The following is a 55024-nucleotide window of genomic DNA, read 5'->3' on the forward strand; positions in this document are numbered from 1 at the left end:
TACGCCGTCGCGGCGCGGGTCTGGCCGGGATCATGGTGGCCTCCGCCGACGGACAGGCGTTCCGCGCCCCGCTCGAGGAGCTCGCCGCCTCCGGCGTGCCTGTTCAGGTGCTGGGTTTCCGCGAGCACGCGAGTTGGGCGGTCACGTCGGATATTCTCGAGTTCATCGACCTCGAGGACATCCCGGGCGTGTTCCGTGAACCGCTGCCCCGGGTCAGCCTCGACTCGCTGCCCGACGAGGGTGCGTGGCTGCAGCCGTTCCGGCCGCTGTCGGCCCTGCTCACCTCCCGCCCCGCTCAAGGAGTCGCTTAGTGTTCACCCGCTGGGGCGACCTGGTCTACAAGCTGCGCTACACCGTGCTCGGTGTTGTCGTGGCGGCAATGCTCTCGCTCGGAGCCTTCGGATTCGGGCTGGAGGACCATCTCAGCTCCAGCGGATGGTTCGACCCGAACTCCCAGTCCTCTCAGGCCGCGGTCCTGAAGGACCAGGTGTACGGGCGCGACCACACCAGCGACGTGGTGGTGCTGTACACCGCGCCGGACGGTGGCACCGTCGATGATCCCGCGTGGAATCAGAAGATCATCGACAACCTGAACAACCTGCCGGTGAAGCACCCGGAGATCAGTCAGGTCAACGGCTCGCCGTGGAAGACCAGTACCGGTCAGCAGCTGGCCCAGGCCGCCAGCCAGGACCGCAAGCACGCCTTCGCCTCCATCGCCATCAAGGGCGACAACGACACCGACATGGTGCGGAACTACCGGAAGGTGAAGGACGCCTTCTACATTCCGGACGTCAAGGTCGAGGTCGCCGGTCTGCAGCCGGTCGCGGGCACGCTGAACGACACCATGGCGCAGGACCAGAAGCGGATGGAGATCATCGCCATTCCGGTGGTGGCCGTCCTGCTGTTCTTCATCTTCGGTGGAATCGTGGCGGCGGCGCTGCCGCTCATCATCGGTGGTCTCACGGTGCTCGGCGCGAACGGCATCGTCATGGCGATCACCAAGTTCACCGAGGTGAATTCGTTTGTCTCCCCGGTAGTTTCGATGATCGGCCTGGGCCTGGCGATCGACTACGGCCTGTTCATCGTGAGCCGCTTCCGCGAGGAGGTGGCCGACGGTTACGACACCAAGGCGGCGGTGCGGCGCACGGTCGTGACCTCCGGCCGCACCGTGTTGTTCTCCGCCACGATGATCATCGCGGCCAGCGCCGGCATGCTGCTGTTCCCGCAGGGCTTCCTCAAGTCGGTGGCCTACGGCACCATCGCGACGGTCGCACTGGCCGCGGTGTCCGCGGTCACCATCCTGCCCGCGCTGCTGTCCATTCTGGGTCCGCGCGTGGATGCGCTGGGGCTCAAGCGGTTCCGCAAGACCAAGACCGCCGAGCAGATCGAGAACGGTTTCTGGGGCAAGCTCACCGCCTGGGTGATGAAGCACCCGCTCAAGGTCGCCATCCCGCTGACCATCGGCCTGCTGCTGCTGATCATCCCGGTGAAGAACCTGCAGTTCGGCGGTATCAGCGAAACCTATCTGCCGCCGGACAATCCGACCCGCCTGGCGCAGCAGCACTTCGACGAGACCTTCCCGCTGCGCAAGGCCGACCCGGTCCAGCTGGTCATCATCACCGATAACCCGAAGGACATCGGCACCATCCTCAACGAGGCCAACCAGGCCCGCGGACTGCAGCCCAAGACCACGTTCTCGCTCCCGCAGACGCCGCCCAACGGCTCCAATGTGTGGACGACCTCGCGGCCGCTGGACAAGGGCAGCGACATCACCGAGACCATCGACGACCTGCGGGCGATCGACGTCCCGGACGGCGCCGAGGTGATGGTCAGCGGCACCCCGGTGATGATGCAGGACAGCATCGATCAGCTGGTCGATCGCATGCCGTTGATGATCGCGCTGGTGGTGCTGGTGACCACCATCCTGATGTTCCTGACCTTCGGCTCGCTGGTACTGCCCATCAAGGCCGCGCTCATGAGCGCGCTCGGCCTGGGCTCCACGCTGGGCATCCTGACCTGGATCTTCATCGACGGCCACGGCGCGGGCCTGCTGAACTTCACCCCGCAACCGATCATGTCGCCGGTGCTGGTGCTGATCATCTCCGTGGTCTACGGCCTATCCATCGACTACGAGGTGTTCCTGCTCTCCCGCATGGTCGAGTCCCGGACCCAGGGGGCGAGCACCACGGAGGCGGTGCGCGCGGGCACCGCGCAGACCGGCCGCATCATCACCGCCGCCGCACTCATCCTGCTGGTGGTCACGGGTGCGTTCGCGTTCTCCGACCTGGTGATGATGCAGTACATCGCCTACGGTATGGTGTCGGCGCTGTTCATCGACGCGACCGTGCTGCGCATGCTGCTGGTGCCGGCCACCATGAAGCTGCTCGGCGACGACTGCTGGTGGGCGCCCAAGTGGATGAAGAAGATCCAGCAGCGGATCGGCCTGGGCGAGCCCATCCTCGACGATGAGCGGCCCGGCGGCGGCGAGGTGGTCGACCTGGTGAAGACCACCCCGATCACCGACCCGGTCACCATGCAGATCCCGATCCTGTCCGACGGCACCGCCGCCCCGGCGCGGTCGCGCAAGCCGCGCCCGGCCCGCACCGTCGACGTGGACAGCGAGGCCCCGACCCAGCGCATCGACAAGGTCGAGCGGGCCCAGCCCGCCGAGCCCGTCCAGTCCGCGGAGCCCGCTCAGCGCACCGAGTCCCCGCAGACCCCCGAGCCCGCGCGGCCCGCCGAAAGCTCCGCGGCCGCAGCCCCGGAGACCAAGCGCGCGCCCGGATTCCCGTCCGCCGCCATGCGTCCCGGCCACGGCGTCACCCCGTCGACCACGGCGGCTCCGGCCTTCGCCAAGCCCGTCGGCATCGGTGAGCCCACCCCCGAGCCGCCCGCGCCGGTCGGTGAAATCGGTACCGCCGCACCGGCGGAGGTCACCCCGCCCCTCGCCCCCCGGCGCGTCAGCGCGGCCTCGGAGGACGCGCCGACCACCGATCTCGGTTCCGGCCGCACCGGTCTGGGCGCCAACCCCACCGGTCCGGGCGCGGCCCGGGGCCCGATGGCCCCGCACCCCATCGGCGACTTCGCTTCTCCCGCACGGGGATCCGCGAATACCGGTAGCGGGCTGCCGCAGCGTGCGCCCGAGGCCGTGGCTCCGGCGGTCGCCCCCGTGAACCCGATGCCGTCGGTCTCGCAGCCGGGAGCGCCTGCCGCGCCCGCGGATTCGCCGCCGCCCGCACCGGTGGTCGGTTCGGAGCGGGTGCTGCCGCCGCCGAAGATCCCGCCGCATCCGGCGACCCGAGCGCAGCTGTACCAGCCGCACCCGCCGGAGCCGGAGCAGAGCGAGCCCACCGAACAGCTCGCGGAAACCGCTGCCGAGGAACAGCATCCGACGCACCACGCCGCGCAGGATGCGCCGCAGGACGGCCCCGGCCGCAGCAGCATCGAGCAGTGGATGTCGGATCTGCGCTCCTCACGGCGTCGCCCGCCCGCCGAGAATCCGGACGAGGACGCCAAGCATCGGGGCGGCGACGGACGCACGGTGAGCGTCAACGAACTGCTCCGCCGCCAGAACCACGACTGATATCGGACATCAGCGAGGCCCGGCCGAATCCTCGGCCGGGCCTTCCTGTTTCCCCGTGCTACCCGGACCTCTCTGCGCTACGCGGACCGCACGCCGGAGTCCATATCGCCGAATGCCCGCGCGTAGCGGGTCCCCACCACGAGCAGCAGGACACCCACCACCAGGAACGCCGCCGCCCGGACCAGACCGTCCAGGGTGGCCAGGTCGAAGAGGAACAGCTTCGCGAGCGCCGCGGCGGTGACCAGCAGCCCCGCGCCGAGAGCGACCTTGGCCCGCTGCGGCCTGCGCGCCAGGCGGCGCAGGCCGTACAGCAGCGCCGCGGTGGCGGCGGCCATCCAGACGATCGTCGCGACGGCGTGCCCGGCCAGAAAACCGTTGCGGCTCCCGGTGGCGATACCCAGGGAGACGGTCAGGGCCGTCACCGCGTACAGAGCCCCGATACCGGCGAACACCGACAGCACGGTCGCCTCGGATTCGCGGTCCAGCAGGCCGATCCGGCGCGCGCACCAACCGGCGACGGCCAGGGTGGACAGCACTGCGAGCGCCGACAACGCGGTCGAAAGGCCGAGGTGCGCTTCAGCCTCCGGCTGGTTGGCCAAGGTCGCAATGTCGGCCCGGTAGAAGAAGGTCAGCGCGCCGAGGGCACCGAACGCGACACCGATTCCCGCCGCCACCCGCGCCCGCTGCTGCCCGGCCACCCCGAGGAATCCCATGGCGACCAGCAGCAACGCCACCGGCAGCGTCTGCACCCGCGCGATCCCGATGCAGGCCTCGAGCAATGCGAACGCACCCGCGAGCGCGGACACCACCGCCAGATGCCCCGGAATCCGCGCGGCGGCACCGAGTTTCGGCAGCCACGGCACCACCGCGACCCCCAGCAGCATCGTCGCGACGGTGGCCGAGACGAGTACCGACCCGGTGCGGGCGAACATGATCGGCGCGGCCAGCATCGGAACCGTCGCGGCGCCGAAGCTCAGGCTCGCCGTCACGTCCCCGGCCCGGAGTCGCCCACCGAGCACCGCACCCGTCAGCCCGGCGACGGCAATGACGATCGCGGCGGCGAGAACCTGGAACCGGTTCGAAGCCGGGGTCGCGTCTCCTCCCGGATTCAATGCCGCGCCGGCCACCGCGACCAGGGTCGCGAGCACCGCCGGAACGGTCCGCACCACGTGCAGCCAGGACCAGTCGCGCACCGAATGCACCGGCAGAGCGGCGATCTGCAACACGATGAGGAAGCCCAGCAGCGCCAACTCGGTGGTCACGAACGGGGCCAGCACCGCCGCACCCGCCAGCACCAGCACCGCCAGCCCCTGCGCCCGCCACCGCACGGCCAGGGCCACGCCGCCGGCCGCGATCCCGAAGGCGACCACATAGCCGACCACCGGGTTCAGCCAGCCGTACATCGTGGTCACCGCGACGATGTCCAGGTATCCCCCGGCGATACCCGTGGCCGCCAAGGCGATTCCCCCGACCCGGCCACCCGCCTTCGCATACACCCGGGTTCCAGCCGCGACCAGCACCGCCGAGAACACCGCCCCCGCAGCCACTCTCGGCACCGGTCCGAAGAATCCGGCCTGCGCCGCCAGCACCAGCAGCATCACCACGCCGATGAGGGTGACCGCGACACCGGCGATGGCCAGCGCCCGGCTGATCACCCCTTCCCGCTGCCACCACGGCGGACGAATCGGCCTGGCAGGCACCGCACGTCGCTGCGGCGGCGACGGCATGGGCTGATACCAGGGCTGCGGCCCACCGGCTGCCGCCCATCCGGGCCGCGACGCACCACCGTATGCCGGAATGCCGTGCGCCACCGGTGTTCCCATGGCAGGCACAGTCCAATCTGATACCGGAGGAATCGGACCGGGATACGTGGCCCGAGTCGGAATACCCTGGCCGGCAGCGGTTCCCGCGAATTGTGCCGGACCGGGAGCCCACGCCGCCCCCGGGGGAATCGGGTCCGGCGACCCAGCGGGTGCGGGCGGAACAGTAGGAACGGGCATGACTGCGCCCGTCGCCTGGGTAGTGGCGACGGGCGCGGGGTTCGGGGTGCCGGTGCCGGCGAGGACCTGGCGGTGCAGGGCTTCGAGGTCGCGGCCGAGGAGGTTCAGGTGCTCGCTGAGCGAGGTGAATTCGGTCGACAGCCGCGCGATCAGGCGGGGATCGATGGCGGGATTCATGTCCGCCATACTCTCGACCTGGGCGTTTACTCACATGAGTAGAAACACCCGGGCCGCGCGCGATTACTACCCGATTCGATCACTACCCGATTCGATGCGAGCCACCCGGATCGACGCGGGCAGCGCCCGGCTCCGGGTCAGGCGCGGTGGGCGGGGGCCTCGGCGCGGGCGATGGTGGCGCGAATCTCGGCGGTGATCAGGTCCGGAGCCTCGAGCATGGGCACGTGGCCCAGGCCGGGCAGGGGACGCACCTCGACGGCGGCGGTGGGGGTCAGCGGGGCGTAGACGTGGGGCGGGAGCACGCGGTCGCGGTCCGGCAGCAGGATACTGGTGGGTATGTCCAGTTCGCTCAGCCGGGTGAAACCCGTTGGGAGATCCGGATCTTCGGCCAGGTCATCGACGATGGCGCATTCGGTGATGGCCGCGGTCATCGCCTTGGCCAGCGGATTCGGCACCAGGGCGGGACGATCGGCGAGCAGCGGGAGCAGCAGGCTGCGCAGCAGCGAGGGCATGCTCGGCCGACGGTCGGGTCCCAGGCCGATGAGCGGGCCGAAGGCCCGGAACTTGCGCAGCAGCGAATCGGCGGCGGCGGGCGTGCGCCACAGGCCCGCGGGGGCGATGGCGGTGCAGGATCGGGCGCGGCCGCGGGCGGCGAGTTCCAGCGCGATCCAGCCGCCCAGCGAATTGCCCGCGATATGCGCGGTGTCCCAACCGGATTCGTCGAGCAGGCGCTCGCAATGGTCGGCCAGGTCGGCCACGGTGGCGGGCCGGGCGGCCTCGGGTCCGCCCCAGTGGCCGGGGAGGGTGGGGGCGAGCACGGTGTGCCCGGTGGCCAGCTCGTCGAGCACCGCGCCCCAGGACTGCCAGGTGAGCAGGACACCGTGCAGCAGGAGCAGCGGCTCGCCGCCGCCGGATCGATACACTGCCTCCGGGGTCGCGACGCCTTCCACCATGTGCGTGACCCTACCGCCCGGATCCGTCCGCCGCCGCGCTCGATTCCGCGGCACTGCGGCCTCGGGACCGGCGGTCACGCACCGTTGAGGAACCGCTTCCAGTTGGTGCCGAACGGATGCTTGGCGGTGACGGAGCTGAACCGCAGCGTGCCGTGCACGACCAGGTGCAGCGGCCCGATGGGCGGGCCGGTGCGCACCTTGGTGTTGGCGCTGGAGCCGATCAGGTCGATGGCATTGAGGTCCACGGTGGCCTCGGCCGGCACGATCAGTTCGATCGAACTGCAGGTGTCGTTCACGTGGATCTCCACCACCTGGGTGGACATGACGGCCTGGGTGAAGTCCAGGCGCACGCTGCCCAGCATGCTGTTGATCGCCAGCGCCGGCGGCACGTGCCAGGCGCCCTTGCGCTCCACGCTCGACAGCCGCGCGCGAATCACATTGGAGGGCACCGCCGGTGGCATCCGGTGCGCGGTCGCGTACCGGGGCGGCGGTTGCACGAACCGCTGGCCGGCGGGGGCGGGCTGCCCGACCAGCCGGACGCCCGGCAGATCGATCAGCACCGCATTGAGTTCGCCGCGGGTCTTGGCCGCGAGCGCGGTGTCCATGCGCTCGGTGAATTCCCCCAGCGACAGCATGCCCAGCCCGACCGCGCGCTGCAGCAGCCGGCCGACATGTTCGCGTTCGACATCGGATACTCGTAGATCCCGGTCGCCGATCACGGCGTTGCCGGTCACGATCGCGGAAACCGCTTCAGGACCTCCCATGCTTCGAGGCTAGCCAGCACGGGGCCGCCACCGCATCAGGGCAATCCCTGAACCGTCCCCCTACTCGAGGCCCTGCTCGATGGCGTAGCGGGTCAACTCGACGCGATTGCCGAGCTGCAGTTTGCGCAGCGTGGACTGCACGTGGTTCTCCACAGTGCGGTGACTGAGCCCGAGCCGGGTGGCGATCTGCTTGGCGGACAAGCCCTTCGCCACCATGCGCAGCACCTCGGTCTCGCGGTCGGTGAGGGCGGGGCGGTGTGGTTCGTCGCGTTCGGCGGGGGTGCCGGCGATCCGGCGGAACTCGCCCAGGACCAGACCCGCCAGGCCCGGGGTGAAGACGGCCTGTCCCGCCGCGGTGGCGCGGACGGCGTCCAGCAGTTCGGTGGCCGAGGCACTCTTGACCAGGTAGCCGGTGGCGCCGGCCTTGATGGCGTCGAGCACGTCGTCGCGTTCGGCGGAGGCCGACAGCACCAGCACCCGGGTGCGCGGGGAGACCCGCAGCACCTCGGCGGTGGCGTCGGCGCCGTTGCCGTCGGGGAGCTGCATGTCCATGAGCACGACCGCCGGTTGCACGGCGCCCGCGCGGGCCCCGGCGGCGCGCACGCCGTCGGCGGTGGCGACCACGGCGAATCCGGCCTCGGCCAGGTCGCGGGCGACCCCGTCCCGCCAGATCGGGTGGTCGTCCACCACCATCACCGTGATTCCGGCATCCGATTCGGTCATGTCCGCCTCCGATCTCATTGTGGCCGTTCGAGGGCTCTCAGGGTCGCGGTTCCAGGGGCACGCGGAACTCCCATTCCGCGCCCTCGTCGTCCGCGGGCGCCGCCTCGAACAGCAGCTGCGCGGTGCCGCCGAGGGCGGCGATGCGCCCCACGATGGACCGCGAAACACCCATGCGCCCTTGCCCTTCGGCCTCCGCGAGCCGGCCGGGCGGAATGCCGGGGCCGTCATCGCGCACGCTCACGATGAGCTCGTCGCCGGTATCCTCCAGCAGCACATACGCTTTCGCGCCCGGACCGGCGTGCTGGACCACATTGGCGAGGGCGGCGGCCACGGCGGCGGCGACCTCGCGCGCCGCCCAGTGGCCCAGTGGCACCGGATGACCGGGGGTGGAAACGAACACGGACGGGGTGGCCTGGGCGGTGAGCAGCGGCCGCAGATCCTCCTCGGCGCCCCCGGCGTCGGTGCGATCGCCCTGTTCGGAGACGAGCACCCGCAGCGCCACCTCCTGCTCGCCCGCGCGCTGCGCCAGTTCGGCTGTCGGGCCGCCGATTTCATTGCCGCGCCGCTTGATGTAGCTGAGTACCTGCAGGACTCCGTCGTGCACCTCGCGGGCCAGGCGTTCGCGTTCCTGGGCGGCGGCGGTGAGCCGGACGGCGCGCTGCAGCTGCGCGTGCGCGCGGCGGGCGGTATCGGAGGCCAGGCCCAGCGCGAGGCCCACCGAGATGAGGACGGGCAGCGTCGCATCGCGCCACACGTCGAAGTCCCATTGGGCCCGTGCGGTGATGACGGCGGCGGAGATGAGCAGACCCGAGCAGATGCCGCCGAACGGTCCCCACAGAATCGCCGCGGAGACAACGGCATTGGCGGCCCAGAGCGTGGTGGGCAGGGTCTGATGGTGGTGATACCAGTCGTAGGGCGCGACCAGCCGGGTCGCGAAGATCAGGGCGATGACCACGAGATGGTCGCCGACCACCACGGCCGTGCGCACCCGCGGCTCGTGCCGGATCCGCCACTGCGACAACAGCACCGCCGAGATACCCGACCACACCGCCATCACGGCGATCAGCGCCCAGCTCAACCGCTGATTGCTGTAGTACGACACCGAGGCGATCTGCTGACCCACCGCGTACAGCAGGGTGACCAGCCGGAACGCCTGCACCGCCCGCCACAGTGGCGCGGTGGCCGCCCAGGCGGGATCGGGCTCCACCGTCCCCCGGGCCACCGTCAGTCCCCGGCGTCCCCACTGCCGCCCGCCGGCTTCGGGGGCGTCTCGTGATCGTCCTCGGCCACGGGTACCGGCACCTTGTAGCGGTCCGGGTCGGGGGTATCGGGTTCGGCGCTGAACATGGGTTTGCTCGGGTCGCCGGTGTGCAGGTCCTGGTAGAGCTCGTCGGGTGAGTCGGCCAGCAGCGAGCGCAGGGCGGTATTGAGCACCGCCACGAACGGCACCGCGAGCAGACCGCCCGCCAGACCCGCCAGCACCACGCCCGCCGCGATGGCGAGCACCACGGCCAGCGGATGGATACGGACCGCGCGGCCCATCAGCAGCGGTTGCAGCACATGGCCTTCCAGCTGCATGACCGCCACCGTGATGCCCAGCACGATGAGCGCGGTGACGATGCCCTTGGTCATGAGCGCGATGAAGACCGCCACCGAACCGGCGATGAACGAACCCACGATCGGGATGAACGCACCGATGAAGACCAGCGAGGCCAGCGGAAGCGCCAGCGGCACATTGAGAATGGCCAGGCCAGCGCCGATACCGATGGCGTCCACCGCCGCCACCATGACGGTGGCCCGGACGAAGCCGGTCAGCGTGCCGAAGCCCAGCCGCCCGGCCTGACGTACCTTCGCCCGGTGCCGGGCCGGGACGATGCGGGTCACGAACTCCCAGATCTGGTCGCCGCCGTAGAGGAAGAAGATGAGGATGAACAGGGTCAGGAACGTGCCGGTGAAGAATTCACCGATGACCGTGGCTGTGGTGAGCGCCCCGCTGGTCAGCGCGTCCTTGTTCGACTCGACGGTTTTGACGATGGTGTCGCCCGCATTGCGGATCTGGTCGTTGCTCAGATGCAGCGGACCGTTGATCAGCCAGTCCTGCACCTGGTGCACGGAGGTCTTGAACTCGTCCGTCAGCTGCGGCACACCCGAGACGAACTGCTCGACGACGAAGGTCATGATTCCGGCGAGCAGACCGAGCGCCCCCACCAGCGCCACGAATACCCCGATCGCCCGCGGCACCCCGAACCGCTGCATCCAATTGACCAGCGGCGCCATCAGGGCCGCGCCCAGCAGCGCGATGGAAATCGGAATGGTGACCGTCGAGAGCCGCCGCGCCAGATAAGCCACCGCGAGCACCGCCGCGAAGATGATCAGCAACCGCCAGCACCACTCGGCGGTCTGCCGCACGATGGGATGCACCGCCTCCGCGTCGCGCCGGCGCACCCCGCCGGATTCGCTCGATCTGCCGGACCCTGCCTGCACCTCGCTCACGAGGCCGAGCCTAACGGCCGAAACCTCCGCGGGCATGTACCGGCGATCTAAACGCTAGATTGGTGATCGTGTCAGCGCCCCTGGAAGCGGTCAAACAGACCATGCATACCCGCTGGCCGCTGTACTTGGCTTCGATGCTGGCGGCCAACGCCTTCGGCGCTGTCCTGGTGTGGGCCTTCATCCAGTACGGGCTGCCGGTTCCGGAGGGCGGGACCAGCGCGACCCGGCAGACCGGGCTGCTGATCCCGGGCCTGGTCTTCGTGATCGGCGGGCTCCTGAGCGTGACCGCGTCGGCGCTCATGCTGCGGCCGGTCATGCGGTGGCAGATGCGCGGCGGGCCGCCGTCGCGGCAGGAGCAGATGGCGGCGCTGCACGCCCCGCTGCGGCAGGCCATCGTGCATCTGGTGCTGTGGCTGGTCGGCGGTGGCGTGCTGGCCTCGGTCATCATCGTGCGGACCCCCGAGCTGGCCGCGGCGGTGATCGTGACCGAATGTATGGCCGCCACCATCGTTTTCGGCTTCACCTACATGCTGGGCGAGCGGATCCTGCGGCCGGTCGCGGCCGAGGCGCTGACCACGGGGGCCTTCGACCACACCCTGACCGCGGGCGTCGGCACCCGGATGGCCATGACCTGGGGCATGGGCACGTTCGCGCCGACGATTGCCATCGTGCTGCTGTGCGTCACCCAGATTTCTTCTCGCGTCCAGTTTTCCGCGCAGTCGCTGGCGGTGTCGATTCTGCTGTTGTGCGGTGTCGTGATCATGCAGGCGCTGGCGCTTTCCATGCTCACCGGCTCTTCCATTTCCGATCCGATTCGCCAGCTCAGCCAGGCCATCGACCGCGTGCAGGAGGGTGCGCGGGATGTGCAGGTGGAAGTTTTCGACGGTTCGGAGATCGGGCTGCTGCAGGTTGGCTTCAACCGAATGATGGGTGAGGCCGCCAAACGCCGGGAACTGCAGGAATTGTTCGGTCAGCATGTCGGTGAGGACGTGGCGCGCCGGGCGCTCGAGTACGGCACCGAACTCGGTGGTGAAACCCGATTCGTGGCGGTGCTGTTCGTGGATATGGTCGGTTCGACCGCGACCGCAGCGGAACGCCCGCCGACCGAAGTGGTCAGTCTGCTCAACGAGTTCTTCCGCGTGGTGGTGGATGTCATCGACCGCAACCACGGGCTCATCAACAAATTCATGGGCGATGCCGCACTGGCCATCTTCGGCGCCCCGCTGGACCGCCCCGACGCACCGACCGCGGCCCTCGCCGCGGCCCGTGAACTGCGCGAAGCCCTGCGCGAGGTCGCCGGGCTGGATATCGGCATCGGCGTCTCCGCGGGGCTGGCGGTGGCCGGGAATATCGGTGGCGCAAATCGTTTCGAATACACCGTGATCGGTGATCCGGTGAACGAGGCGTCGCGCCTGACCGAACTCGCCAAGGACCGCCCGGAACGCGTCCTGACCTCGTCGAGCGCACTGTTTTTCGCCGATGAGAACGAGCAGCGGCATTGGCAGACCGGCGAAGAGGTGCAACTGCGCGGGCGCCGCCGGAAAACCCGGCTGGCCTGGCCGCGGGAAAGCGCCGACCCGGCTGATGCAGACGAGGCCGCGGCGAGTTCGTTAGGCTGACGGCGTGACGGCCCATGGTGAGCTGGCCGGCGATCCTGCGCCGCCCGCGGATGACACGCACCGTGGCAGGTTCTGGTGGGCCAAATGGGTTCTCGGCGCCGCGCTGGCGGCGTTGCTGATTTCCGAAGGCATATATCTATATCCGCGCCTGCACGAATCCTGGAAGAACCTCACCGAAATCCACTGGGGATGGGTCGCCGCCTGCATCGTCATGGCGGCGTTTTCCATGAGCGGCTTCGGTCGAATCCAGAAACAGCTGCTGCACGCCGGCGGCGTCGAGGTGAGCCAGCGGAAGTCGGTGTCGGTGGTGTACGGCTCCACCGGCATGTCGCTGACGCTGCCCGCGGGCCAGGTGTTCTCGGCCGCCTTCACCTACCGGCAGACCCGGCGCTGGGGCGCCAGCCCGATCGTGGCGTCCTGGCAGCTGGTGATGTCGGGCGTGATCGCGGCGGCCGGGCTGACGCTGCTGGGTCTGTTCGGCGCGGTGCTGTCCGGGGACCGGGTCGGCCCCGGCAAGGTGATCCTGACGCTGGGCACCGTCGCCCTGCTGATCTGGACCTTCAACTACGTCTCCCGCCACCCCGGCGGGGTGCAGGCGCTGGCGCAGCGAATCCTGCACCTGGTCAATCGGATTCGGCGCAAGCCCGCCGACGCCGGCATGGAGAAGGTGGCCGAGATCCTGACCCAGCTGGAGTCGGTGGATCTGGGCAAACGGGATGGCGCGTGGGTGGTGGTCTGGGCGCTCGTGCACCGGTTCGCCGATGTGGCCTGTCTGGGTTTCGCCTGCTACGCGGTGGGCGCGGATCCGCACTGGGCCGGGCTCATGCTGGCCTTCGCGGCCGGAAAGGCCGTGGGCACCATCCCTTTGGCGCCGGGCGGCATCGTCTATGTGGACGCCACCCTCATCTATTCGCTGACGGCGGCGGCCGGGCTGCCGGCCGCGCAGGCCGTGGCGGCGGCGTTCCTCTACCGGCTGATCAGCTTCATCCTGGTGGCGATCGTCGGCTGGATCGTCTTCCTCTTCCTGTACCGCAAGCCGCAGGCCGACGACGCCGAGCTCGAGAAGGAATTCGAGGAGCGCGGCAATTCGCTGGTCACCGACCGGCGCCGGCCCAATCCGCCGGCCGATCCGGACGCGGCGCCGGCCTGACCGACCCCCTTCGCGCGACCGGCCAGGGTGGAGTGTCCCTGCACAGGCGCTCCCGGGACGCCCGATACCCTGTGCCGCGTGAAGAAACTCGTGCCCCTCGCCGTCGATGTCGCCCTCGTGGTCGTGTTCTGTGCGATCGGGCGGCGCAGTCACGACGAGGCGATCGGCGCGGGTCTGCTGCGCACCGTCTGGCCGTTCGGCACGGGGTTGCTGGTGGGCTGGGTGATCGCGCTGGTGGTGGCGACGGGCCGGGAAGGTGTGAGCGCGGCACAACGTTTCGACGGCCGCGCGGTGTGGCCGACCGGTGTGATCGTGTGGCTGAGCACCCTGGTCGGCGGCATGCTGCTACGTGCTGTATCCGGTCAGGGCCTCGCGGTCAGCTTCTTCCTGGTGGCCGCGACCTTCCTGGCCCTGTTCCTGATCGGCTGGCGCGCCGCCCTGCGGGTGCTGCGCTCGCGTTGACGTCGCGGGTACTGCCCTCTCGCTAGTCGGGCGAGGCCAGCGACTGCAGCAGGCGCGCCGCCACCCGCGCGGTGAGATCCCCGCTGTCCGGATCGTCGATGTGGATGGCGAAGGCCAGGTCTCCCATGGTGGCGATGAGCCAGGCGTTGTTGCCGGTGGTGGCACCGTAGGCCTGCACATCGCGATACCTGTTGAGGCTGGCCATCTCCGGCGCACCGACTCCGTCGTGCAGCATGCCGCGCAGCCGGTCGGTGGCCTCGCTGGGCAGTGCGGCCAGGTCGGCCTCGGTGGTGGCGGGCTGGCCGATGGTGATCATCGGCTTGGGCACCTGGCCCTTGGCGATGGCGGCCGCCGCGATGGCCATGCCCCACGGGCTGGCCAGCAGCGAGTCGGCGGCATTGCCGCGGCCCACGTTCTCGGCGGCGTTCTTGCCGGTGGGCAGCCGGCCGGTGGTCTCGTCGAGGCCGGGCACCTTGAAGTCGATGCCGATGCCGAGCAGGCTGGCCGCGTCCGCCGCGTCGCCGACCGAGACATCCTGCGGCGCTTTGTGTTTGGTCACCGCGGCGACGTTCTTGAACAGCTCGATCATGCCGCCGACCGGGTACTGCCCGGTGAACGCGATATTGCCGTGCTCGCTGGCCTGACTGTTCTGCGCCACCGCGACCAGGGCGCCGCTGGAGGGCTGGATGGCCACGATGGAGGTGGGCGAGCCGGTGCTCACCGCGGCGTCCTCGGCGGCGCGCTGCAGGCGCTGGTCCATGGTCGCCGGAATGTCGGGTCCGGGCGGGCCCTGCTCGCCGGCCAGCTGGGTGACGAATTTGCCGTCGGGCTCGAACAATTGCACGCCCCAGCCGGAGTGCGCGTCGCGATCGTCCAGCCACACCTTGGTGAGCGCGTCGAGCATGGGCGACCAGACCCGGCGGTCCGCGGAGATGAGCTTGGGCTGCTTCAGCAGCACCACACCCGGAATCGGGGCCATGCGCGGCTCGAGGATGGCGAAGTCGCCGTCGCGCAGGTTGACCGCGACGAAGGGTTTGCCCTGGGAGGCCGCGAGCTGCTGCATCAGCGACGGTCCGTCGATGAGCGGCGCGACCGGGGCGATGGCTGCGGCCAGCGCGTTGGTGGACGCGACCGGGTCGGTGATCTTGGCCGGGTCCAGCTGGACCACATTGATGGTCTGCTCGGTCATGAGCGGCTGGCCGACGATGTCGTTCACCCGCGGTGAGGGAGTGGCGAAGGTGCGCACCAGCTTGGCGCTGCGCTTGGCGTCCAGCTGCGGCATGACCATGGCCGGATCCCACGAGATACGCCAGCCCACACTGAGTTTGCGCACGGTACCCTGCAGGTCGTATTTCCAGTCCCGCTTGTCGCCGAAGTTCCAGGCGCCGGTCATGGAGAAGAGTCCGGTCGTACCGTTCAGTCCGGTGAACTGGGTCACGTGGTAGTCGGGCTTGCCCGGGTCGAGTCCCTCGAAGACTTGCTTCAGCGTTGCCGAAGCACCCGCCGGGTAGGAGGTCAGCCGCGACGCCCCGTCATAGTCCTTCTTGTCGATCAGCGTGGTGAACCGTTCGACCACCGCCTCCGCACCCGTCGACCGCTCCCGAAAACCACATGACCCCATCGCGATCGCGACGGCTGCCACACCCGCGAGTGCGATCGCACCCCGTACCCGGAAGCGGCGGGATCCCCACACATCCATATCGCCCACTCTTCACTCTGGCCACATCAGCAACAGGTCCACGGTACCGCGCGGCGAACGCCCGCGGCTTCACCATCCCACCAGGCGCACTTGCATCGAGCACCACCATAGTGCCGAAATCGGTCAGCAGTGACCACTTACATGATCACCGGTCGGTTACATCCCCTGGCGTATTCGAGACTCGGCAGACCGGTCGGTTCTCACTGGTGACAGCGTTGCGGGCCGGCCTCGGCGCAGCCGCCGAAGATCGTTCTCCCAGAGCAGAACCCACTCCCACTGAAACGACGTAACGTTGTAATCAGCATTACAACTCCCTGCAGTAAGTGAGTGTGACCATCATGAGACACGGACATCGTGGACACGGTTTCGGGCGCACCGGCGGCTGGCAGCAGGCCGACCTTCCCGACGCCTCGGACGCTCCCGCCTGGTTCGCTGGAAGATTGCCATCCGACTGGTTCACCGGTCCAGCAACCCTCGAAGTCGATCGCGACGAAATCGTCGTCCTCGGCGAACTCCCCCTCCCCCCAGCCGAACCCGCCCCCGGCGACGACGCTCCCGCCGAGGACGCGGCACCGGCCGCCGTCCCGCAGGCCACCCGTGAGGGCATCATCGCCCGCTTCCGGGAGACCACCCGCCCCGCCCGCATGCAGATCGCCCAGGAGGCCCAGGCCCGCTACGGCCGCAATGTCGCCTGGGGCGTGCTGGTGGACGGCGAGCGAATCATGTTCACCCACCTGGCCGTTCCGGTCATGACCCGGTTGCGCCAGCCCGAGCGCAAGGTGCTCGACACCCTCGTCGACGCCGGCGTGGCCCGCTCCCGCTCCGACGCGCTGGCCTGGACGGTCAAGCTGGCCGGCAAGCACGCCGAGGAGTGGCTCGCGGAATTGCGCACGGCCATGCGCAAGGTCGACGACCTGCGCACGGAGGGACCGAGCGGCCTCTAATACAGTGGGCACATGGCTGCTTCCGGTCCGATCCTGGTGCTCAACGGCCCGAACCTGAACATGCTCGGCACCCGCCAGCCCGAGGTGTACGGGGCCGACACCCTCGACGACGTGGTCGAGCTGTGCCGCAAGACCGCGGCGCGGTTCGACCGGGAGATCGTGGCGTTCCAGTCCAATCATGAAGGCGCGCTGATCGACCGGATCCACGCCGCGCGCGGGGTGGAGGCGGGCATCGTCATCAATCCGGGCGGGTTCACCCACACCTCGGTGGCGCTGCGCGACGCGCTGGTGATTCCGGAGGTGCCGATCGTGGAGGTGCACATCAGCAATGTGCATGCCCGCGAGGAGTTCCGGCACCACTCCTACATCTCCCCCATCGCCACCGCGGTGATCGCGGGGATGGGCATCCAGGGTTACGCCGCGGCGATCGAATTCTTGATCCGCCGCTCCCCCGCCTCCCTGTAGCTTCAGCGCACGGCCGAGAGTTCACCGTTGGGCACGCGTGCCGGCGGTTGGGAGCCGAACCGAGTCTGGACGTACCCGGCGAGTTACCCGCATCTCACGAAATCGGTTGTCGCGTCGCGAAAGAGGGCCCGGCTCGCTGCGAGCCGGGCCCTTCTTCGTGGACGATAAATAGCTTGTCCCCTGCAAAATATAGTAGATATGCTACATCCGATCCGGCTTCTACTACGGAGGGGTGATATGTCGGTCGGTGAGGGCGTCGTACTCGACGTCGAGAACCTGCGGATGCGCTACGGCACCCGCGATGTCCTGCAGGACGTCAGCTTCCAGGCCCACCGCGGCGAGGTGCTGACGTTGCTCGGCCCGAACGGCGCGGGCAAGACCACCACCATCGAGATCCTGGAGGGCTTCCGCATGCGCTCGGCGGGCCGGGTCGAGGTGCTCGGCGCGGATCCGGCGCACGGCGACGAGGCCTGGCGGGCCCGGCTGGGCGTGGTACTGCAGTCCTGGCGCGATCACGGCAAGTGGCGGGTGCGGGAGCTGCTGGACTACCTGGGCATGTGCTACGCGCCCTACACCACGGCCGACATCCAACGGCCCTGGGACACAGACGAACTCATCGCCGCGGTGGGCCTCACCGAGCACGCGGACGCCAAGGTGATGACCCTCTCCGGCGGCCAGCGCCGCCGCCTCGACGTGGCCATCGGCATTGTCGGCCGTCCGGAACTGCTGTTCCTGGACGAGCCGACCGCGGGTTTCGATCCGCAGGCCCGCCGCGAATTCCACGACCTGGTGCACCGGCTCGCCGACGACGACCACACCACCATCCTGCTCACCACCCACGACCTGGACGAGGCGGAGAAGCTGGCCGACCGCATCCTCATCCTGGCCGGCGGGCGCATCATCGCCGACGGGTCGGCCGATCAGCTCTCGCGGCGCATCGCCGGTGAGGCCGAGGTGAAATGGACCCGGGACGGGCAGCGCTTCGTGCACACCACCACCGAGTCCACCAAGTTCGTCTACGAGCTGTTCCAGCAGTTCGGCGAGTCGGTCGAGGAGCTGGAGGTGCGGCGCGCCTCGCTCGAGGACACCTACATGACCCTGGTGCAGCGCTTCGAATCCGGCCAGGGCGATACCGAACTGCGGAGCCTGGAGGAGGTCCGATGAATCCGACCATCGTCGCGGTGCGGGCCGGTTTCCGGCGCGGCCGCATCGAGCTGATCCAGACCCTCACCAATGGGATGGACATCTTCTCGCAGTTCTTCTGGCCCGTGGCCACCATGATCGCGGTGTTCTTCATGCGCCACGGCGACTTCCAGGGCAGCGGCGTCGGCCTGGGCGCGCTGGCGCTGCCCAGCGTGCTCGGCATGCTCGTGGCGTTCACCGGCATGTTCGGCGTGGCCCAGGGCCTGGCCATGGATCGCGAGGACGGAACCCTGCTGCGTGCCAAGGCGACCCCCAACGGCATGCTGGGCTACCTGATCGGCAAGATCGTCGCGGTCTCCGGCGTCACCGTGGTCCAGGTGGCGCTGATTCTCGGGTTCGGGCTGCTCACCATCGGCGGGGTGAGCCTGGACAGCGTCGGCGCCTGGGCCACGCTGATCGGCATCCTGGTGCTCGGCCTGCTGGCCTGTCTGCCGCTGGGCGCGATCGTGGGCTCGGCGTTCGACAGCCCGCGCAGCATCGGCTTCATCTCGTTCCCCATCATGGGTCTGGTGGCGATCTCCGGAATCTTCTATCCCCTCACCGGCCTTCCGGGCTGGCTGCAGGCCATTGCCCAGGCGTTCCCCATCTACTGGATGGGCCTGGGCATGCGTTCGGCCATGCTGCCCGACGGCGCGGCCATGGTGGAGCTGACGCACTCGTGGCGGCACCCGGAAACCGTGGCGGTGCTGGGCGCCTGGGCGGTGGCGGGCATCCTGATCGCGCCGATCGTGTTGCGCCGCATGGCCCGTCGCGAATCCGGGGCCGCGGTGGCGGCCCGTCGCGAGAGGGCCATGGCGCGTGCCTACTAGCGAGGTCATCTACAACCGGATCGCGATGCTGCGCGCCGAGCGCGGCATCTCGCGCCGGCAGCTGGCCGAGGCGCTGGGCGTGCACTACCAGACCGTCGGCTATCTGGAACGCGGCGAATACAGCCCGAGCCTGCATCTGGCGCTGCGGCTCGCGCAGTACTTCGAGGTGCCGGTGGAGATCATCTTCTCCACCGCGCCCTTCCCTCGCATCGGCTCCGAGACCGCCTGATTCCCGTGTGGCTCAGGCGTTCTCGGAGACCGCGCCCATGAGTTCGAAGGTCGATACCGCCCGCCCCGCCGCCGCGCTGGCGGCGACGGCCCGGCGCCAGAACGCCTGCGCCGTGTGCGAGAGGGTGGCGTCGACGCCGACCTCCGCACTGGCGTCGATGATGTGCTGCGCGCCCGCGTCCATCATGCGCAGTCCGGCCACGTCGGCCCAGCCGCCGTTCTGGTTCTCCACCGAGAACTGCTCCATGAAGTACGGGAAGGCGGCGTTGGAGCGCACCGCGAACGGCACGAACTGCGCGATGTCGTGGCCGGAGCGCGCGATCATGGCCGTGGCCTGGTCGAAGGCCAGCAGCCAGGGATGGAAGATGGTGAGCAGGCCCTGGTAGAAGACCTGCGCCAGACCGTCATCCGGGCCCAGGTACTCCTGCGGGCTCAGCGGGCGCAGCAGTTCGGCGTGCGCGTCGAAGACCGCACGCGGGCCGCTGTAGAAGATGTAGGACGCCGGGTGTTCGATATTGTCGCCCGCCGACATCACACCGCCGGAAAGGAATTCGGCGCCGCGCTGCCGCAACCACGCCGCACCCCGGCGGGCCTGCTCGGGCGAATCCGAGGAGAGATTGGCGATCACCTTGCCGCGCAGGTGATCCGCGGCCGGACCGAGCACGTCGTACATGGCGGCGTAGTGGGTGAGGCTGAGCACGGCCACCGCGTTGGCATCGAGCGCCTCGGCGACGGTGGCCGCCCGCCGGGCCCCGAGCTCGACCATGGCGTCGGCCTTCTCGGGACTGCGGTTCCAGACCGTGACCTCGACTCCGGCCTTCAGGAACGCTGCGACCATGGCCCGCCCCATCGGGCCCAGACCGATGACGGTGACGGATCGACGCAGATCAGACATGGTGTATACCCTTCGATTTCGGCTGTTCGGGACTGGCGCGCCGGAATCGATGGTGGCCGGGATCGGTAGCCTCGGGAAGACCGCACCTGCGCGTGGGGTTGCTTACCCCAAGGTTCGAAATCTGGTCAGGAGGGCACGATGAGTACCGGCGGTGACGCGGATCACGAGGTGTGCGGCATGTCCGTGGCCATCGAGGCGGTCGGCGGCAAATGGAAGATGCACCTGATGTGGGTGCTGGCCGAGGGACCGCAGCGGTTCGGGCAGATCCGGCGGCTGCTGACCGGTGTCAGCGAGAAGGTGCTCGCGGAGAACCTGCGGCAGCTGGAGGCCAGCGGCATCGTGCACCGCGAGATCTACCCGGAAGTGCCGCCGCGCGTGGAATATTCGCTTACCGAGCTGGGCTGGGAACTCAGCGCGGCGCTGCGGCCGCTGGAGGAGTGGGGCGACCGCAATCGGAACCGGATTCCCGGCCGCGCGCTCACCCCGGCCGGCTAGGACTCCGCGATCCGCTCCCCGATCCGTTCCAGCAGGGCGGCGGCATTCGCCATGCTGCGGGCCGGGTCGGGCTCCAACTCGGACAACGCGTAGGCGGTGGCGAATCCGGCCTCCCGCACCTGCTCCGCGGTGAGCAGCACCCGGCCCGCCACCGCGACCACCGGGACGCCCGCCGCCAGCGCCGCGCGACAGACCCCGATCGGGGCCTTGCCGGACAGGCTCTGGGTGTCCAGCGAGCCTTCCCCGGTGACGACCAGATCCGCGTCCGCCAGCCGGGCCCGGAAATCGATCAGGTCGAGAACGAGCTCGATGCCCGAGCGCATCCGCGCGCCCAGCGCCGCCAGCGCCCCGAAACCGGTACCGCCCGCTGCGCCCGCACCCGGTTTGTCGGCCCATTCCGGGCCCAGCACGGCGGCCCAATTCTTCAGTGCCGCTTCGAGAGTGGCGACCTGCCCGGGATCCGCGCCCTTCTGCGGCGCGTAGATCGCGGCCGCGCCGTCCGCGCCGAGCAGCGGATTGTCCACATCGCTGGCCAGCGTCACCGTCGCATCGGCCAGCCCGGGGTGCAGATCGTCGCGATCCACCCGCACCGCGCGCGCGAGTGCCGCTCCGCCGCAGGGCAATTCGTTCCCGTCGGCGTCGAGGATGCGCAGTCCGAGCGCCTGCAGCAGGCCCGCCCCGCCGTCGGTCGAGGCGCTCCCGCCCAGCCCGAGCACGATGTCGCGCGCTCCCCGATCGAGCGCGTCCCCGATCACATCGCCCACCCCGTAGGTGCTGGCGTGCAGCGGATCGGGCTGTCCGCCGGGAAGTTTCGCGAGTCCGCTGACCGCGGCCAACTCCACCACGGCCACCCGCCCGCGGACCGCGTACGAGGTGGTCACCGGCGCGAGCGTCGGCCCGTAACTCTCGACCTCCACCCGCTCCCAGCCGGCCGCGACGAAGGCGTCGACCGTCCCGTCCCCGCCGTCGGCGACGGGTGTCCGCCGCACCGCGGCGCCGCGGGCGGCGCGGGTGATCCCCACGGCCAGCGCGTCCGCCACCAGGGTGGCGCTCAGGGAGCCCTTGAACTTGTCCGGGGCCAGCAGCACCCGGCGCGGGGGTGGGTTCGTCATCCCTACATTTTGATCTCCGATGTGGGAAGCGACACGCCGGACGCCACCGTTCGGCCAAAGGGACAAATAGCCGTCACGGGAGAACTAACGTCGCACCCATGTCGAGTGAGTCGGTCGAGGTCCGCAAGAACGCCACGCTGGATCGGTTCGAGTTGTTCGTCGACGGATACCTCGCCGGGGTCGCGGCCTATCAGGACACCGCCAACGAGCGGGCCTTCGTGCACACCGAGGTCTACCCGCAGTTCGAGGGCCTGGGGTACGGGCGCAAGCTCGTGCAGGGCGCGCTGGACCAGACCCGCGACGACGGGTTCGGGATTCTGCCGCTGTGCCCGATGGTGCACCACTTCGTCGAATCCCGGCCCGAGTACCTGGCTTTGGTGCCGCAGTGGTCGCGGGAAAGGCTCGGCCTGCCCCAGCGGTGACCGCCGGCAGTACTCCTCGACGGCACCGCCGATCAGTACGCCTTGACCGCACCGTCCAGCGCGTTCTGCAGTTCTTCGCGCACCACCCGCGTGATCTCGGCGGGTTTGGTGGGCAGCTCCGCCACCGGCATGCCGAAGTAGAAGCTGGCCGAGCGCGCCTCCTCCTTGGTGGGTTCCACCCTGGGATCCAGCCGCGGGCCGTAACTCAGACCCAGGCTCACCAGCACCGGTTCCGCCCCGAGCTTCCTGGCCCGGAAGGCGATGTGCCCGATGCCGGTTCCGACCGTCTGCACCTGGGTGGGGTCCACGTCGTTGCAGGTGCCCTCCGGGAACACCGCCACCCCGTCACCGCGCGCCATGCGCTCGGCGCAGATGTCGATCATGCGCTGCCCGGCCGCGTTCACCGCGCGCAGGCCGTGGTCCTTGCCCCGGAAGACCGGGATGCCGCCCATCATGTCGATGCGCTCGCGCAGCTTGGTCTCGGTGAACAGCTCGTCCTTGGCCAGCACCCGGGTGTGCCCGATGACCGGCCGCAGCGCGCTGCGCCAGGCCGCGGCGGCCACGGTGTACGGATCCAGCTGGGAGAGGTGGTTCACCGCGATGAGCAGCGGTCGCCGCTGGGAGATGAACTCCCGCAGCCGCTCCCGGGCCCCGGCCGCGTAGGTCACCCGGGGGTGATAGCGACGACCCAGCAGCCAGTAGGCCGCCCGCGCCTTCAGCAGGTTCTGCTGGTGGTCACGATAGAAGTCGTAGACCGCGTCGCTGTTCTCGAGGACGACTTCGGGGCGTTCCATAGCGCCCACCCTAGCTACGAACCGCAAGGTATGCCGGACATGTTTTCCGCGGCTCACAGCGGCACAAACGAGTAAGCAGCAAATTATGCAACGCAATTGGTCTGTCGCAGTGCGATGATGACTGAGTGGCACGCGCAGAGGAACACGGTGATCGTTCTCGACGCGAATTCCGGCATGAGGACCAGGTGGTTCGACCAGGGACCCTGCTGGTGTCCGCGACCGATCTGACCGAGCCGTCGTTCCGGCGGTCGGTGGTCTACATCCTCGAACACAATGACGGCGGCACCTGGGGCGTGGTCCTCAACAAGCCCAGTGACACCGCCCTGCACGACGTGCTCCCCAACTGGTCGGAGCTGGCCGCCGGCCCGCGTGCGCTCTACATCGGGGGCCCGGTGAAACGCGATGCGGCGCTGTGCCTGGCCACCATCAAGGTGGGGGCGTCCATCGCCGGGCTGTCCGGCGTGCGCCGGGTGGACGGCCGGGTGGCCCTGGTGGACCTGGATTCCGATCCGGACCGCATCGAGGGTCTGGTGGAGGGCATCCGGGTCTTCGCGGGCTACGCCGGCTGGACCTTCGGGCAGCTGGAAGGCGAACTGGATCGCGGCGATTGGATCGTGCTGTCCGCCCTGCCCTCCGACCCGCTGGCGGGCCGCGTCGACCTCTGGGCCCACGTCCTGCGCCGCCAGCCGCTGCCGCTGTCCCTGCTGGCCACCCATCCCATCGAGCTCGAACGCAACTGAACCGCCCGGACATCTGTGTCGTGATCGATGCGGAGGTGAGCGATGCCGGAGGACCAGGCGGCCCTGCTCCGCGCGCTGTACGACGAGCACGCGGCAGCGCTGTGGCGGTACACCTACGGGTTGGTCGGGGATCCGGGCCGGGCCGAGGACATCGTGCAGGAGACCCTGCTGCGCGCCTGGCAACGGCCCAATGTGCTGGACCAGTCCACCAGTTCGGCGCGGGCGTGGCTGTTCACGGTCGCCCGTAATCTGGCCGTGGACGAGCATCGCAGCGCCCGCAGCCGGCGCGAATTCCGCACCGATCACCCGCCGGAGGTACCCGAACCGGACAAGACGGATCGGGCGCTGGACGGGTGGCTGGTGGCGGATGCGCTGGCGCGGCTGAGCATCGATCACCGTGACGTAATCGTCCGTGCCTACTACCGGGGCCTGTCCACGCATCAGATCGCGGAGGAACTGGAGATCCCGGAGGGCACGGTCAAGTCCCGGATGCACTACGGCATGCGGGCATTGCGATTGGTGTTGCAGGAAATGGGGGTGACGAGATGACCGAGGGCCATGAACTGTGCAATGGCTACACCACCTGGGACGGCGCGTATGTGCTCGGCGCTCTCGCCCGGGACGACCGCCGCGAGTACGAGGAGCATCTGACCGGATGTGAGTCCTGCCGCGCGGCCGTGTCGAAACTGGCCGGTCTGCCCGGCCTGCTGGCCATGGTGGACGCCGAGACCGCGTTGTCGATTGCGGCGCAGGACGATCCGCCCTCCACCGTGCCGCCGCCGCCCGAGCGGTTGCTGCCGATCCTCGCGGCGCGGACCGCCAAACGGCGGCGCCGGGGGCGATGGGAAGCGATCGGCGGAGCAGTGGCGGCGGCGGCCGCGGCGGTGACCATCGCGATTCCGGTGACCGCCACCGTGGCCCACCACGAGGGCCCGTCCTTCGTGCAGCAGGTGGTGGCGCAGGGTCCGCTGAAGCCGCAGACCGACACCCCGATCCTGGCCACCTTCAAAGTGATGTCGATCAACGGCCAGACCCGGGTGGACATGTGGTGCCAGTACCCGCCCTCGGACGAGGAGTACGTGTGGACGCTGTCGCTGTGGGTGACCCGCAACGACGGCGTGCAGTCCAAGCTCGCCGAGTGGACGGTCAAGCCGGGCCAGACGCTGACTCCGGACGGCACCACCTCGGTGTCGCCGGAACAGTTGAAGACGGTCGAGATTCGCAACGGATCCGGGAAAATCCTGCTGGCAGCGGGTATCTGACCACGCGCGAACGGCGCGCCCCGCGTGGGAGCGCGCCGTCCGGCACCGTGACTACCGGGTCTTGCGCCGGAAGGTCGCGGTGGACCAGAAGTATCCGAACACACCGATCGCCACGCACCAGCTGATGGCCAGGATGCCGTTGTGACCGATCGGCCCGCCCATCAGCAGCCCGCGCAGGGTCTCGGTGATCGGGGTGAAGGGCTGATACTCGGCGAACTGCTTGACACCGGCCGGCATGGTGTCGGTCGGCACCAGGCCGCTGCCCAGGAAGGGCAGGAACAGAATCGGCATGGGCATATTGGACGCGCTCTCCGGGCTCTGGGCGATCAGGCCGAAGCCGACGCCGAGCCAGTTCAGCGCGAAGACGGTCAGGCCGATGAGTCCGAGGGCCGCCAGCCATTCCACCACGCCGGCGTGCGGCCGGAAGCCGATGGCCACGGCCATCAGCGTCATGGCGACCACGCCCAGCATGCCCTGGATCAGGGTGCCGACCACTTGCCCGGTGAGCACCGAGGCGTGCGAGAAGTGCATGGTGCGAAAGCGATTGATGATGCCCTTGGTCATATCGGTGGCCATGCCGACCGCGACGCCCGCGACCATGTACGCCGGGATGATGAGCATCATGCCGGGCGTCAGGTAGTCGATGTACCGGCCGCCGGTGGCCGATTTCAGCGCACCGCCGAACACGTAGTTGAACAGCAGCAGCAGGAACACCGGCATGATGATCAGGGAGAAGGTCATGCCCGGATACCGCTTGGCGTGCACCAGGTTCCTGCGCAGCATGGTCTTCGAGTCGGCGAACGAAGCGGTCAGCGTGACCATTGGGAGGTCTCCTTCTCCGGAGCGTGGCCGCCGGTGAGGGCCAGGAAGACGTCGTCGAGGTCGGGGGTGTGCACGGACAGGCCCGCGGGTTCCACCCGGGCCGCGTCGAGGCGATCGATCACCTCGCGGACCGAGCGCACCGCGCCGTCGCTCGGAACAGCCAGCGTGAGGTCACCGTTGACCTGCGCGGCATCTCCGAAAAGCCGTGCGGCGGATTCGAATTCGGCCCGGTCGCCGAAGTCCAGGCGGATGTAGCCGCCGGGCACCATGCGCTTGAGCTGATCGGCGGTGCCCTGGGCGACCAGTTGCCCCTGGTGCAGCACGGCGATGCGGTCGGCCAGCTGGTCGGCCTCTTCCAGGTACTGGGTGGTGAGGAAGATGGTGACGCCCCGCGCGGTGAGGTCGCGGATGATGTCCCACATGCCGCGGCGGCTGCGCGGATCCAGGCCCACGGTGGGCTCGTCGAGGAAGATGATGCGCGGATCGCCGACCAGGGTCATGGCCAGGTCCAGACGGCGGGTCATGCCGCCGGAGTAGCTCGAGGCGATCTTGTCGGCTGCGTCCTCCAGATCGAAGGTGGCCAGCAGTTCCGCTGCCAGCCTGCGGCTTTCGGTGCGCGGCAGGTGGTGCAGGTCGCCCATGAGTACGAGGTTCTCGCGGCCGGTGAGCAGTTCGTCCACGGCCGAGAACTGGCCGGTGACCCCGATGATCGAGCGCACGCCGTCGGGCTGGGTGGCGGGATCGAAACCGCCGACGCTGATCTCGCCGCCATCGGCGCGTTTCAGGGTGGACAGGATCTCGACCGTGGTGGTCTTGCCCGCGCCATTGGGGCCGAGCAGCGAGAAGACGCTGCCCTCCGGGACGGTGAAGTCGATGCGGTCGAGCACGATGTGCTCACCGAAGGATTTGCAGAGGCCGGTGACCGCGATGGCTGCCGGTGCAGGGTCGTTGTACATCTCTCCCCTCTCATCAATAGATAGGCATGAATGCATACGTCATCCAGGCCGTGACCGCCGAGGCTTGCGATCAAAGTTGTTTCGGGTCAGCTATTCAGTTGTGCTACCGGGTTTTTCGATCAGATATCGAGGTCCTCGACCTGCGAGTGCTCGGTGGCGTCCACGACGCGGGCGTAGAGGCGATCGGGAATCTTGCCCTCCAGATCCTGGAGGGTGTCGTAGACCTCGAGGGTGAAATCGCCCCAATCCTGTTCGCCCAGGCCGAGGAAGCGACGCCACTGGCGCCAATTGGTGTCGGTCGGAAACTCCGACCAGTTGGAGAAGTGGCTGTGCACCGCATACGCGCCTTTGCGGGTGCGGTACACCCGGATGTCCTCGATGCGCTCATTGGCCATCTGGTGCCAGTGGGTGAGCAGGGCACCGGAGAACCGGACCTGCCGGGTGCCGTCCTTGCCCACCTTCAGGACCACCTCGTCGTAGCCCTGTTGCCGGCCCTCCTCGAGCTCGATGAAGCGCCGCAGTGCCGTCACGATCGCGCCCGACAGATTGCCCCCCACCAGCTCCTGCGCGCGCTGAAACAGCTTCAGGTCATCATCGGATACGTAAATCGTCTTGTTCGGCATGCACCAACTATACGTAGACGTATACATACACGGCAAGACCTGTGGCGAAACGCGGTGATTGAACCGCTGACGACCCGCATCCGTATCCCGATTGAAGGCACTCGGGCACCGGTGGCTGCCACCGGAAAGGACGCGCCCATGCGTAGCGGCACACGGGTCGCTGACCAGCTGGTCAGGGCGGTATCGGCGCTGGGCGTACGGCACCTGTTCGGCGTCGACGGAGCAAATATCGAAGACCTCTACGACGCGGCTTTCGAGCATCGGGATCTGCTCACCGCCGTGGTGGCCAAGCACGAGTTCGGCGCGGCCACCATGGCCGACGGGTACGCGCGTTCGACTTCCGGACTCGGTGTCGTGTGCGCGACCTCCGGCGGCGGCGCCGTGAACCTCGTCGCCGGGCTGGCCGAATCGTTCGCCTCCCGGGTGCCGGTGCTCGCACTGATCGGGCAGCCCCCGACCGTCCTGGAGGGCAAGGGCGCCTTCCAGGACACGAGTGGGCAGGCCGGCGCCTTCGACGCGGTCGCGCTCTACACGCCGATCTCGCACTACTGTGCTCGCGTCGAGGCCCCCGCCGACCTGCCCGCTCACCTCGCCCGCGCGGTCTCCGCCGCCCGCCGGGGCGGGCCCGCGGTGCTGTTGCTGCCCAAGGACATCCAGCAGGCCGACCTGGTCGCCCCGGATTTCGTGCCGCCCGCGCGCCCCTACCGCCGCGACATCGAGAATCTGTGCCGGGTGCTGGACACCGTGCGCGGCGCCCGGGCGGTCGGCAAGATCGTGATCATCGCCGGGGACCAGGTGGCCCGCGACGACGCCCGCGGCGAGCTGGCCGCCTTCGCCGCCGCCGTGGACGCCGTCGTCGGGGTCGCGCCCGACGCCAAGGACGTCTACCACCACGCGGACCCCGGCTGCTGCGGCGTCGCGGGCAGTATGGGCAATCCCGAACTGCTCGACGCCCTGCGCGGCGCGGAGCTGTGCCTGCTGATCGGCACCCGCATGCCGGTCACCGCCCGCGCCGGGATGGAGGACGCGCTCGCGGCGGTACCGCTGGCCAGCATCGGCGCGCTGCCGCCGTTCCTGCCCGCCGGGCACGCGCACAGCAACGACCTGGCCGAGACCCTCGCCGAACTGATCGGCGAATTGGATTCCGGCGACGGCGAACCCGGGGCGCGGGTCATCCCGCCGCGCCCGCACCCGTCCGGCGAGCCCACCCTGACCCCGCTGCCCGTGCCACCCTCCGACGGTCCCGGGCTGCGCTATCGCGAGGTGGTGGACACCATCAACGACGCACTGCCCGCGGGTTCGGACGTCTTCGCCGACGCCGGCAATACCGGTGCGGCCGTGGTGCACCACCTGCGGCTGCCGCGGCACGGGCGCTTCACGGTGGCGCTCGGCATGGGCGGCATGGGCTATGCCTTCGGGGCCGGGATCGGCTCGGCCTTCGCCCGGCACCGCCATCCGGACGGCGGGCAGCGGCGCACCTACGTGATCGCGGGCGACGGAGCATTCTTCATGCACGGCATGGAGATTCACACCGCGGTCGAACACCGGCTGCCGATCACCTTCATCATCCTCAACAACAACGCGCACGCCATGTGCGTCACGCGCGAGCAGCTGTACTACGGGGATCGCTACAGCTTCAACAGGTTTCGTCCCGCGTATCCGGGCGCGGGGATGGCCGCCATGTTCCCGGATCTGTGCACCCACGCACCGGAGAACCGGGCCGGGCTCGCCGCGGCACTGCGGCACTGCGCCGACCGCCCGGGACCGTCGTTCGTCGCGATCGACTGCGATCCCGACGAAATCCCGCCGTTCACACCGTTCCTGACGCCACCCAGGAGGTAACCCGTGACCACCAGCGCCCTGCCCGCCCTCAGTGACATTCCGGAAGCCGTCCTGCCCGGCCTGCTGCGCATCGAGAACTCCGATCGTGAGGCCACCACCCCGATCATCCTGGACATGCTGCGATCGGTGTATCCGCACGACCAGATCTTCGGCGACTTCTGCCCGGTCCAGGGGTTCATCGCGGCCCCGCCGCGGGAGCTGTACGAGTACCTCGCCGATACCCGGTGCCTGGAGGAATGGACCTACAGCCTGCGCGGATTCACCGAGACCGAGGAGCCCGGGCTGTGGGTGTCGCACGATCGGCTCGGCGACAGCACCAAGATCTACACCCGCACCGTCGCCAATCCCGACGCCATGACGGTGGACTACCACTGCGCCTGGGACCAGAGCGACCACCTGTGGATGGTCTACCTGATGCGGGTGGTCGACGCCCAGGTGGTGTTCGACAAGCCCGGTTCGGTGGTGCTGTGGACGAACTGCCATCACCCGTTCTATGACCGGAACCCCTACCAGGACACCGCGCCGGACAAGCGCAAGGTGTGGGTGGGCGACTTCTGGGAGATGTTCTCCGCCGGGCACCAATTGGAGCTCGACAACCTCAGGGCCATCGCGGAATACCGCGCCTCGCACGGGCTGCCCATCAAGCCCGACTGGATGCTGAATCCCTCGGAAGAGAAGTGAGCTGAGCGCCATGGACTTCACCGACCCCGCCCTCCGGACGGCGCCGCCCGTCAGCCTCGTCGATGTCGCCGGTTACCTTCCCGGTGACCCGGTCGGCACCGAGTACTTCACCCAGTTCTCCCGCTCGGACCGGATGGCCAAGAACGTCATGTTCCGGGCCCCCAGGGGACGCCATCACATCGGCCGCGACGAGACCGCCGTGGACATGGTGGAGCGAGCCGTCGCACCCCTGATCGAACGCCATGGGGCACAGGAGATCTCGAATGTCGACATCCTGCTCACCCACACCCAGCTGCCCGACAATCCGGTGCTGGGCGCCGGGCCGGAGGTGGCGCGCCGGCTGAATATGAAGCCGCGCTGGGTGTTCGACATCCACAACGGCGGCTGCGCGGCCTTCGTCCACATGATGTGGATGGCCCGGATGATCCTGCAGACGACCGACGCGCACACCGCGCTCATCGCCTGCACCCAGAACTGCGCGGGCCCGGTGTTCACCCAGCCCGATATCCGCGGGCTCGCGCAGGCCCCCGTCCCCGGCGACGGGTGCGGGGTCGGGCTGCTCGTGAAGAACAGCTCCGCAACGATCCTCGACATCGAATGCCGCACCTATCCGGAGTTCGCGGGCGATATGGAGTTCAGCACCAACGGCGAACGCAAGTACTGGGAGCCCGGCGAGGGCCAGGGCTGCGTCACCTTCACCGAATCCAAGGTGGCCAAGGTGATGACGCGCGGCAACCGGCTGGTGCCCGAGGTGGCGCACGCGGTGTGCCGGCGCATCGGGGTGAAGTCCCGCGACATCGACACCTTCGTCACCAACCAGCCCAACCGGCTGTTCCTGCGCAACTGGAACGAGGCGATGGAACTGCCGCCCGAACGGCACCCGGACACCTTCGACAGCTGCGGAAACCTGTTCGCCGCGGGCATTCCCGTGACCCTGGATGCCGAGAACCGGGCCGGTCGGCTGCGCAACGGCTCGGTGGTGCTGATGGCGGCGTTCGCGCACGCCGGGGACTTCGCGGGGGCGGCGGCCGTCCGCTGGGGCGCGGCCCGATGACCCGCCCCGGTGCGGGCGAGCACAGGCGGCCCGTGGCGCGGATCGTGGCGCCGGTGTCCTGGCCGGCGGGATTGCGCGGTTCCGAGGTGGCGGGCTACCCCGCCACCGTCGACCCACACGGCGCGGACACCATCCGCTACGACCTGAGCCTGAGCGAAAATCCGTTTCCGCCACTGCCTTCGGTGGTCGCCGCCCTCGACGACTGCCTCGGCAGGGCGAACCGGTATCCGGAATTCCTGCCCCGGCGACTGCCGCGGCTGATCGCCGACCGCCTCGGCGTCTCGGCCGACCAGGTGGTGGTGGGTTCCGGCGCGACCGGGGTGGCCATGCAGATCATGCAGACCCTCCCCGGCGCCGGAACCGAATTCGTCTACGCCACACCGACCTTCGACGGCTACCCGATCATGGCGACCATGACCGGGCTGCGGCCGGTGCCGGTGCCGCTGGACGGCCACGGCCGGCAGGACCTGTGGGCCATGGCCCGCGCGGTGAACGAGCGCACCGGGCTGATCGCGGTGTGCCGTCCGCACAATCCGACCGGCACCGTGCTCCCGGCCAGCGAAGTGAAGGCGTTCCTGTGTTCGGTCCCGTCCCGGGTGCCGGTGATCCTGGACGAGGCGTACGTCGAATTCCTCGGTGCGAGCGACTCTCTCGACGCCGTCGAGCTGGTCGACCGGCACCCCAATGTGCTGGTGCTGCGCACCTTCTCCAAGGCCTACGGCCTGGCCGGGCTGCGCATCGGCTACGCGTTCGGCACGGCGGAACTGGTGCACCGGGTGCATCGGCTGCAACTGCCGTTCGGGGTGCCGGCCCTCGCGGTCGCCGCGGTGCGCGCGTCCTATGCCGCGGAAGCCGAACTGGGCGAACGGATTCTGCGCATCACCACCGAGCGCGAACTACTGCGCACCGAACTGCGGCGCGGCGGCATCCGGGTGCCGCGCAGCAGCGCCAACTTCCTGTACCTGCCGGGCCGCGATATCGCGCCCGCGCTGGCGCGGGCCGGGATCGTGGCCAAGCGCTACCCGGACGGCAGCGCCCGCATCGCGGTGGGCGATCCGGGTTCGGACCGGGCCGTGCTGCACGCGCTGGCCGCCCGGCCCTCGGCGGGCACCCGTTCGCTGCGGCGCGACGACAGCCGGCTGCTCTCGCTCACGGCGCGCTACGAGCCCACCGCTGCGCGAGGGCGGCACACGTGATCAGCTGAATCTGGTGGAACATCATGAGCGGCAACACGACCAGTCCCACCGAATGCCCCGCGAACAGCACCGTCGCCATGGGCAGCCCGGTGGCCAGGCTCTTCTTGGATCCGCAGAACACCACCACGATCCGGTCGGCGCGATCGAATCGCACCGCCTCGCCGAGGAATCCGGTCGCCACCAGCACGGTGGCCAGAATCGCGCAGCACACCACGGCCAGCAGCAGAATCCGCCACGGCGACATGGCATGCCAGATGCCCTCGACCATGCCCGCGCTGAAGGCGCTGTAGACCACCAGCAGGATGGATCCGCGATCCACCAGCTTGGTGGGTTCGGCGTAGCGGGCCAGGAAACCTTTGACCTTCGGCCGGATCAGCTGGCCCAGGAAGAACGGCACCAGTAGCTGCAGCACGATGTCCACCACCGCGGACGGGTCCACGCTCGCCTGCCCGGTGGTGTTCATCAGCAGGATCACGAGTGCGGGAGTCAGGAAGACGCCCAGCAGGTTCGACACCGTGGCGCTCACGATCGCGCCCGCCACATTGCCTTTGGCGATGGAGGTGAAGGCGATCGAGGACTGCACCGTGGACGGCACCAGGCACAGGAAGAGCACACCGGTGTAGAGATCGCTGGTCAGCACGTGCGGCACCAGCACCCGGGCGGCGAGACCGATCACGGGGAAGAGCACGAAGGTGCAGGCCAGTACGGTCAGGTGTAGTCGCCAGTGCTTGAGGCCCGCGATCGCCTCCTGCGGCGCCAGGCGCGCGCCGTAGAGGAGAAACAGAAATCCGATGGCGATCTTCGTCAGCCAGCTCACGACCTCGGCCGCCTCGCCCCGAGCCGGGAAGATACTGGCGAGGACGACCATCGCAAGGATCGACAGGATGAACCCGTCTATGGAGAACTTGCTGAGAAATCGCACCGAAACAGGCTAAACACCATGCTTCTTTGGGATAACACAGCACCCGCGCTGCCGCGATACTGGTGGTGATCGACAGTCACGACGACTCCCGAGGTGGAATCGCCATGGTCCTTCGGACCGACGCGGCCGCGGCCGCAACCGATACGTGGGGGATATCCGGCCCGGCCTTCCTCCTGTTCTATGTCCTCGCCGGCCTTTCGGCCATCGCATTCGGCTACGCACGACGCGCGGCGGTGATGCGCGCGGTCGACCCGGCCTGGCCGCCGGCCGGGCCGCTGCGCCCCAGCGAAACCGCCATGCTGGTCGACGACCGGCGTCCGGTGCTGGCCGGGCTGGCACAATTGCGCGGCCACCAGATCATCGACTCCACCGGCGCGCCGGTCCGGCCGTTGACCGCCGCCGAGGAACAGCAGCTGGATCCGATCTCCCGCACGCTGCATGCGCACCTGCACAGGTCCGGGCAGGCGCGCATGCCCGGCATGCTCGTGGGAACCGCCGGGGCGTCGATGGCGATGCGCGGCGACCTCACCGAGCGCGGCTATCTGTTCGGCGAGAAGCAGCGAAAAGCCCTGCGGACAGCGCGGTTTCCGCTCTTCGTATTGCTCGTGCTCGGACTGGTCCGGCTGATCGCGGGCGCGGCCACCCATCATGCGGTCGGCTTCCTGGTGTTCGCCATGATCGTGCTGGCGATCGTCACCGTCGTGGTGGGCCGGCCGCCGCGCCTGACACAGCGCGGCCGCGACGCCCTCGCCGCCGCCCAGGCCGGCAACCGGCACCTGCGGCCCGCCAACTCGCCCGCCTATTCCGCCTACGGACCCGACAGTGCCGCACTCGCCGTCGCGCTCTACGGCGGGCTGGTGTTGTGGACCCTCGACCCGGCGCTCGCGGGGGCAGCCAGCGTGGTGGCAGGTGGCGGCGGTGGCGGTAGTGACGGCAGCTCCTGCGGCAGTGACAGCGGAAGCTCCTGCAGCAGTGGCAGTAGCAGTTGCAGCAGCGGCAGTAGTTGCGGCAGCAGTAGCAGTTGCGGCAGCAGCTGCGGAGGAGGCTGCGGCGGATGACCGGTTCACCACTTCCCGGGGGATCGCTGGGAATCGGCTGGCGGCGCGAGATCTGCGGTCTGGTGGCGGCGCTGGAGGGCATCGGATTCTGCGAGGTCATCGCGGAAACGCTGGCGCCCAGGGATTCCGGCGGCCGGGGCGGCGCGTTCCTCCGGCGCGGCCGCGGATCCCGGCCCGGCGTCGACGTGCCCGAGGAACTCGCCGCGCTGGTGACCGGGGGCATTCCCGCGGTGCCGCACGGTATTTCGCTGTCGCTGGGTGGTGCGGAGGCGGTGGACGACCGGCGGGTCGCCCATCTCGCCGAGTGCGCGCGGGCCCTGGGTTCGCCGCTGGTGAGCGAGCATATCGCCTTCGTGCGCGCGGGCGGCCTGGAGGCCGGGCACCTGCTGCCGGTGCCGCGCACCCGTGAGGCGCTGGATGTTCTGGAACGCAATATCTTTCGCGCGAGCCGGCAGTTGGATGTGCCGCTGGCGGTGGAGAACATCGCGGCGTTGTTCGAATGGCCGCACGCCGAGTACACCGAGGCGGAATTCCTGCAGGAGCTCGTCGAGCGCACCGGCGTCCATCTCCTGCTCGATATCGCGAATGTCTATGCCAATGCCCGCAATACGTCACGTGATCCACTCACGGAGCTGTCGCGCCTGCCCGCCGAGCGGGTGGCCTACTGCCATATCGCGGGCGGCCACGAATCCGGCGGCCGCTACATCGACACCCATGTCCATCCCGTCCCCGCCGAGGTGCTGGCCCTGGTCGCCGAATTCACGGCCGGCCGCGCCGTCCCCCTCATGCTGGAACGCGACGGAAACTACCCGCCCGCAGCCGAACTCACCGCCGAACTGAACGCCATCGCCACCGCCTCCGGCCGCCCGCCCATCACCCTGCGCCCGGAGGCGATCCCGGCATGACCATCGAATCGCCCTGGACGACAGGGACACTCGCCGAGCAACAGGCGGCCGTGGTGCGCGCGCTGGTCGCCGGCGCGCAGCCGCCGCCCGGATTCGACACGGACGATCTCGCCGCCACCGCACACGGCCTGCTGCACAAGCGGGCCGAGGAGGTGGCGCGGCGGTTCCCGCGCCTGGCGCAGGCCGCCGGACCCGACTTCCGGTCCCGCTACCTGGACTGGGCGCGCACCCGGCCGAAGACCACCACCAGCGAGGACGCCGCCGCCTTCGCCCGCGACCTCGGACTACCCGATCCGCGGCCGCGACCCGGCAGGCGGCCACGGTGGCCCGGCGGCCGTGGACGATGATGCGTGGGTGGCCTTTCTCACGCGCGATCCACACCACGGCTACCGGCCGAACCCGGCTCCGGCGACCCGGACGGCCAGCCGGATCCTGCTTCGATTCGGGCTGGCGCGCTGGGATTTCGTGCTGCGGCAGACGGTCCTCGCGCCCGGCGGGCAGTCCGGGTGGCACTACCACGACGGGACGCTGTTCGTGCTGGTCACCGGCGGTGCGCTCGATCATCCGAAGGCCGATTGCACCCCGGTCACCATCCGGCCGTGGCGGGTCTTCCGGGAGCCGAGCGGTCCCGGGCACGCGCACCTGGCCCGCAACAGCGGCCCGCGACCGGTGAAACTGACCGTCTTGTACGTGAATCCGAAGGGGAACCTGCTCGCGCGCAGCATCCCGCCGCCCGCGTGCGCCGGCGAACCCTCGGCAAGTGACCCGGATCATTGAGGCAAGCTGGGCCCATGATCGAAGTCGTCACCGTCAGCACCGAGCAGGAACTAGCCGACGCCTACGCGGTGCGCATGAAGGTTTTCGTGGACGAGCAGGGCGTGCCCGCGGACGTCGAGATCGACGAACTCGACGAGACGGCCGACCACTTCCTGGCCCGGCTGGACGGCCGGCCGGCCGGGGCCGGGCGGTTGATCGTGCGGGACGGTGTCGGGGTGCTCGGACGGCTGGCGGTGCTGGCGGACACGCGCGGCACCGGGCTCGGCGTGGCGCTGGTGCGGGCCATCGAGGAGCGGGTGCGCGAACGCGGCCTGGGCGCGGTCGAACTGCATTCGCAGACCCACGCGCAGGGCTTCTACGAGAAGCTCGGGTACGAGGCGTACGGCGAGATCGGCATGGACGCGGGCATCCCGCACATCTGGATGCGCAGGTCGCTGGCGAACTGAGGCCTAGGCGGTCTCGCAGGCGTCCCGCAGCGAGCAGGCGCCGCAGGCGCTGCCGCAGCCGCCGACCTTCTCCTCCGGGAACGCGGTGGCGAGCGCCTTCTCGGCGGCGGCCGCACCGGCACCGAGGGTGAACACCGCGATGACCACGGCCACCACCGCCACGACCAGGGCCGCGATGCCGCCGGCGACCAGCGCGACCGCACCGGCGGCCGCGAGCAGCAGCCCCGCCACCACGGAGGTCGGCGCGGCCACCCGGTTGGCCAGCTTGAAGGATTCCTCGGTCTTCACCGCGGCCTCGGAGTGCACCCCGAAATACCGGTTGCCCGGCAGCGTCCCGGTGAATCCGAGCACGCCCGTGACCACGGCCACAACCGCGAGGACAAAGAGGATCAGCGCCACGACGAACACCCGGTAAACGGTACCCCTACCCTTTTTGGGCTCGGGTGAGGCCACGTTTTACCCTGGTGAGCGACCTTATCGGGGATTGGCTGGACAGAAGGCAGGACCGTGCAGGACACCCGTGCATCCGAAACACCCACCGCGACCGCGGGTGGGGGCGGCGACGTTCCCGCACACCGCTACAACGCCGACCTCGCCGGCCGCATCGAACAGAAGTGGCAGGGCAACTGGCAGCAGCGCGGTACCTTCTACGCGCCCAACCCGGTCGGTCCGCTGCAGGGCGAGACCCCGGCCGACAAGCTGTTCATTCAGGACATGTTCCCGTACCCGTCGGGTGCGGGCCTGCACGTCGGTCACCCGCTGGGCTACATCGCCACCGATGTCTTCGCCCGCTACCACCGCATGCACGGCCGGAATGTGCTGCACGCCCTGGGTTATGACGCCTTCGGCCTGCCCGCCGAGCAGTACGCGGTACAGACCGGCGCGCACCCGCGCGACACCACCATGGCGAATATCGCCACCATGCAGCGGCAGCTGGACCGCCTGGGCCTGGGCCACGACCGCCGCCGCACCTTCGCCACCACCGATCCCGAGTACTACCGGTGGACGCAGTGGATCTTCCTGCGCATCTACAACGCCTGGTACGACACGGGCCTGGGCAAGGCCCGCCCGATCGCCGATCTGATCGCAGAATTCGAGGCCGGCAAGCGGGAAGCCGTCGCGGGCCGCGCCTGGAACGAGCTGTCCCGGTCCGAGCGCAATGCCGCCATCGACTCCCATCGCCTGGTCTACCAGACGGATTCGATGGTCAACTGGTGCCCGGGCCTGGGCACCGTGCTGTCCAACGAGGAGGTCACCGCGGACGGCCGCTCCGAGCGCGGCAACTTCCCGGTGTTCCGTAAGCGCCTGTGGCAGTGGATGATGCGTATCACCGCCTACTCCGATCGCCTGGTCGACGACCTGGACGAGCTGGACTGGCCGGAGAACGTGAAGGCCATGCAGCGCAACTGGATCGGCCGCTCGCGGGGCGCGCAGGTCAAGTTCGAGGCCGGCGCGGATCTGATCGAGGTCTTCACCACCCGCCCCGACACCCTGTTCGGCGCGACCTACGTGGTGCTGGCCCCGGAGCACGAGCTGGTCGACAAGCTGACCGCCGCCACCTGGCCGTCCGGCACCGACGCGCGCTGGACCCTCGGCAACGCCGACACCCCCGCGGAAGCCGTTGCGGCCTACCGGAAGTCGATCGCCGCCAAGTCGGATCTGGAGCGGCAGGAGAACAAGGAGAAGACCGGCGTCTTCCTGGGCACCTACGCCACCAACCCGGTCAACGGCGCGCGCGTGCCGATCTTCATCGCCGACTATGTGCTGAGCGGCTACGGCACCGGCGCGATCATGGCCGTCCCCGGCCACGACCCGCGCGACTGGGACTTCGCCACCGCGTTCGGCCTGCCCATCATCGAGGTCGTCGCGGGCGGCAATGTCGCGGAGGGGGCCCACGCCGGTGACGGTGTCATGGTGAACTCCGGCTACATCGACGGCATGGACATCGAGTCCGCCAAGGCCAAGGTGATCGCCGAACTGGAGGCCAACGGCCACGGCAGGGGCACCGTCCAGTACAAGCTGCGCGACTGGCTGTTCGCGCGTCAGCGCTACTGGGGCGAGCCGTTCCCCATCGTCTACGACGAGGACGGCGCGCCGCACGCGCTGCCGGAATCCATGCTGCCGGTGCGTCTTCCGGAGATGGACGACTTCGCGCCGGTCACCTTCGACGCCGACGACGCCGACTCCGAGCCGTCCCCGCCGCTGGCCAAGGCCACCGACTGGGTGCACGTCGAACTGGACCTGGGCGACGGCGTCAAGAAGTACCGCCGCGACACCAATGTCATGCCCAACTGGGCGGGCAGCTCCTGGTACCAGCTGCGCTACGCGGACCCGACCAATACCGAAATCTTCTGCGCCCCCGAGAACGAGCAGTACTGGCTGGGCCCGCGCACGGCCGAGCACGGCCCGAAGGATCCGGGCGGCGTGGACCTGTACGTCGGCGGCGTGGAGCACGCGGTGCTGCACCTGCTGTACGCGCGCTTCTGGCAGAAGGTGCTCTTCGACCTGGGTGACGTGTCCGGCTCCGAGCCGTACCGCCGCCTGTTCAACCAGGGCTACATCCAGGCCCACGCCTACACCGACGCGCGCGGCGCCTACGTGCCGGCCGCGGAGATCGTGGAGCGGGACGGAAAGTTCTTCTGGACCAATGCCTCCGGCGTGGAGGAGGAGGTCTTCCAGGAGTACGGCAAGATCGGTAAGTCGCTGAAGAACGCCATCTCCCCCGACGAGATGTGCGATCTGTACGGCGCCGACACCTTCCGCTTCTACGAGATGGCGATGGGCCCGCTGGACACCTCGCGGCCCTGGGCCACCAAGGATGTCGTGGGTGCGCACCGCTTCCTGCAGCGGGTATGGCGGCTGGTGGTGGACGAGGAGACCGGCGCGGTGAAGGTCACCGACGGCGAGCCGTCGGCCGAGGCCCTGCGCCTGCTGCACAAGACCATTGCCGGTGTCGACGACGACTACGCCAACCTGCGCGACAACACCGCGGGCGCCAAGCTCATCGAGCTGACCAACTTCCTGACCAAGAACTACGGCGACGGCGCGCCCCGCGCGCTGGTGGAGCCCCTGGTCCTGATGCTGGCCCCGATGTCCCCGCACGTGGCCGAGGAACTGTGGGAACGCCTGGGCCACACCACGGCCCTGGCCCACGGCCCCTTCCCGGTCGCGGATCCCGCACTGCTGGTGGCGGATTCGGTCGAGTACCCGATCCAGGTCAACGGCAAGGTCCGCAGCCGCGTCAGCGTCGCCGCCGACGCCGACCAGGCCGCGGTCCAAGCCGCCGCGCTGGCGGACGAGAAGATCGCGGAACTGCTGGGCGGCAAGGCGCCGCGCAAGATCATCGTGGTGCCCGGCCGCCTGGTGAACATCGTCGCCTGAGGTGACCGGCGTTCGGCCCGGTGCGCGGTGCGCACCGGGCCGAATGCGTGTGCGGCGCAGTCCTACCGGGGCGGGATCAGGACGTCGTCGAGGGTCACCAGCTGCAGGCTGCGTTCCCGGATGATGTCGGTGAGCTGGTCGTAGAGGTGGGTGACCGTCGGCCGGTTGGCGTGACCGATGACGATGGACTGGGCCCGGAACCACTGGCGCGCGGCATCGAGGAGCATGCCGTCGTTGATCACCGGATTGGTGTCGTTCAGGGTGCCATACCACATGGTCGGGACGGTGTAGCCGCAGTCGGCGGCGACGGCGTCGACGCTGCCGTTGTGGCGGCCGAAGGGCGGGCGGTAGTAGGGCGTGCCGTCGGTGCCGTACTGGTTCCAGAGGAAGTCCTTGCACCGCTCGAGCTGGTCGGCGACGGCGCCGCCGGACAGCTTGGTCAGGTCCGGGTGGTCCCAGGTGTGGTTGCCGAGCTGCACCTGACCCGAGTCGACCAGGGGGCGCAGCACATCCCGGTGGTCGAGCCAGCCCGGATAGTAGGCGGTCACGAAGAAGGTCAGCCGAGCCTCGGTGTCCCGGGCGAAATCGATGAAGCCACGGATGGTTTCGGAACTGGCGCCATCATCGATGGTGAGCGCCATATGGTTTCCGGCGCCAGGCAGCGCGGTGATGGTGCCCGGCCCGATGGGTGTCTTGGGCCCGAAATCCGGTGTCACCTGCGGTATCCCGGGCAGCTGGGGAATGATTCCGCTGCCGGATCCGGTGTCGAAGGGGAAGTCGGCGCGCGATTCGCCCGTGCCCAGCAGGGTGGCGGCCGTACCCGCCGCCAGCATCGTCAGCAGCCGTCGTCTGTCCATTGCGACCCTCATTCAATTCACTACGGTTGAAAACTTCCGCTCCCCCAGCGAAAACCGGCTACGTCGGCGAGACCAGCACATCGTTGAGCGTCACCATGGACAGGTTGCGCTCCCGGATGATCTCGGCCAGACGGTCGTAGCAGTGCGTCACGGCGGGATGATTGGCATGTCCGATGACAATGGCCTGTGCGTTGAAATACTTTCGCGCACACTCGATCAGATAGTCCTCGGTAATGACACCGGAGTCGGACAGCGAGCCGTACCACATGGTGGGGACGGTGTATCCGAGATCCGCTGCCACCTTGTCGACCGTAGCATTGTGGCGGCCGTAGGGAGGGCGGAAATACGGCGTCCCGTCCACGCCGAAGGTGTTGCGCAGGAACGTCTTTGCCTGGGTGAGCTGCGTGGCCACCTCGGTGGCGGACAGTTTGGTGAGATCCGGGTGGTCCCAGGTGTGATTGCCCAGCTGGATCTGCCCGGCGTCCACCAGCGGCCGCAGCTCGGCCCGGTGCGTGGTCCAGGAGTCGTAATTCGCGGTGACGAAGAAGGTGAACCGCGCCCCGGTGTCCTTGGCGAATTTGATATACGCGCCGACCACGGCCGGATCGGCGCCGTCGTCGACGGTGAGTGCCAAATCGTTGCCGGTGCCGGGCAATCCGGTAATCGTCCCGGCGGGAATGCGGGATTTCTGTGCGGCCGGCGGCGCGGCGAGCACCTTCGGAGTCGGTGCCGCCGACGGTGTTCCGGCGGGTCCGCTGATGCGTGGCGTCACCTTGTGGGAGGGGCCGGACTCCGCGGAGCAGCCGGTCAGCGCCGCCGCAGTGCCCGCCGCGAGCATCATGAGCAGCTGTCGTCTATCCATCTCTGTCGTTCACTCCGAAGATATATATTTCTCGGCCTCGCCTCCCTCGCAAGGCCTATCCGTTATATCTACGCGCCGTGAACTGGGCACCAATTCTGTGCGAAATGATTGAAATTCAGGACCGAATTTAAGGCTGCTCTCAGTGTGGGATGGGACGCAGCACGATTTCGGTGGGATGCGCGTCACTCGGGGTCTCGACGGCCTGCCGTACGGCGCGGGCAACCGTTTCGGCTCTGAGGAATTCGCCCGGCCGGTACTCGCGGCCCTCCCCCGCGATGATCTCGCGCTGCATGTCGGTGTCGATGCGCCCGGGATGCACCGAGGTCACCCGCAGCGCGGGCTCCTCCAGGCGCAGTACGTCGCCGAAAGCGCGCAGCCCGAACTTGCTGGCCGCGTACACGCCCCAGCCCGGATTGGCCCGCAGCCCGGCCCCCGAATTGATCAGCACCACATGGCCGTTGGCGGCGCGCAGCGCGGGCAGCAACACCCTGGTCAACTCCGCGACCGCGATCAGGTTGGCTTCCAACGTATTCCGCCACTGCGCCACCGAGGAATCGGCTATCGTTCCCAGGTCGGCGATTCCGGCATTGTGCACCAGTACATCCAGCCGTTCGATGCCCGCTACAGCGCGCGCTACCGCGGCGTAGTCGGTGAGATCCACCGGCCATCCGGCGCTGCCGGGCAGTTCACGCAGTATCGGTTCCAGGGCCCGGGGCGTGCGCGCACCCAGCAGCAGCCGATGCGTGGGCGCCAGTTCGCGGGCAATGGCCGCGCCGAGCCCCCGGCTGGCTCCGGTGATCAGCGCGGTCGGCTGGTCGGTGCTGGACTTCGCGGAATTCGCCATGTGATGACCGTAACCGCGTTACCTCGGCCCGCGATGCTCCGGTCGGGCACACCACCGCTAGCTGATCCACGAGAAGGCGAACGAAGTGCAATCTGGCGATCAGGACCCACCCGTCCATCGCGCATACCTGCGGGTGGGGGCGCAGAATAGGGCGATGACACACCCGGGATTCACGCCCACCCAGCTCGCGGCCCGCGCCGCCTACCTGCTGCGCGGCAATGACCTGGGCACCATGACCAGCGCCGCGCCCAAGCTGTATCCGCACATGTGGAGCTGGGACGCGGCCTTCGTGGCGGTGGGCCTGGCCCCGCTCAGCGTGGAGCGCGCCGCGCTCGAACTCGACACCCTGCTCTCGGCGCAGTGGCGCAACGGGATGATCCCGCACATCGTCTTCGCCAATGGCGTGGACGGCTACTTCCCCGGACCCGCGCGCTGGGAATGCCGCCGCCTGGCCGCCGACGCCCCCGACGGCCCGGACACCTCGGGCATCACCCAGCCGCCCGTGCATGCCATTGCGGTGCAACGGATTCTGGATCACTCGCGCCGGCACGGCCGCAGCACCCGCGCGGTCGCCGAGGACTTCCTGAACCGGCGCTGGCCCGATCTCATGCGCTGGCACCGCTGGCTGGCCTATGCCCGTGACCCCAAGCAGCACGGCCGGATCACGCTGTACCACGGCTGGGAATCCGGCATGGACAATTCGCCGCGCTGGGATCGCGCCTACGAGAACGTGATTCCCGGTCCGGACCTGCCGCCCTACGAGCGCGCGGACACCCAGGTGGTGGGCGATCCCACGCAGCGGCCCTCGGACCGCGAGTACGACCGCTACCTGTGGCTGGTCGAGCAGATGCGCCGGGCCGGCTACGACGACTACCAGCTGGCCTCGACCATGAGCTTCGCGGTCGAGGACGTGTTCGTGACCGCCATCTTCGCGCTGGCCTGCGATGTGCTGGCCAATATCGGCGAGGACTACAAGCAGCCGCACGCGGATGTGCGCGAGCTCTACGAGTGGGCCGACTACTTCCGCGCGGGCGTGGTCGCCACCACCGACGCCCGCACCGGCGCGGCGCGCGACTTCGATGTGCGCGCGGACCAGTGGATCGACACCGAGACCCTGGCCCTCTTCGCGCCGCTGCTCAGCGGCGGACTGCCGCGCGATGCCGAACGGCGGCTGCTGCGCCTGTTCGAGGGCCCGCGCTGGTGCGGGCATCCGGATCTGCGCTACGCGCTGCCGCCCTCGACGTCCCCGGTGTCCAGGGACTTCCGCCCACGCGAGTACTGGCGCGGGCCGGTGTGGCCGGTGATCAGCTGGCTGTTCTCCTGGGTCTTCGCCCGCCGCGGCTGGGCGGAACGCTCGTTCATGCTGCGCGCCGAGGGGCTGCGGCAGGCCAGCGACGGCAGTTTCGCGGAGTACTACGAGCCCTTCACCGGCGAGCCGCTGGGCAGCATGCAGCAGTCCTGGACCGCCGCGTCGGTGCTGGACTGGCTGGGCTGATTCGAGTTAACGATTGGCAAACATCACCGCCCTGCCTTCCCGGCCATAGTGGGCGATCGGCCTAGCCTTTCGGGGCATGACCGGACGCAGCCTGATGAAAGCGCTAACAGTCGCAGCTACAAGCATCCTCATGGCAACCCCGGTGGGGGTGGCGGCCGCCGATATCGACGGCCCGGATGTGGCCTCCTGGCAACACCCGGGAGGCGGGGGCATCAACTGGTTCGCGGTGCGCGGAGCCGGATACGAGTTCTCCATGCTCAAGGCCACCGAGGGCCTCAGCTACGTGAACCCGTTCTTCGTGCAGGACAGCCTGGCCATGCGGGTGGCCGGAGTCGCGCGCGGCACCTACCATTTCGCGCGCCCGAACCTGCCGCCGGAACCCCAGGCCGCCTTCTACTCGACGATGGTGCTCGGCCAGAACGGGATGCTCGACCTACCGCCGGTGCTGGACCTCGAGGACTCCGGCGGACTGCCGCCCGCGGCGCTCATCGACTGGACCCACCGCTATCTCGACACGGTCCGGGCCCTGACCGGCCGTATGCCGATCATCTACACTTATCCCCGCTTCTGGCAGACGGCCATGGCCGACACCAATCAGTTCACCAGCTACCCGCTGTGGATCGCCGACTACCGGGGCAATGACAAGCCCGAGGTGCCGGGCGGCTGGCCGACGTGGACGTTCTGGCAGACCACCAGCTCGGGCAATATCCCCGGCATCGGCGGAGCCGTGGACCTCAATGTCTACAGCGGCGCCCAGGGTGATTTCGCCCGCTTCGCGAACATGCCCTTCAGCGGCAGCAGCTAGCCGCGCCCGCAGGCGCGGTGATCCCCGCCCCGGGCGTCGTTCACAGCACCTGCGACAGGAACTGGCGCAGCCGCGGGGTTTCGGCGTTCTCGAAAAGCGCCTCGGGCTTGCCGGTTTCGACCACCTGGCCGTGATCCATGAAAACCACCTGGTCGGAAACCGAACGGGCGAAGCTCATCTCGTGGGTCACCACGATCATGGACATCCCGCCCCCGGCGAGCTCGGACATGAGCGCGAGCACGCCCTTGACCAGTTCGGGATCCAGGGCCGAGGTGGCCTCGTCGAAGAACATGATGTCCGGCTTCATGGCCAGCGCCCGCGCGATGGCCACCCGCTGCTGCTGACCGCCGGACAGGTTGGCCGGGCGCACATCCGCCTTGCCGGCCAGGCCGACCGCCTCCAACTGCTGGAGCGCCAGCGTGCGCGCCTGCTCCTTGGACAGGCCGTGCAGTTTGCGCGGGCCGAGCGCGATATTGTCCGCGACCGTCATGTGCGGGAACAGGTTGAAGTGCTGGAACACCATGCCGATCCGCTGCCGCAGCCGGTCCGGGTTCTCGCCCAGCACCGACTTACCGCCGAGCAGGATGTCGCCGGCATCGGGTTCGTGCAGGCGGTTGAGCACCCGCAGCAGCGTGGATTTGCCGGAGCCGGACGGCCCGATCACCGTGGTGGTCTTGCCGGCATCCACGTGCACGTCCACGCCGCGCAGAATCTCGTTGCGGCCCAGCGTCAATCGCAGGCCGGTGCCGGTGAGGGAGGCACTCATGCTCCACGCCCTTCCGTGATGACGGCCTGTTCGACCGGGTCCGCGGGATCGGGCCCGCCCTGGGGACGGCCCTCGCGCATGCGCTTGTCGATGGAGTTGACCAGGTGGGTGAGCGGCACCGTCAGCAGCAGGTACATCAGGCCCGCCGCCACCAGCGGCGACAGATTCCCGGTCTGCGCGTTGAGATCCCGGCCCACCGCGAACAGTTCGCGCTGGGTGGCCAGCAGGCCCAGGAAGTAGATGAGCGAGGAGTCCTTGATCAGCGCGATGAACTGGTTCATCAGCGCGGGCAGCACCCGGCGCACGCCCTGCGGGATCACCACCAGCGTCATGGCCTGCCGGTAGCCGAAACCGATGGCGCGGGCGGCCTCCAGCTGTCCGGCTTCCACCGACTGGATGCCGGAGCGGAAGATCTCACCGATGTAGGCGGCGGCCAGCAGCGCCAGCGCGATCGCGCCCAGCCAGTAGGGATTGTTGCCGGTGACGTTCTTGACCACCGGTCCCACGCCCAGGCCGATGATCAGGATGATCACCACGGCGGGCAGGCCGCGGAAGATGTCGGTGTAAACCCGTGCGGGCCAGCGCAACCAGCGAGTGCGGGAGATGCCCGCCACCGCGAGCAGCATGCCGAGCACGGTGCCCAGCAGGCCCGAGACCAGCGCCAGGATCAAGGTATTGGGCAGACCGGTCTTGATCAGGTCCGGGAAGGCCTTGCGGTACAGCGACCAGTCGAAGAAGGTGTCCTTCAGCTGCTGCACCGTGGATTTCGGTTGCACCGCGCTGTTGTCGGGCCGGTTGCCCGCGTTCTCGGCCGCGATCTTGGCGAAGTCCGGGAGCTGCGGCGCCGCAACGGCTTTGGAACCCGGCTTCCAGCCCGGCGGCAGCTCCCGCGGCACCCAGTCCTCGTAAAGCTCGGCGTAGGTGCCGTCGGCGATCACCGCGTCCAGCCCGGCATTGAGCGCGTCGGTGAGCGGCTGATTGCCCTTGCGCACCGCCCAGGCGGTGAAGTTGTTGACGCTGAAGGTGTTCTGCACGATCGAGGTCGGGTCACCCGGCTTGATGGCGCCGATGGCCTGCTGCGACGGCGCGACCCAGGCGTCGATCTGGCCGGTCTTCAGATTCGCGTAGGCGGTGTTGTAGTCGGGGAACTTCACCGGGTCCAGGTGCAGTTCGTTGACGGCGTACTCGTCCTGCACGGTGCCCTGCACGACGCCGACCCGATTGCCGCGGTGCAGATCCGCGAAACCCTTGATGGCACTGCCGTTCGGCACCACCAGCGAGAAGTAGCCGAAGTCGTAGCCATTGGTGAAGTCGACCAGCTGCCGCCGCGCGTCGGTGGTGGTGATGCTGGAGGAGCCGATGTCGAAGCGGCCGTTGGCGACCTGCGCCAGCAGGCCGGCGAACTCGGTGCCGGTGAACTCCACCTGCAGGCCGAGCTTCGCGCCGATGGCCTTCAGCAGCTCGTTGTCGAAGCCGGTGAACACGCCCTTGGAGTTGACGCAGATGCTCGGCGGCGCGTCGGAGAGGGTGCCGACACTGAGCTTGCCGGGCGTCAGCAGGCCCAGCTTGCTGATATCGATCTTGGCCGGCGGCTCGGTGGTGGCGGTGGTGAACCGGTCCGCGCCCGCGTTCTGCTGCCCGGAGGCCAGATTGGTCGGTGCGGCGCTGGCCGCGGCCTGGCCGGGCGGCGAACACAGATCGCGATCATCGGCACCGGCACTGCCCGCGAGCGTCGCGATGCCGAGCAGACCGACCAGCACAATTCCCGCCAAGGCCGGCAAGCGCCGGGGACGACCTGCGCGCTGCCGCAAAGAAACCATGGCAGACCACCCTAGTGGGGGTGGTCTGCCAGGCCAGAGTCAGCCTCGGCCCGATTCGGCGCACATCACAGTTCAGGCGCGTCGCTAACGCTGATTGAAGCCGTCCCGCCAGGCCACGGCCTCCTGGATCCGGCTCATGTCGTAGTCCGGCCCGCCCGAGCTCACGGTGAACAGTGTCACGCCCGCGTCCGCGTAGCCCTCCACCTGATCCAGGCCCGGCCAGGCGACGGACTTCTCGATGGCGGTGGGATCGGTGCCGACCTCGGCGCAGTGCTCGCCCAGGATGCCGATCTTGCGCTGCAGCACGTCGATGTCGGAGAAGCTGTGCCAGATATCGCCGTACTGGGCGACCAGCCGCAGCGTCTTCTTCTCGCCGCCGCCACCGATCAGGATGGGGATGTCGCGCACCGGCTGCGGGTTCAGCTTGGCCAGCCGATCGGTGAGGCGGGCCATGGAATCCTTCAGCAGCGCCAGCCGGCTTCCGGCCGTGCCGAATTCGTAGCCGTACTGGTCGTAGTCCTTCTGGAACCAGCCCGCGCCGATACCGAGAATGAGGCGCCCGTTGCTGATGTGGTCCACGGTGCGGGCCATATCGGCCAGCAGATCCGGATTCCGGTAACCGCCGCCGGTGACCAGCGCGCCGAGCTCCACCCGCTCGGTCTGCTCGGCGATGGCGCCCAGCATGGTCCAGCACTCGAAGTGCGCGCCCTCCGGGTCCCCGTACAGCGGATAGAAGTGGTCCCAGTTGAAGACGATGTCGACGCCGATGTCCTCACACCGCCGCACCGCGTCCCGGATCAATCCGTAGGTGGGCGCGTGCTGCGGCTGCAACTGAACTCCGATACGAATCGGTCGGCTCATGAGGTGCTCCTCCGTCGGTGATCACTGCGCCCCATTCTGCCCCTCCGCTACGCTCTGGGCCGACCCTCTACTACGGATCGTCCGGCACGTTCCTGCCGGTGAAGGGAAGTGTGAAACCGTGGCAACGGTGACTTTCGACCAGGCCACCCGGCTCTACCCGGGCTCGGCCAACCCCGCCGTCGACGCCCTGAACCTGGAGATCGCCGACGGCGAATTCCTGGTTCTCGTCGGCCCTTCCGGCTGCGGCAAATCCACCTCGCTGCGCATGCTCGCTGGGCTCGAGGAGGTGAGCGACGGCCGAATCCTGATCGGGGACAAGGACGTCACGCACGCCGAGCCCAAGGAACGCGATATCGCCATGGTGTTCCAGAACTACGCGCTCTACCCGCACATGAGCGTCGCGGAGAACATGGGCTTCGCGCTGAAGATGGCCAAGGTCGCCAAGGCGGAGCGGCAGCAGCGCGTGCTCGAGGCCGCCAAGCTGCTCGACCTGGAGCCCTACCTGGACCGCAAGCCCAAGGCTCTGTCCGGCGGTCAGCGCCAGCGCGTGGCCATGGGCCGCGCCATCGTGCGCCAGCCGCAGGTTTTCCTCATGGACGAGCCGCTGTCCAACCTGGACGCCAAGCTGCGCGTGCAGACCCGCACCCAGATCGCCCAGCTGCAGCGCCGGCTCGGCACCACCACCGTCTACGTCACCCACGACCAGGTCGAGGCCATGACCATGGGCGACCGGGTGGCGGTGCTCAAGGACGGGCTGCTGCAGCAGTGCGCCTCCCCGCGCGACCTGTACCGCGACCCCGCCAACCTGTTCGTCGCGGGCTTCATGGGCTCGCCCGCCATGAACCTGTTCACGCTGCCGGTCGGCAATGGCTCGGTCACGCTGGGCGGCTGCCCGCTGCCGCTGCCGCGTTCGGTGGCGGCGGCCACCGGCGAGCGGGTGGTGGTCGGCATCCGGCCCGAGCACCTCGACTCGGTCGGCGACGGGGCCGGGATCGCCATGGAGGTGGATGTGGTCGAGGAGCTGGGCTCCGACGCCTACATCTACGGCCGCACCCTCGGTGATGGGGAAACCATTGTGGCGCGCGCGGATTGGCGCAACCCGCCCGCGAAGGGCACCAGGCTCACGCTGGTCGCCGACTCGGACCACACGTACTTCTTCCATCCCGAGGACGGCTGCCGCCTGCACTGACCTTCGGCCGGTTCCAAGGGGGTTCCGGGGCCAAGCCCCGGGCCCCCTTATTTGCGGGCGCGAGGGCTCCGCGCCTGCTTGCGCCGCCATTCGTCGTTCACCCGGATGCGCAGATTCTCCAGGGAGACTTCGTTTCCCGACGCGCTGCGCAGTTCCGCGCGCACGGGTTCGCCCGTGGCATCCTCGAGCCGCTCCAGTGGCGCGGCGCCGTCCTGCAGGTACTTGTCACCCCACTGCCACAGCGCCACCACCGCGGGCAGCAGGTCCAGACCCATCGGGGTGAGCACGTATTCGTTGCGGGTGCGCTTGCCCTCTTCCTGATAGGGCCGCTTCTCCAGCAGTCCCGCATCGACCAGTTTGCGCAGCGCGCTGGAAGCCGCCGCGTCGGTGATGCCGATCCGCGCCGCGAAGCCGTCGAACCGCGTCGTGCCGTAGTACGACTCGCGCAGGATGAGGATCGCCGAGCGCGTCCCGACGATGTCCATCGCCTTCGCGATCGAACAGGCCTCGGGCTTCCACGAACCCAGATCGCTGAGTTTTCCCTCCAGTACTGCCGACATGACACACATCATACAACGCTGACTTGCCTCCACTATGGTCAGCTCCTACTCTGACTTTAGAGCGATCAAGTCAGACGCCGTTGTCGGACTCGAATCCGGGGCGGCGCGCCTGGAAGGAACGTCATGAGAGACGCAGTCATCGTCGAAGCGGTCCGCACCCCCATCGGCAAGGGCAAGGCCACCGGCGCCCTGCACGGTGTGCACCCCGCCGATCTGCTCGCCCACAGCCTGCGGGAGGTGGTGCGGCGCACCGAGATCGATCCGGCACTGATCGACGATGTGATCGGCGGCGTGGTCACCCAGGTCGGCGAGCAGGGCTCCAACCTCACCCGCCGCGCGGCCCTGGCCGCCGGCTATCCCGAATCGGTCCCGGCCACCACCGTGGACCGGCAGTGCGGCAGCAGCCAGCAGGCCATCCACTTCGCCGCCCAGGGCGTCATCGCGGGGGCCTACGACATCGTGGTGGCCGCGGGCGTGGAGTCCATGAGCCGGGTTCCCATGGGCGCCAACCTGATCGGGGCCGAGGACATCGCGGGCGCCGGCTTCGCCGAACGCTACCCGGAGGGCCTGGTACCGCAGGGCATCAGCGCCGAACTCATCGCCGCCAAGTGGGGCCTGAGCCGCACCCAGCTCGACGAGTTCGCCCTCGCCAGCCACGAGAAGGCCGCCGCCGCAACCAAGAACGGCTCCTTCGAGGCCCAGATCGCCCCCTACGCCGGGCTCTCGCACGACGAGGGCATCCGCGTCGGCAGCACGCTGGAGGCGCTGGCCGGGCTGCGACCCGCCTTCTACAGCGAGGAGATGGCGGCCCGCTTCCCGCAGATCGGCTGGAACATCACCGCCGCCAACGCCAGCCAGATCAACGACGGCAGCGCCGCCACCCTCATCATGACCAGTGAACGCGCCGCCCAGCTCGGACTGCGCCCGCTGGCCCGGCTGCACAGCTTCTCCGTGGCCGGCGACGACCCGCTGCTCATGCTCACCGCGGTCATTCCCGCGACCCGGAAGGTCCTGCAGCGCTCCGGACTCGAACTCTCCGACATCGACCTGTTCGAGGTGAACGAGGCCTTCTCCTCGGTGGTCCTGGCCTGGGCGCAGGAGACCGGGGCCGACCTGTCGAAGGTCAATGTGAACGGCGGCGCCATCGCCCTGGGCCACCCCCTGGGCGCCTCCGGCGCGCGGCTGGCCACCACCCTCGTGCACGCCATGCACGAGCGTGGCGCCCGCTACGGCCTGCAAACCATGTGTGAGGCAGGCGGTCTCGCCAACGCCACCATCTACGAGCGCCTCTGACCCGCTCCGGGCGGCCTAGCAGGAGACCGCCACGACCGCCGCCAGCAGGCCGAGCACCCACGACTCGGCCAGCAGCGGAAAGGCCACCAGGGCCGTGGACCAGGCGCGCTGCCGCAGCCGGACGGCGCGCAGGGTCCACAGCGGCACCAGCAGCAGGGTCGGGCCGATGCCCAGCCAGGCCACGGCGAAAGCCAAGGGGAGAAAACGGGTGTCATCGCCCGAGCCCGCGAGCGCGCGGTACTCGGGCACGAAACCCGCCAGCACCCAGGCCGAACCACACGCCGCGATGTAGATCAGCAGGGTGACAACGCAATCCGCGGCCGTGATCGGCGGCCGCCGCCACCCGGCCACCCTTCCAGGATGCCGGGTGCTGCGCGGCAGCGGTGGACATCAGCTGACGGCGGTGGCGACCAGGATGTGCCCCGCACCGCCCGCGACGAGAATCACGGGCAGCGCGATCGCGGTCCAGATCCAGCCCCGGCGGCCCGTCATGGCCGCCACCGAGGCCAGCACCAGCGCGCCGACCAGGGCCAGGAACATGCCGCCACCACCGATCAGCAGGCCCCACAGCGCCGATGCGGGTGGGCGGATCACCACGCACTGCACCGAGAAGTCCTTCTTCGCGGTGCAGCGATTGTGGATCAGGTCGAAGAGCTTCGCGAACAGGTCGTAGGCCCAGCCGAAGGCCATGGCGACCCCGGCCAGATACAGCACTGCCGAGATCAGAATGTCCTTGCGGCGCAGCGGCTCACGATCCGGTGCGGCACTCGGCAGCGCCGCCGCGGCCGCCTCCGCCGGGGGCAGCGTGGCAGGCATGGTCCGATCGGCCTCACCGGGCGCCTGCGCGGAACCGCCGCCGACCACGTACTGCGGATCCGAAGCCCACGGCTGCGGCAGCACCTCGGTACCCATGGGCGGCGGGACCACTCCGCCGGGCGGCGAGTAGTTCCCGTTCGGCGGGCGAGCGGAATGCTGCTGCGGCCCAAGGGAGCTCACGGGTGCCTGGCCCGGATAGCCGGAACCGGCGGGCGATCGCGGTGCGCCACCCGGCGCCGAGTGCGGGCGCGGATCCTGCGGCGAACCGACCGGTCCGCCCGGCCGCGGTGGAGCACCGGCATTCCCGGGAGCCTGGGGCGGCACCGGCGGCGGGCCCTGCCGCCCGCCCTTGGGCACGGTCGGTCCGGCCGGGTCCATCGCGCCGGGCCGCGGCGCACCGGCGGGCGGCTGCGGTGGCGCGGGCGGTGGGGGCGGACCCTGGCGGCTCCCGCCGGGCAGGGTCGGTCTCGCCGCATCGATAGGTTCCCCGGGCCGCGAGCCCGGCGCGGGTGGCTGCGGACGTCCGGGTCGCTGCGGCGATCCCGGACCCGCTGGATGATCGTCGCGGCCCGGACGGCGGGGCTCGTTGGGCGGGTTCATGTTTGCGGTCTCCCCCAAGGCGCAGGTCTATGGAGCCGGGATCGGCTTCATTCGGCATTGTCGCCGGGCCCGGGCCGCGCCGCCACCTCTTACCGGACCGAGGTGGTGAGTAGGGTGCGGTGGATGAGCGACAGCGGCGATGCGGTGGATTTCGAGTCGGCGGTGGTCTACGCGATTCCCATGCGAACCCGGTTCCGCGGGATCACCCTTCGCGAGGGCCTGCTGATTCCCGGTCCCGCCGGCTGGGGTGAATTCTGCGCCTTCCCCGAGTACGACGACCGCGAGGCGGTGGCCTGGCTGGCCACCGCGGTCGAGCAGGCCGTGGCCGGATGGCCGGAACCGGTGCGGGATCGGATTCCGGTGAACTGCATCGTGCCCGCGGTCGGCCCGGAGCGGGCGCGGGAGATCGTCATCGGATCCGGCTGCCGCACCGCCAAGGTGAAGGTCGCCGACCATCCGGATTCCCTGGCCGAGGATCTGGAGCGGGTGGCGGCGGTCCGCGAGGCGCTCGGTCCGGACGGCGCGGTGCGCGTCGACGCCAATGCGGTCTGGGATGTGGACACCGCGGTCGACCGGATCCGGCTGATCGACCGCGCCGCAGGCGGTTTGGAGTACGTCGAGCAACCCTGCCGGACCGTCGAGGAGCTGGCGGCCGTCCGCAAACGGGTGGACGTGCGCATCGCCGCCGACGAATCCATCCGCCGCGCCGAGGATCCGCTGCGGGTGGCGGTGGCGGGTGCGGCCGACGTCGCGGTGCTGAAATGCACTCCGCTGGGCGGGGTCCGGCGCGCGCTGGAGGTCGCCGCGGCCGCCGGACTCCCCTGCCTGGTGTCCTCCGCCCTGGAAACCAGTGTGGGCCTGGCCGCCCAGGTCGCCCTCGCCGGCGCCCTCCCCCACCTGGACTTCGCCTGCGGCCTCGACACCCTGTCGCTGCTCACCGGCGATGTGGTGACCGAGCCGCTGCGTCCGGTGGATGGCTACCTGCCCGTCCCGCGCACCGCGCCGGCACCCGATCCGGACCTGCTCGAGCGCTACCGGCACCCCGACCCGGAACGGACCGACTGGTGGCGGCAGCGCCTGGACCGGGTCCGGAAACTTCTGCCCTGATCAGGCAATTCGCACGCCGCACGAATACATGGTGGTGCGCAGCAACAGCGCGGCCTCCGGCCCGATGACACCATCCGTCAACTCCAGGTAGCGGCCGCAGAATTCGGGCCCGTGCGGCGCCACCTCGGTGCGCTCCGGCTCGAGGTGGTGGGCGAGTTCGTGCAGGATCACCAATTCGCGCAGGGCCCAGGCGGTTCCATGGGCGTGCAGCGGCACCGCGAGCACCGACCCGGCCGTCTCGTAGTGCGCCGCCTGCGCTCCCGCGCGCGCTCGCACCGTGACCGGCCGCGCCGCCCCGTCCCACCGGGCGCGCACCCAGTTCAGCGCGAGTACCCGATCCACGTACGCCTGTACCGATTCCACCGACGCGAACCGCCGCTCGATCGGCAGCGTGAGATGGGACCCGTGCACTTCGACGGTCCGCGCGCCGAATTCGTCGGCGCGATCGAACATTCCGCGCACCAGCCCCTCGGCGTCGTACACCCGGGACCGCTGCGCATCGCGGACGGCCATGCGCGCGTTCGCTATTCGCCCGCGCCGCGGGGCAGCTGCCCCCGCACGCCGCCCAGCTCCGGCGAATCACCCAGCCGCGCGGCCTTACCCGCCCGGTCACCGGCCCGCCGCGCGGCCGCCGAGTACCCGGCCGAGGCCTGCGGGCCGCGCCAGGTACCGCGCGCCTCGGAGGTCCGGGTGTAGAAGTCGGTGAGCGCGAGCTCCTTGTCGCGCAGGGCGAGCGCCGTTCCGGTGGGCACGGATTCGGCGGCGTCGGCCCGTACCGCCTCGGTCTCCACATCCGCCTTGACCTCCGCCAGGCGGCGGCCGATGCGGGCGGCGAAGGCCATCTGGAAGTTCAGGCGCGCGGTCACCGCGGCCACCGGCACCTCCACCGGCCGGTGGAAGGTGCGGCCGTAGCGGCGCTCGATCACCACCTTCTCGGTGGTGGCCGAACGGTAGGCGCCCGACTTGATGTACTGGTCGGAGGCACGCACCATCTGGATCAGCAGGCTGGTGTAGAGCGCCTCGCAGGTGTCGATATCGGTGTCGAATCCGTAGGCGTACACCGTCGTCGACGATCGGGCCACATCGCAGCGCACGTCATTGGCCGCGGCGATGGCCACGAACAACTGCACATAGGTTCGCAGCCCGCGCTTTCCGGCCTCGCCGATCGGAATCACCCGCTGCGCCGGCGTGGGCCGCCGCTCCCGATTCGCGATATGTGCCCGCGCCACCGCCAGATCCACCGACGAGGTGGTCGCGAGCCGCTGCGCGGCGGCCAGGAAGGCCTCGGCCTCGTGCTCGTTGTCGGTCGATTCGGCCTGCCGCAGCAGCCCCCCGATCCGGGTGAGCATCTTGTCTGTATCCAATTGCCCTCCGCTTCGCTCCGGGCGGGTTCGCGGCCCCGAGGTCTCGATTCTTCCCTCCTCCGCTCCTCCGCTTCGCTCCCCCGCTCCGTCGGTCCAGAATCGAGACGGCCGCGAACCTCTGGGATGATCA

At 69.3% G+C, this 55024-nt stretch carries 56 protein-coding genes (1 of these 56 running past the window's edge); 30 read left to right on the forward strand and 26 right to left on the reverse strand.

Features of this window, described 5'->3' with window-relative positions:
- A protein-coding gene (locus ACFXKA_RS27730; protein WP_354841194.1) for an NYN domain-containing protein crosses the window boundary here: on the forward strand, positions 1-311 show its final stretch. 460 nt of this gene lie to the left of the window's left edge; the window shows 311 of its 771 coding nt (coding positions 461-771); the start codon falls outside the window, past its left edge; its stop codon occupies positions 309-311.
- Positions 311-3583 (forward strand): MMPL family transporter, encoded by a 3273-nt coding sequence (locus tag ACFXKA_RS27735; RefSeq protein ID WP_379429523.1) that lies wholly within the window; start codon positions 311-313, stop codon positions 3581-3583. The genes ACFXKA_RS27730 and ACFXKA_RS27735 overlap by 1 nt, the downstream gene beginning before the upstream one ends.
- 77 nt (positions 3584-3660) lie before the next feature.
- Here the strand turns inward: ACFXKA_RS27735 and ACFXKA_RS27740 are convergent, their stop codons facing one another.
- From ACFXKA_RS27740 to ACFXKA_RS27765, 6 genes are all read right to left on the reverse strand, one after another.
- Positions 3661-5406, reverse strand: coding sequence for a DUF2339 domain-containing protein (locus ACFXKA_RS27740; RefSeq protein WP_379429524.1), 1746 nt, complete (start codon positions 5404-5406; stop codon positions 3661-3663).
- Between the two features lie 491 nt (positions 5407-5897).
- The gene (locus tag ACFXKA_RS27745; protein WP_379429525.1) at positions 5898-6713 is read right to left on the reverse strand and encodes an alpha/beta fold hydrolase; all 816 of its coding nucleotides are present in this window, start codon (positions 6711-6713) and stop codon (positions 5898-5900) included.
- A gap of 74 nt (positions 6714-6787) precedes the next feature.
- Positions 6788-7429, reverse strand: coding sequence for a DUF1707 domain-containing protein (locus tag ACFXKA_RS27750; RefSeq protein ID WP_379429575.1), 642 nt, complete (start codon positions 7427-7429; stop codon positions 6788-6790).
- A gap of 108 nt (positions 7430-7537) precedes the next feature.
- Entirely contained in the window at positions 7538-8200 is a 663-nt protein-coding gene (locus ACFXKA_RS27755; protein ID WP_354841183.1) for a response regulator transcription factor, read from the reverse strand.
- A gap of 37 nt (positions 8201-8237) precedes the next feature.
- Positions 8238-9422 carry a MacS family sensor histidine kinase gene (macS, locus tag ACFXKA_RS27760; RefSeq protein WP_379429526.1) on the reverse strand — a complete coding sequence of 395 codons (1185 nt, stop codon included), beginning with the start codon at positions 9420-9422 and terminating at the stop codon, positions 8238-8240.
- Positions 9423-9424: 2 nt separating this feature from the next.
- A complete protein-coding gene (locus tag ACFXKA_RS27765) occupies positions 9425-10621 on the reverse strand; it encodes an AI-2E family transporter (RefSeq protein WP_354841349.1) in 1197 nt (398 codons plus the stop codon).
- 173 nt (positions 10622-10794) lie between these two features.
- On the opposite strand from ACFXKA_RS27765, the gene ACFXKA_RS27770 reads away from it, so the two are divergent.
- From ACFXKA_RS27770 to ACFXKA_RS27780, 3 genes are all read left to right on the forward strand, one after another.
- The gene (locus ACFXKA_RS27770) at positions 10795-12312 is read left to right on the forward strand and encodes an adenylate/guanylate cyclase domain-containing protein (protein WP_379429576.1); all 1518 of its coding nucleotides are present in this window, start codon (positions 10795-10797) and stop codon (positions 12310-12312) included.
- A 4-nt stretch (positions 12313-12316) separates the two neighbouring features.
- On the forward strand, positions 12317-13462 hold the full coding sequence (locus ACFXKA_RS27775) for a YbhN family protein (RefSeq protein ID WP_379429527.1): 1146 nt from the start codon (positions 12317-12319) through the stop codon (positions 13460-13462).
- Between the two features lie 78 nt (positions 13463-13540).
- Positions 13541-13924: a DUF3054 domain-containing protein gene (locus ACFXKA_RS27780; protein ID WP_379429528.1), complete on the forward strand. Its 384-nt coding sequence runs from the start codon at positions 13541-13543 to the stop codon at positions 13922-13924.
- A 22-nt stretch (positions 13925-13946) separates the two neighbouring features.
- On the opposite strand, the gene ACFXKA_RS27785 is transcribed toward ACFXKA_RS27780, so the two are convergent.
- On the reverse strand, positions 13947-15623 hold the full coding sequence (locus ACFXKA_RS27785; RefSeq protein ID WP_379429529.1) for an NTF2-like N-terminal transpeptidase domain-containing protein: 1677 nt from the start codon (positions 15621-15623) through the stop codon (positions 13947-13949).
- Positions 15624-15961: 338 nt separating this feature from the next.
- On the opposite strand from ACFXKA_RS27785, the gene ACFXKA_RS27790 reads away from it, so the two are divergent.
- From ACFXKA_RS27790 to ACFXKA_RS27810, 5 genes are all read left to right on the forward strand, one after another.
- Positions 15962-16567, forward strand: coding sequence for a hypothetical protein (locus tag ACFXKA_RS27790; protein WP_379429530.1), 606 nt, complete (start codon positions 15962-15964; stop codon positions 16565-16567).
- Between the two features lie 12 nt (positions 16568-16579).
- Positions 16580-17032, forward strand: a complete 453-nt coding sequence (aroQ, locus tag ACFXKA_RS27795; protein ID WP_379429531.1) for a type II 3-dehydroquinate dehydratase — start codon at positions 16580-16582, stop codon at positions 17030-17032.
- Positions 17033-17269: 237 nt separating this feature from the next.
- Entirely contained in the window at positions 17270-18196 is a 927-nt protein-coding gene (locus ACFXKA_RS27800; RefSeq protein ID WP_379429532.1) for an ABC transporter ATP-binding protein, read from the forward strand.
- Positions 18193-19044 (forward strand): ABC transporter permease, encoded by an 852-nt coding sequence (locus ACFXKA_RS27805; protein WP_379429533.1) that lies wholly within the window; start codon positions 18193-18195, stop codon positions 19042-19044. The genes ACFXKA_RS27800 and ACFXKA_RS27805 overlap by 4 nt, the downstream gene beginning before the upstream one ends.
- 25 nt (positions 19045-19069) lie before the next feature.
- A complete protein-coding gene (locus tag ACFXKA_RS27810; RefSeq protein WP_354841343.1) occupies positions 19070-19273 on the forward strand; it encodes a helix-turn-helix transcriptional regulator in 204 nt (67 codons plus the stop codon).
- A 12-nt stretch (positions 19274-19285) separates the two neighbouring features.
- On the opposite strand, the gene ACFXKA_RS27815 is transcribed toward ACFXKA_RS27810, so the two are convergent.
- Positions 19286-20167: an NAD(P)-binding domain-containing protein gene (locus ACFXKA_RS27815; protein ID WP_354841157.1), complete on the reverse strand. Its 882-nt coding sequence runs from the start codon at positions 20165-20167 to the stop codon at positions 19286-19288.
- Positions 20168-20305: 138 nt separating this feature from the next.
- Here ACFXKA_RS27815 and ACFXKA_RS27820 point away from each other — a divergent pair, with 138 nt between their 5' ends.
- Positions 20306-20662, forward strand: coding sequence for a helix-turn-helix domain-containing protein (locus ACFXKA_RS27820; protein ID WP_354841155.1), 357 nt, complete (start codon positions 20306-20308; stop codon positions 20660-20662).
- On the opposite strand, the gene ACFXKA_RS27825 is transcribed toward ACFXKA_RS27820, so the two are convergent.
- Positions 20659-21774: a glycerate kinase gene (locus ACFXKA_RS27825; protein ID WP_379429534.1), complete on the reverse strand. Its 1116-nt coding sequence runs from the start codon at positions 21772-21774 to the stop codon at positions 20659-20661. The genes ACFXKA_RS27820 and ACFXKA_RS27825 overlap by 4 nt on opposite strands.
- Positions 21775-21872: 98 nt before the next feature.
- Between ACFXKA_RS27825 and ACFXKA_RS27830 the strand changes: the two genes are divergently transcribed.
- Positions 21873-22196 carry a GNAT family N-acetyltransferase gene (locus ACFXKA_RS27830; RefSeq protein ID WP_379429535.1) on the forward strand — a complete coding sequence of 108 codons (324 nt, stop codon included), beginning with the start codon at positions 21873-21875 and terminating at the stop codon, positions 22194-22196.
- 32 nt (positions 22197-22228) lie between these two features.
- On the opposite strand, the gene ACFXKA_RS27835 is transcribed toward ACFXKA_RS27830, so the two are convergent.
- Positions 22229-22990 (reverse strand): lysophospholipid acyltransferase family protein, encoded by a 762-nt coding sequence (locus tag ACFXKA_RS27835; protein WP_379429536.1) that lies wholly within the window; start codon positions 22988-22990, stop codon positions 22229-22231.
- Between the two features lie 125 nt (positions 22991-23115).
- On the opposite strand from ACFXKA_RS27835, the gene ACFXKA_RS27840 reads away from it, so the two are divergent.
- From ACFXKA_RS27840 to ACFXKA_RS27850, 3 genes are read left to right on the forward strand one after another with little or no spacing between them, the layout of a single operon-like run.
- Complete coding sequence (locus ACFXKA_RS27840; protein WP_354841144.1) at positions 23116-23730, forward strand: YqgE/AlgH family protein; 615 nt, start codon at positions 23116-23118, stop codon at positions 23728-23730.
- 42 nt (positions 23731-23772) lie between these two features.
- Positions 23773-24279, forward strand: coding sequence for a sigma-70 family RNA polymerase sigma factor (locus ACFXKA_RS27845; protein ID WP_354841142.1), 507 nt, complete (start codon positions 23773-23775; stop codon positions 24277-24279).
- On the forward strand, positions 24276-24992 hold the full coding sequence (locus ACFXKA_RS27850; protein WP_354841139.1) for a zf-HC2 domain-containing protein: 717 nt from the start codon (positions 24276-24278) through the stop codon (positions 24990-24992). The genes ACFXKA_RS27845 and ACFXKA_RS27850 overlap by 4 nt, the downstream gene beginning before the upstream one ends.
- 51 nt (positions 24993-25043) lie before the next feature.
- Here the strand turns inward: ACFXKA_RS27850 and ACFXKA_RS27855 are convergent, their stop codons facing one another.
- The 3 genes from ACFXKA_RS27855 to ACFXKA_RS27865 all read right to left on the reverse strand — a co-directional run bounded on the left by ACFXKA_RS27855 (position 25044) and on the right by ACFXKA_RS27865 (position 27393).
- Positions 25044-25814, reverse strand: coding sequence for an ABC transporter permease (locus tag ACFXKA_RS27855; RefSeq protein ID WP_379429537.1), 771 nt, complete (start codon positions 25812-25814; stop codon positions 25044-25046).
- The gene (locus tag ACFXKA_RS27860) at positions 25802-26770 is read right to left on the reverse strand and encodes an ATP-binding cassette domain-containing protein (protein WP_379429538.1); all 969 of its coding nucleotides are present in this window, start codon (positions 26768-26770) and stop codon (positions 25802-25804) included. Before ACFXKA_RS27860 ends, ACFXKA_RS27855 begins: the two co-directional genes overlap by 13 nt.
- Before the next feature lie 119 nt (positions 26771-26889).
- Positions 26890-27393 carry an EXLDI protein gene (locus ACFXKA_RS27865; protein WP_356995968.1) on the reverse strand — a complete coding sequence of 168 codons (504 nt, stop codon included), beginning with the start codon at positions 27391-27393 and terminating at the stop codon, positions 26890-26892.
- A 138-nt stretch (positions 27394-27531) separates the two neighbouring features.
- Here ACFXKA_RS27865 and ACFXKA_RS27870 point away from each other — a divergent pair, with 138 nt between their 5' ends.
- Genes ACFXKA_RS27870 through ACFXKA_RS27885 form a run of 4 tightly spaced genes read left to right on the forward strand, consistent with a single transcriptional unit; the run spans position 27532 to position 32166 of the window.
- Positions 27532-29235, forward strand: a complete 1704-nt coding sequence (locus tag ACFXKA_RS27870; RefSeq protein ID WP_379429539.1) for a thiamine pyrophosphate-binding protein — start codon at positions 27532-27534, stop codon at positions 29233-29235.
- Positions 29236-29238: 3 nt separating this feature from the next.
- Positions 29239-29916 (forward strand): SRPBCC family protein, encoded by a 678-nt coding sequence (locus ACFXKA_RS27875; protein ID WP_354841125.1) that lies wholly within the window; start codon positions 29239-29241, stop codon positions 29914-29916.
- Between the two features lie 10 nt (positions 29917-29926).
- On the forward strand, positions 29927-30970 hold the full coding sequence (locus ACFXKA_RS27880; protein WP_354841123.1) for a 3-oxoacyl-[acyl-carrier-protein] synthase III C-terminal domain-containing protein: 1044 nt from the start codon (positions 29927-29929) through the stop codon (positions 30968-30970).
- The gene (locus ACFXKA_RS27885) at positions 30967-32166 is read left to right on the forward strand and encodes an aminotransferase class I/II-fold pyridoxal phosphate-dependent enzyme (protein WP_379429540.1); all 1200 of its coding nucleotides are present in this window, start codon (positions 30967-30969) and stop codon (positions 32164-32166) included. Before ACFXKA_RS27880 ends, ACFXKA_RS27885 begins: the two co-directional genes overlap by 4 nt.
- On the opposite strand, the gene ACFXKA_RS27890 is transcribed toward ACFXKA_RS27885, so the two are convergent.
- On the reverse strand, positions 32120-33088 hold the full coding sequence (locus ACFXKA_RS27890; protein ID WP_354841117.1) for a bile acid:sodium symporter family protein: 969 nt from the start codon (positions 33086-33088) through the stop codon (positions 32120-32122). The two genes, ACFXKA_RS27885 and ACFXKA_RS27890, sit on opposite strands and share 47 nt — an antisense overlap.
- A gap of 104 nt (positions 33089-33192) precedes the next feature.
- Between ACFXKA_RS27890 and ACFXKA_RS27895 the strand changes: the two genes are divergently transcribed.
- The 5 genes from ACFXKA_RS27895 to ACFXKA_RS27915 are packed head-to-tail and all read left to right on the forward strand — an operon-like array spanning position 33193 to position 36274.
- On the forward strand, positions 33193-34146 hold the full coding sequence (locus ACFXKA_RS27895) for a TIGR04222 domain-containing membrane protein (RefSeq protein WP_379429541.1): 954 nt from the start codon (positions 33193-33195) through the stop codon (positions 34144-34146).
- Positions 34143-35051, forward strand: a complete 909-nt coding sequence (locus ACFXKA_RS27900; protein ID WP_379429542.1) for a DUF692 domain-containing protein — start codon at positions 34143-34145, stop codon at positions 35049-35051. The genes ACFXKA_RS27895 and ACFXKA_RS27900 overlap by 4 nt, the downstream gene beginning before the upstream one ends.
- A complete protein-coding gene (locus ACFXKA_RS27905) occupies positions 35048-35398 on the forward strand; it encodes a hypothetical protein (protein ID WP_354841108.1) in 351 nt (116 codons plus the stop codon). Before ACFXKA_RS27900 ends, ACFXKA_RS27905 begins: the two co-directional genes overlap by 4 nt.
- Positions 35399-35405: 7 nt before the next feature.
- On the forward strand, positions 35406-35828 hold the full coding sequence (locus ACFXKA_RS27910; RefSeq protein ID WP_379429543.1) for a hypothetical protein: 423 nt from the start codon (positions 35406-35408) through the stop codon (positions 35826-35828).
- A 14-nt stretch (positions 35829-35842) separates the two neighbouring features.
- A complete protein-coding gene (locus ACFXKA_RS27915; RefSeq protein ID WP_379429544.1) occupies positions 35843-36274 on the forward strand; it encodes a GNAT family N-acetyltransferase in 432 nt (143 codons plus the stop codon).
- Between the two features lie 3 nt (positions 36275-36277).
- Here the strand turns inward: ACFXKA_RS27915 and ACFXKA_RS27920 are convergent, their stop codons facing one another.
- A complete protein-coding gene (locus ACFXKA_RS27920; protein ID WP_364609458.1) occupies positions 36278-36682 on the reverse strand; it encodes an SdpI family protein in 405 nt (134 codons plus the stop codon).
- A gap of 99 nt (positions 36683-36781) precedes the next feature.
- On the opposite strand from ACFXKA_RS27920, the gene leuS reads away from it, so the two are divergent.
- Positions 36782-39655, forward strand: coding sequence for a leucine--tRNA ligase (gene leuS / locus ACFXKA_RS27925; RefSeq protein WP_379429545.1), 2874 nt, complete (start codon positions 36782-36784; stop codon positions 39653-39655).
- 62 nt (positions 39656-39717) lie between these two features.
- On the opposite strand, the gene ACFXKA_RS27930 is transcribed toward leuS, so the two are convergent.
- The 3 genes from ACFXKA_RS27930 to ACFXKA_RS27940 form a co-directional block, all read right to left on the reverse strand.
- The gene (locus ACFXKA_RS27930) at positions 39718-40512 is read right to left on the reverse strand and encodes a polysaccharide deacetylase family protein (protein WP_379429546.1); all 795 of its coding nucleotides are present in this window, start codon (positions 40510-40512) and stop codon (positions 39718-39720) included.
- 58 nt (positions 40513-40570) lie between these two features.
- A complete protein-coding gene (locus tag ACFXKA_RS27935; RefSeq protein ID WP_379429547.1) occupies positions 40571-41374 on the reverse strand; it encodes a polysaccharide deacetylase family protein in 804 nt (267 codons plus the stop codon).
- Positions 41375-41513: 139 nt separating this feature from the next.
- Positions 41514-42218: an SDR family oxidoreductase gene (locus tag ACFXKA_RS27940; RefSeq protein WP_379429548.1), complete on the reverse strand. Its 705-nt coding sequence runs from the start codon at positions 42216-42218 to the stop codon at positions 41514-41516.
- A gap of 154 nt (positions 42219-42372) precedes the next feature.
- On the opposite strand from ACFXKA_RS27940, the gene ACFXKA_RS27945 reads away from it, so the two are divergent.
- Complete coding sequence (locus ACFXKA_RS27945) at positions 42373-43713, forward strand: glycogen debranching protein (RefSeq protein ID WP_354841085.1); 1341 nt, start codon at positions 42373-42375, stop codon at positions 43711-43713.
- Between the two features lie 94 nt (positions 43714-43807).
- Positions 43808-44518, forward strand: coding sequence for a glycoside hydrolase family 25 protein (locus ACFXKA_RS27950; protein ID WP_379429577.1), 711 nt, complete (start codon positions 43808-43810; stop codon positions 44516-44518).
- A 40-nt stretch (positions 44519-44558) separates the two neighbouring features.
- On the opposite strand, the gene ACFXKA_RS27955 is transcribed toward ACFXKA_RS27950, so the two are convergent.
- The 3 genes from ACFXKA_RS27955 to ACFXKA_RS27965 all read right to left on the reverse strand — a co-directional run bounded on the left by ACFXKA_RS27955 (position 44559) and on the right by ACFXKA_RS27965 (position 47965).
- Positions 44559-45284 (reverse strand): amino acid ABC transporter ATP-binding protein, encoded by a 726-nt coding sequence (locus tag ACFXKA_RS27955; RefSeq protein WP_379429549.1) that lies wholly within the window; start codon positions 45282-45284, stop codon positions 44559-44561.
- The gene (locus ACFXKA_RS27960) at positions 45281-47104 is read right to left on the reverse strand and encodes an ABC transporter substrate-binding protein/permease (protein ID WP_379429550.1); all 1824 of its coding nucleotides are present in this window, start codon (positions 47102-47104) and stop codon (positions 45281-45283) included. Before ACFXKA_RS27960 ends, ACFXKA_RS27955 begins: the two co-directional genes overlap by 4 nt.
- Before the next feature lie 84 nt (positions 47105-47188).
- Positions 47189-47965, reverse strand: a complete 777-nt coding sequence (locus ACFXKA_RS27965; RefSeq protein ID WP_354841073.1) for an LLM class F420-dependent oxidoreductase — start codon at positions 47963-47965, stop codon at positions 47189-47191.
- A gap of 118 nt (positions 47966-48083) precedes the next feature.
- Between ACFXKA_RS27965 and ACFXKA_RS27970 the strand changes: the two genes are divergently transcribed.
- Positions 48084-49154 (forward strand): ABC transporter ATP-binding protein, encoded by a 1071-nt coding sequence (locus ACFXKA_RS27970; RefSeq protein WP_379429551.1) that lies wholly within the window; start codon positions 48084-48086, stop codon positions 49152-49154.
- A gap of 47 nt (positions 49155-49201) precedes the next feature.
- Here the strand turns inward: ACFXKA_RS27970 and ACFXKA_RS27975 are convergent, their stop codons facing one another.
- Complete coding sequence (locus tag ACFXKA_RS27975; protein WP_379429552.1) at positions 49202-49714, reverse strand: winged helix-turn-helix transcriptional regulator; 513 nt, start codon at positions 49712-49714, stop codon at positions 49202-49204.
- A 123-nt stretch (positions 49715-49837) separates the two neighbouring features.
- Here ACFXKA_RS27975 and ACFXKA_RS27980 point away from each other — a divergent pair, with 123 nt between their 5' ends.
- Positions 49838-51007 (forward strand): thiolase family protein, encoded by a 1170-nt coding sequence (locus ACFXKA_RS27980; protein WP_379429553.1) that lies wholly within the window; start codon positions 49838-49840, stop codon positions 51005-51007.
- A gap of 15 nt (positions 51008-51022) precedes the next feature.
- Here the strand turns inward: ACFXKA_RS27980 and ACFXKA_RS27985 are convergent, their stop codons facing one another.
- Together ACFXKA_RS27985 and ACFXKA_RS27990 are read right to left on the reverse strand one after the other, a co-directional pair.
- The gene (locus ACFXKA_RS27985; protein WP_379429554.1) at positions 51023-51358 is read right to left on the reverse strand and encodes a hypothetical protein; all 336 of its coding nucleotides are present in this window, start codon (positions 51356-51358) and stop codon (positions 51023-51025) included.
- 39 nt (positions 51359-51397) lie between these two features.
- Positions 51398-51919 (reverse strand): hypothetical protein, encoded by a 522-nt coding sequence (locus ACFXKA_RS27990; protein ID WP_379429555.1) that lies wholly within the window; start codon positions 51917-51919, stop codon positions 51398-51400.
- A gap of 627 nt (positions 51920-52546) precedes the next feature.
- Between ACFXKA_RS27990 and ACFXKA_RS27995 the strand changes: the two genes are divergently transcribed.
- Positions 52547-53530 (forward strand): o-succinylbenzoate synthase, encoded by a 984-nt coding sequence (locus tag ACFXKA_RS27995; protein ID WP_379429556.1) that lies wholly within the window; start codon positions 52547-52549, stop codon positions 53528-53530.
- Here ACFXKA_RS27995 and ACFXKA_RS28000 read toward each other — a convergent pair whose 3' ends face one another.
- Both ACFXKA_RS28000 and ACFXKA_RS28005 read right to left on the reverse strand, forming a co-directional pair.
- Complete coding sequence (locus ACFXKA_RS28000; protein WP_354841057.1) at positions 53531-54043, reverse strand: TIGR04338 family metallohydrolase; 513 nt, start codon at positions 54041-54043, stop codon at positions 53531-53533.
- 11 nt (positions 54044-54054) lie between these two features.
- A complete protein-coding gene (locus tag ACFXKA_RS28005) occupies positions 54055-54894 on the reverse strand; it encodes a DUF2786 domain-containing protein (protein WP_379429557.1) in 840 nt (279 codons plus the stop codon).
- Between the last annotated feature and the right edge of the window lie 130 nt (positions 54895-55024).

The organism is Nocardia sp. NPDC059228, from assembly GCF_042754245.1.
Taxonomy (GTDB): domain Bacteria; phylum Actinomycetota; class Actinomycetes; order Mycobacteriales; family Mycobacteriaceae; genus Nocardia.

Excerpts from the sequence above, each read along its gene's own strand:
- ACFXKA_RS27885 (WP_379429540.1), top strand. The coding sequence starts at position 30,967 with ATGACCCGCCCCGGTGCGGGCGAGCACAGGCGGCCCGTGGCGCGGATC.
- ACFXKA_RS27870 (WP_379429539.1), top strand. The coding sequence starts at position 27,532 with ATGCGTAGCGGCACACGGGTCGCTGACCAGCTGGTCAGGGCGGTATCG.
- ACFXKA_RS27810 (WP_354841343.1), top strand. The coding sequence starts at position 19,070 with ATGCTGCGCGCCGAGCGCGGCATCTCGCGCCGGCAGCTGGCCGAGGCG.
- ACFXKA_RS27930 (WP_379429546.1), bottom strand. The coding sequence starts at position 40,512 with ATGGACAGACGACGGCTGCTGACGATGCTGGCGGCGGGTACGGCCGCC.
- ACFXKA_RS27835 (WP_379429536.1), bottom strand. The coding sequence starts at position 22,990 with ATGGAACGCCCCGAAGTCGTCCTCGAGAACAGCGACGCGGTCTACGAC.
- ACFXKA_RS27950 (WP_379429577.1), top strand. The coding sequence starts at position 43,808 with ATGAAAGCGCTAACAGTCGCAGCTACAAGCATCCTCATGGCAACCCCG.
- ACFXKA_RS27745 (WP_379429525.1), bottom strand. The coding sequence starts at position 6,713 with ATGGTGGAAGGCGTCGCGACCCCGGAGGCAGTGTATCGATCCGGCGGC.
- ACFXKA_RS27850 (WP_354841139.1), top strand. The coding sequence starts at position 24,276 with ATGACCGAGGGCCATGAACTGTGCAATGGCTACACCACCTGGGACGGC.
- ACFXKA_RS28000 (WP_354841057.1), bottom strand. The coding sequence starts at position 54,043 with ATGGCCGTCCGCGATGCGCAGCGGTCCCGGGTGTACGACGCCGAGGGG.
- ACFXKA_RS27740 (WP_379429524.1), bottom strand. The coding sequence starts at position 5,406 with ATGGGAACACCGGTGGCGCACGGCATTCCGGCATACGGTGGTGCGTCG.
- ACFXKA_RS27975 (WP_379429552.1), bottom strand. The coding sequence starts at position 49,714 with ATGTCGGCAGTACTGGAGGGAAAACTCAGCGATCTGGGTTCGTGGAAG.
- ACFXKA_RS27980 (WP_379429553.1), top strand. The coding sequence starts at position 49,838 with ATGAGAGACGCAGTCATCGTCGAAGCGGTCCGCACCCCCATCGGCAAG.
- ACFXKA_RS27915 (WP_379429544.1), top strand. The coding sequence starts at position 35,843 with ATGATCGAAGTCGTCACCGTCAGCACCGAGCAGGAACTAGCCGACGCC.
- ACFXKA_RS27845 (WP_354841142.1), top strand. The coding sequence starts at position 23,773 with ATGCCGGAGGACCAGGCGGCCCTGCTCCGCGCGCTGTACGACGAGCAC.
- ACFXKA_RS27800 (WP_379429532.1), top strand. The coding sequence starts at position 17,270 with ATGTCGGTCGGTGAGGGCGTCGTACTCGACGTCGAGAACCTGCGGATG.
- ACFXKA_RS27825 (WP_379429534.1), bottom strand. The coding sequence starts at position 21,774 with ATGACGAACCCACCCCCGCGCCGGGTGCTGCTGGCCCCGGACAAGTTC.
- ACFXKA_RS27820 (WP_354841155.1), top strand. The coding sequence starts at position 20,306 with ATGAGTACCGGCGGTGACGCGGATCACGAGGTGTGCGGCATGTCCGTG.
- ACFXKA_RS27815 (WP_354841157.1), bottom strand. The coding sequence starts at position 20,167 with ATGTCTGATCTGCGTCGATCCGTCACCGTCATCGGTCTGGGCCCGATG.
- ACFXKA_RS27935 (WP_379429547.1), bottom strand. The coding sequence starts at position 41,374 with ATGGATAGACGACAGCTGCTCATGATGCTCGCGGCGGGCACTGCGGCG.
- ACFXKA_RS27855 (WP_379429537.1), bottom strand. The coding sequence starts at position 25,814 with ATGGTCACGCTGACCGCTTCGTTCGCCGACTCGAAGACCATGCTGCGC.
- ACFXKA_RS27955 (WP_379429549.1), bottom strand. The coding sequence starts at position 45,284 with ATGAGTGCCTCCCTCACCGGCACCGGCCTGCGATTGACGCTGGGCCGC.
- ACFXKA_RS27990 (WP_379429555.1), bottom strand. The coding sequence starts at position 51,919 with ATGGGTACCGAGGTGCTGCCGCAGCCGTGGGCTTCGGATCCGCAGTAC.
- ACFXKA_RS27865 (WP_356995968.1), bottom strand. The coding sequence starts at position 27,393 with ATGCCGAACAAGACGATTTACGTATCCGATGATGACCTGAAGCTGTTT.
- ACFXKA_RS27785 (WP_379429529.1), bottom strand. The coding sequence starts at position 15,623 with ATGGATGTGTGGGGATCCCGCCGCTTCCGGGTACGGGGTGCGATCGCA.
- aroQ (WP_379429531.1), top strand. The coding sequence starts at position 16,580 with ATGGCTGCTTCCGGTCCGATCCTGGTGCTCAACGGCCCGAACCTGAAC.
- ACFXKA_RS27945 (WP_354841085.1), top strand. The coding sequence starts at position 42,373 with ATGACACACCCGGGATTCACGCCCACCCAGCTCGCGGCCCGCGCCGCC.
- ACFXKA_RS27965 (WP_354841073.1), bottom strand. The coding sequence starts at position 47,965 with ATGAGCCGACCGATTCGTATCGGAGTTCAGTTGCAGCCGCAGCACGCG.
- ACFXKA_RS27960 (WP_379429550.1), bottom strand. The coding sequence starts at position 47,104 with ATGGTTTCTTTGCGGCAGCGCGCAGGTCGTCCCCGGCGCTTGCCGGCC.
- ACFXKA_RS27790 (WP_379429530.1), top strand. The coding sequence starts at position 15,962 with ATGAGACACGGACATCGTGGACACGGTTTCGGGCGCACCGGCGGCTGG.
- ACFXKA_RS27860 (WP_379429538.1), bottom strand. The coding sequence starts at position 26,770 with ATGTACAACGACCCTGCACCGGCAGCCATCGCGGTCACCGGCCTCTGC.
- ACFXKA_RS27880 (WP_354841123.1), top strand. The coding sequence starts at position 29,927 with ATGGACTTCACCGACCCCGCCCTCCGGACGGCGCCGCCCGTCAGCCTC.
- ACFXKA_RS27830 (WP_379429535.1), top strand. The coding sequence starts at position 21,873 with ATGTCGAGTGAGTCGGTCGAGGTCCGCAAGAACGCCACGCTGGATCGG.
- ACFXKA_RS27770 (WP_379429576.1), top strand. The coding sequence starts at position 10,795 with ATGCATACCCGCTGGCCGCTGTACTTGGCTTCGATGCTGGCGGCCAAC.
- ACFXKA_RS27900 (WP_379429542.1), top strand. The coding sequence starts at position 34,143 with ATGACCGGTTCACCACTTCCCGGGGGATCGCTGGGAATCGGCTGGCGG.
- ACFXKA_RS27805 (WP_379429533.1), top strand. The coding sequence starts at position 18,193 with ATGAATCCGACCATCGTCGCGGTGCGGGCCGGTTTCCGGCGCGGCCGC.
- ACFXKA_RS27755 (WP_354841183.1), bottom strand. The coding sequence starts at position 8,200 with ATGACCGAATCGGATGCCGGAATCACGGTGATGGTGGTGGACGACCAC.
- ACFXKA_RS27905 (WP_354841108.1), top strand. The coding sequence starts at position 35,048 with ATGACCATCGAATCGCCCTGGACGACAGGGACACTCGCCGAGCAACAG.
- ACFXKA_RS27940 (WP_379429548.1), bottom strand. The coding sequence starts at position 42,218 with ATGGCGAATTCCGCGAAGTCCAGCACCGACCAGCCGACCGCGCTGATC.
- ACFXKA_RS27995 (WP_379429556.1), top strand. The coding sequence starts at position 52,547 with ATGAGCGACAGCGGCGATGCGGTGGATTTCGAGTCGGCGGTGGTCTAC.
- ACFXKA_RS27895 (WP_379429541.1), top strand. The coding sequence starts at position 33,193 with ATGGTCCTTCGGACCGACGCGGCCGCGGCCGCAACCGATACGTGGGGG.